Genomic DNA, 57,671 nt, shown 5'->3' on the forward strand with positions numbered 1-57,671 from the left:
CGCCCGGGATGGGCGGGCGCGCCGTGCATTACTGATACAGTTCGGGGTAGAGATGCTGCGCGAAGTCCAGAACGCCGTCCAGGGTACGCATGCCGCTGCAGTAGACATTGTTCAGGTTGATGGCGAACACCCGGCCGTTCTTCACTGCATCCAGACTAGCAAATGCAGGGTTCTCGGTGATCAGCTCCACCACCTGCTCTCCGGCATAATCGGTATCATTCACGGTATAGCCGTTGTACCAGACCATGAAGATGGCGTCAGGGTTGGCGGCAATCAGATCCTCGGCGCTGATGTTGCCGTTGTCACCATGCTTGCCCACGGCCAGCTCAGCGCCGCCGGAGGTGGCCACGTTTCCGCCCAGGGTGTCCTCTCCATAGACGCGGTAGGTACCGCCCTCGTCCTCCAGAACTGCTACGGTCAGGCGATCCTTGTCCGCCAGATAGGTAGAAATATTGTCCAGCTCTCCCTGGATCTCGGCCACCAGCGCCTCGGCCCGGTCCTGCACGTCGAAGATCATGCCCAGGGTCAGAATGTCCTGACACTCGTCGGCCACGGTCTGCTGGTAGGTACCGGAACCGCCGCGGCAGCCGCTGTTCAGCGCCATATAGGTGCCCACGCTGCGCTCGTGCCAGAAGTCCACATCGCCCAGGCGTTTGTCGGAGAAGGTGGAGTACCAGGCGGCGATGAAGTCGGGCTCCAGGGCCAGCAGATCCTCCTTGCTCAGCACGCCTGTGTCCTCGTGGTAATCAATTTTTGCAAACTCGCCGGCTAGCGCGGGGTCAATCTCACCGTCCATTCCGCTGGCGGCCACGATGCGGTCGGCCAGCCCCAGAGACAGCAGAATCTCAATATTGTCCTGGGCGTAGGCGTATACCCGCTCAGGGGCCTTTGCAAAGGTATACTCTACCGGCTCTTTGTTGTAGTTATAGGTGGTGATGGTGAGGGGATACTCGGTGCGCTTGGCCCCCTCTTCATCGACAGAGGGTGTGCTGCTGGTCTGTACCAGGTTTTCAGAGGGGGTGGCGGAGGGGGTGGTGTCCGCCGGGGTACTGGCGGAGCAGGCCGCCAGGGACGCGGTCAGCGTCAGGGCCATCAGGGCCGACAGGGTTTTCTTTCCAACATGCATAATTGGGCTCTCCTTTCCGTTTTTCGAGTGCGCTATGTACTGCCGCTTTAGAACGCAAACAGCCTGCTTTCCATCGAAAGCAGGCTGCTGAAGCTGCCCACGGTATGTGAGCAGTTTCAGACAGAGTTCTTTCTGCGGAAGATACCCGTCTGTCTCCTGATCAAGCAGGTTTCCTGGCTTACGGCTCGACGCGCGCTGCACCTTCTCACCGCGCATTGTCTGCACGGCAATGGTATCTGCAGCTTGCTCCCCGTTTACAGTGACCGGATCGCTCGGGAGTTTCACCCGATTCCCTTTTACCCCAACCGCAGTTGGGCACTTGACAGGTTATTCCATTGTCTTATGAGCGATTTATTTTACTGCAAGTCTCTTTTTTTGTCAATACCAGTCAGTTGATATGTTCCCCATAGAGCAGACAGGCAGAGAAAAATCTGGACGGCAGCCTATAGGACAGCTGAGCTTTGCCGTTTGAATCTCAGAGGCAGCCGATGCAGTTCATCTCTCCGGGCACGCCCACTGCGTCCGCCCTGCACTGCCTGCAGTGGGTGAACTGGGGGATATGGACACGGGCCTTGGCGCGCAGCGCATCCAGGAGCGCTTGGCTGGGGGGCTCGTTGTCCCGAAAGCCGGCTTGGGGAATGAGCGGCATGAGGTTCATGACGGCGGCTCCCGCACGGGCGGCCCAACAGGCGATTTCCTCAATCTCCCCGGTGTTGAAGCCGGGGATGACGACGGTGTTGATTTTCACCGTAAGTCCGGCTTCTGCGGCCTTGGCCACGCCCTCCTGTTGAGCGGAGAGAAAGGCTGCCATGGCTCCGGCATCCGCGCTGCCGCCCACCGTCCGGTAGACGTGCCCGGCACAGACGACGGAGCGGGTATTGACAGTGACCGTCAGGGTGGAAACCCCGCAGTCCAGCAGTTCGGGCAAAGCATCAGACAGAACCAGCCCGTTGGTGCTCAGGCAGAGCAGGAGTCCGGGAAAGCGGGAACGAACCAGTCGGAGGGTCTCCAGGGTGGCGGGGTTGGCCAGGGGCTCGCCGGGCCCCGCCACCCCCGCCACCCGCAGACGGCTGTCCAGGCGCAGGGCGCGCTCCACGCGGTCCAGGGCAGCCTCGGGGGAGATGACCTCCGAAGTGACGCCGGGCCGGGACTCGTTGGCGCAGTCATAGCGGCGGTCGCAGTAGCCGCACCGGATGTTGCACCTGGGGGCCACGGGCAGATGAATCCGGCCATAGCGGAAGTGGGCCTGGGCGGAGAGGCAGGGGTGCTCAGCCGGAATCAAAGCGGGGCCGCCTTCCGGCAGAGCGCTTCCAGCCCGTCGTCGCTCATCGGCTCCGGGATGCAGCCGCCGCGGTTGTCCAGGAGGACGGACGCCAGGGCGCGGAACGCCTGGGCGGGCGCGCTGTCCGGCGCGCTGTCCACCACGGTTTGGCGCTCCAGCTCGGCCTGGCCGATGAGGGGACTCATGGGAATTTTTCCCGCCACCGTGGTGCCCAGCTCCGTCGCAAAGGCTTGGAGCAGGCCGTCGTTGTCCACGCTGCTGCGGCCGTTGTGTATAATTCCGGCCAGTCGGATTCTACCGCTCTGGGCGTATTTGCGGATACCCCGGCAGATGTTGTTTGCGGCGTAGAGTGCCATGAAGTCGCTGGTGGTGACGAGATACACCTCGTCGGCCACCTGCTCCCGCAGCGGCATGCTGAACCCGCCGCAGACCACGTCCCCCAGCACGTCGTAGAGCACCACATCCCGGTCATCCAGCAGGCCGCGGCTGCGGATCTCCTCCATGGCCACGATAATACCCCGCCCGGCGCAGCCGGTGCCCGGCTCCGGCCCGCCCGCCTCGATGCAGCGGACGCCCCGGCTGTCCGTGAAGGCGATCTCCCCGGAGGCGCCGGTCTTGAGCTGGTCGAGAACGGTGGGGATGCGCCGCCCCATCAGGCCCCGGGTGGAGTCCGCCTTGGGGTCGCAGCCCACTACCGCCACCCGTTTCCCGGCCTGGGCCATGGCCGCCGCCAGGTTGGACACGGCGGTGGACTTCCCGATGCCCCCTTTTCCATAGACGCAGATGCGTTTCACTGATAGAGCGCCCCTTTCAAGATGCGGCCGTTCATGATGCCGCGGAAGATGTCCTCCAGAAGATGGAGGGTTCCCAGCCCGCCCAGGTGGGGGCGGGGGGTCAGACAGACCTCATCAAACACCGGGTAATCCACGCGGATCAGCGGAATTTCCAGCTCGTCGGCACCGTCCTGCTCAAAGGAGGAGCCAAACAGAAGCGCCGCCTCGGAGCCGCGCAGCTCCCGGTAGAAGTCCTCCTGGTCGGAGAGCTCCTCCCGGCGGGCAAAGCACACCACCTCCATCCCCAGCTCCTGCTCCAGAAAGCGCCGCAGACCGTCGGCCCGCGGCCCCGAGGCGAGGATCGCAGCCGGCATGCCGTAGAGGGCCTGTAAATAGCGGTAGGCTTTTCCAGCTCCCTCTGCAATCTGACGGTCCAGCTCCGCCCGGGCCTGATGATAATCCAGACCGAAGCGGCGCTCCAGCCGACTCCAGAGATCGTCCGCGCCGGCGGCGCCATAGGGGTAATCAAGTTCCTCCCACGGTATGCCGAAGTACTCCTTCATGGCTTGCGCCAGCTCACGCCCCTTTCCACGGAGCACCAGGTTCACATCGGCATAGGGTGCGCGGCGCACTTCCTCCAGCGTACAGCGGGAGAGCACGGCGCCTAGTGCGGCCTGGGGGGCGAGCATAGCCCGGAGGGCCTCAACATCGTCGGCGGCGTGGGGGTCATCCATCCCGAGCCCGATCAGATTAACCAGGGGACGGGGATCAGAACGGGGATAGGGCCGGGGATAAGGCCGGGGGACCGGGGGCTTCATCAGCGGGAGCAGTGCCAGCCATCCAGCCTCCAGCCCGCGAGCCGCATCCCCACGGAAGCCTGCCGCCTCCACATGGAGCAGCGGCGCCTCATGGGGGATGCGGGCTAAGACGGCGGGGATATCGTCCCCAATCATCTCACTCACACAGCCGCTGACCACAAACAGGACGGACGGTTGGAAGAGCTCCAGCGCGGAGCGGACGGCCCGCTCCAGAGAAGCCTCGCCGCTGAACACCACGTCGCTGTCGCTGATGACGGTGCAGGTCTGCCGGATATCCCGCATATCCTGGGCAACGTGGAGGGACATGGAGCCAAAATTGCAGCCCACCACGGAGTGGAGCAGAACAATGCCGTCCTGAATTCCACCCAAAGCCTGATAGGCTCCAAAGAGCTTGCAGCCGCTGGCCGGCCTCATACGGAATCCCCCTTTCGATTGAGCCACATTCTGGACCACATTTCCTTGGCGGCCAGATTAGACTGATTACAGTACAGTGGGTAATGGCGGCTTTGGAAGGGCATTTTCCCCAGCAGAAGACTGCTGCGCTCCGTCCCGTGCTCCAGGCGGCGGCACATCCTACGCACCGTGCGGACATAGGAGGGAAAGGAGAGGGAGGTGGTTTCGTTGACCGCGGGGATCAGCGGCGCGCCCATCCCCTCCAAGGTGAAGTCGCCGGTGCCCACCACCACATCCGCCTCTGCGAAGATTCCGCGCAGCGTCTCCTCTGCCGGGTTCAGGAGGAGCTGTGTCTCCGGGCTGTAGAGGGCGGCGGCCTCCCGTACCCGGGCCAGCAGGCTGTCCTCCAGCGCGGGGGTGACATTCAGGTTTTTACGGCTCTCCGGGGTCAGGATGACACAGAGATGGGAGACCGACAGGCCATAGTCCCGCACATAGGATTTGAGCTCGAAGGGAGCCTGCTGGATGCTGCGGCTGACGAGAACCGCCCGGGCCTGCCCCAGGCGGCGGCGGGCCTCCGCCGTCTCCTCCAGGGCCTGGGCCCGCGCCGCCAGGACGACGGGCTCCACCGCCGCCTCCATGCGGAGGGCCTGTCCAATGTCCCGGTAAAAGGTGCAGATTCCATCCAGTCCGGCGTAGCGTCCCGCGCCGCCGATGTGAAGGTATGCGGTTCCGAATTTCTCCCGCATGCGTCTGGCCCAGCGAACCCGCTTGACCAGATTCAGTTCCGCGGCCGGGGCGTGTACCAGAGAGGAGAGGGGGGCGCTGGGGATCCACGTGTTCACCTGAATCCCGCAGCCGTTCAAAAAGACCTCCAGCTCCCGCAGGGCGGCCTTTCCCTCGCTCCCCCAGCCCACCGTCTCGATGTTGATGCTGTGCGGGATCTGAGCGGACGGCTCCATCACCTGCTCCACCAGGGCGTAGAGCGCCTCGGTGAAGCCGCAGCCCTTTAGCTCCATCTCCAGCCGGTTGTCGCCGGTGATGGTCTGGTGGGCCAGCTCTTTCAGACGGTTCCGGGTGTAGTTTTTGTCCCGGTGGGAGAAGAGCTCCGACTGGACGCCCACTACCGAAATACCCTCCCGCCGCAGCTCGGCGCATACGGAGCGCACATCTTCGTTCAGAATGTCGCTGATCGGGGAGGGGATCACCATGATGAGCCCGGGGCGGTAGCGGCTCCAGGCGTCCCGTATGGCCTGGCGGAGCTTCTCCTCCCCGCCGCAGATGATGTCCCGCTCCTCCAGATTGGAGGTCAGCACGCTGTAAAAGGGCTGGTGCCGACGCCGGGCGGAATAGCGGTAGTGAAACCCACAGCCCCGCGGGCTGTGGAGGAGCGGAAGCACCTCCTGCATTTCCCCCACCGCCCCCACGCTGCCGGAGATCTTCCCGTTTACACCAAAGGTGTGCAGCAGGCCGGAGGGGTACATCGCGGTCATCAGATCTTCAAAAAAAGGCTGTCGCATGCGCATTTCTCCTCTCTGCCCGGAGAAAGCAAAATCGCCGGCCCCGCGTATTCTGACGCGGAGCCGGCTTGCAGACAGGCGCACCGGCAGGGCCGGCGGCCTGTGGAGCAGCTTTCACCGGAAGCGTCCCCACAAATTCAGCAAGCAGGTTTCCTGGCTTGCGGCTCGTCACGTGCTGCGCCTTCTCACATGTGAAACATGCAATGGCGATCTGCAGCCCGCTCCCCGCTTACAGTGACCGGATCGCTCGGGAGTTGCACCCGATTCCCTCTAACCAGACGGAGTCTGGCCACTTGCTGAAAACGTATATGAAGGAATTATAGCACAGCCCGGCCGGAAAGAAAAGGGGGGTGATCTCCTGTGACTGCTCTCAACGCGAGATTTCTTATACTTGATTGGTTCGCCCGTTACAGGCGGCGAAGAGCAGATGCGGCGGTGAGCCGGTGGGAATGGAATGTGCCTGTTGCCGCTAGGCTCCGTAAGTGGAGAGCATTCGGCGCAGTTAGACACATATTGACAGGCCTTGGACGGCGGTGTATACTGAATCCATAATTTCATATAGCAGGATATGGTGATACGTTTGTATTGAAAAGGGAACGCAGTGCAAGTCTGCGACAGCTCCCGCTGCTGTAACAGGGACGGCCCGCTTAATACCACTGGGAAACCGGGAAGGTGAGCGAAGCCGGATGATCTGGAGTCAGAAGACCTGCCATGTCTATCGGATTCTATTCTTTCGGCGAGGGAGAATTGGATGCTGCCGCGGTGGATATCGCGGTCATTGGGGCATTAACTGGGCATCGCTGGGGACGGCGGTGCCCTTTTTGCATATCCAGGACAAAGAGCATTCCTGTTTTCTAACGACAAAACAGGAATGCTCTTTCATTATAAGACCAAAGCAGGGGACCGTCCCTGTTTTGAATAGAAATTTAAGAGAAGGAAAGAAGGAACATGTATGAAACGACTGGCATCCCTTCTGCTGGCCAGCGCTCTTGCGCTGACCGCAGCCGGCTGCGCGGGACAGAACCCGGCGGCTTCCACCCAAAGCGGCCCGCCGGAAGCGGTGGAGAGCGGCAAGTCCTCCGTTGCCTATGTGGAGGAACTGCGCATCGGTACCACCGCCGCCATTGACGGCGCCAACGTTATGACGGAAAACGGTATCTTCGGCAAGCTCAACTACAACGCGGTGGTCACCGCTCCCTTTGTAGTCACCGATGAGAATGGCAAGGTTCAGCCCTTTTTCATGACGGGCTGGGAGCTGAGCGGCGACTTGAATACCATTACCGCCACCTTTGCCACAGATCAGGGCCTCACCTGGCACGACGGTGAACCTGTGACCATGGATGACGTGGTGTTTACCTTCCAATATCTGATCGACCGCAAGTCCAGCTATTGCAGCGGCCTGACAGGGGTGGAGGCGGTGAATGAGACCACGGCCACCCTGACGCTGACCGACGGCAAGGCCTTCACCATGCTCAACAGCATGGCTAACTTCGTCACCCTTCGGCCGGAGCATGTGTGGTCCAAGGTGGAGGGCGAATACGCCGAGTACACCGGCGAGGACGCCGCTATCGGCTGCGGCCCCTACAAGCTCACAGGCGTGGACGAGGAGGCCCAGAGCATGACCCTAGAGGCGGTGTCGGATACCTACATGGGACAGGAGCTGACCGTGCGCAAGCTGACCGTGCGCACCTACGACAGCCACGACGCCCTGGTGATGGCCCTGCGCAGCGGGGAGGTGGACGCCATGTACGACTACTCCAACTCCCTGAACGCCACCATGGTGGACTCCATCACCGGAGTGGAGGGGCTGGATCCCGGCATGAGCGACAACCCCGGCAACTATCAACTGGTGTTCGGCTTCAACGAGCAGCCCACCGACGACCTGATCTTCCGCAAGGCCGTGCGGGCCGCGTTGGACTACGAGCTGCTCCGCGTCACCATCGGAGGGGAGGACGGCCAGATCCCCCACGCCGGTATCGTGGCGCCCCCCAATAAGGGCTTTGACGGCTCGCTGCCCGAGCTGGCTCAGGACGTGGACGAAGCCAACGCCCTGCTGGATGAGGGCGGTTATGTGGATGCTGACGGCGACGGCTGGCGGGATATGCCCGACAGCAGCGAGCTGAATGTCCTCATTACTCCCCAGTACAACAAGACCCGTCAGGCCCTCTATCTGCGCATCGCCGAAGTGCTCAAGACCAATCTGGAGGCCGTGGGCGTGCAGACTACCATGGACGAGGAGAGCGTGCGCAACTCCGACCACGCCACCGAGGTCCGCAAGCAGGGCACCTATGAGCTCTACATCGGCTATACCTCTCCCGGCGTGGCCATGTATGACACCGCCTTCATGTACATGATCGGGGATAACGACAACAACCGCTGGGGCACCTGCCTGCTCCCGGAGTTTGTCGCCGCCTATGAGGCCAAGAAGACCGCCGGCAGCTACGAGGCGTACAACGCCGCCATGAAGGAGCTGCAAGCGCTTGCCGATGAACAGGTGGTGGGACTGGCTCTGTGCTGGGACAAGGCCTACTTCCCCTACCGTACCGACCACTATGAGGGCTGGACCAATTTCCCCGGCTGGGGCGTGATCAACTACAAGACCTGGTTCTCCACCCGGCCCGCAGTCTAATAGACGCGGTATGAAAGGAGCGGTTTTCAAATGAAAAAGCAAGCCCTTTCCCTGTTTTTAGCCGGCGCGCTGGCGCTGAGCCTGTTCGGCTGCTCTGCGCAGCCGGCGGCGGAGAGCGCACCTCAGAGCTCTCCTGCCGAAACGGCGGGCAGCTCCTCCGCCGGCGTGGTGGAGGAGCTGCACCTCGGGACCACCGCCGCAAACGACACCTTTACCACCTTTGTGGAGAGCGGCGCATTTGGAAAGATGTGCTATAACTCCTTTGTGACAGCGCCCTTCTGGCAGACGGGGCCCAACGGCGAGGTAGAGCCATTCCTTGTTGCAGATTGGACGGTCAGTGAAGACTCCACTACCATCACCTGTGACTTGGCGCTGGACCAGGGCATCACCTGGCATGATGGGGAGCCCCTGACCATGGACGATGTGCTGTTTACCTTCGATTATAACATCAATGTGCGCAAATCCAGTTACGGCTCCTATGTGGACCATGCTGAGCAGGTGGACGAGGACACCATCAAGGTGGTTTTGAAGGAACCCGGTGCCTACCAGTGGCTCAAGCTGGTGGCTGGCTATTTCTACGTCCAGCCGAAGCACATTTGGGAGAACATTGACGCCCCCAAGGACTACCGTGGGGAGGATGCTGTCATCGGCTGCGGCCCCTACCGCTTTGTCAGCTTGGACGAGGATGCTCAGACCAGCTACTACGAGGCCGTAAGCGACACCTATCTGGGCCGCGAGGTGACGGTAAAGAAGGTTTCACTCCGGTCCTTTGACAGCAATGATGCTTTGGTCATGGCTCTGCGCAATGGCGAAATTGACGCCATGTATAGCTATGCCAGTCCCATCCCGGCCACTATGGCATCCTCCATCACGGGTGTGGAGCACGTGGAGCCCGGTATGAGTGACAATACGGGCAGCTATATGATCATGTTCGGTTTCCGGAAAGGGCCTACGGACGACCTGAACTTCCGAAAAGCAGTCACGCTTTCCCTGGACTACGAGCTGCTGGCCGACGCCATCGGCGGTGAGGATGCCCAGGTACCCGGGGTGGGGGTCATTGCGCCGCCGAATCTCGGCTATGATGAGACGCTGCCCAAGCTGGAACAGAATCTGGAGGCAGCGAAGGCCGCTCTGGATGAAGGCGGCTACCTGGATGTGGACGGAGACGGCTACCGGGAGATGCCGGACGGCAGCCCCATGGATATTCTGGTTTCCCCCCAGAACAGTAGCACACGCCGCGAGATCTACCTGCGGATTGCAGAGGTCATGGTTCAAAACCTGGATGCCATTGGGGTTAAGGCCCATGTGGACGAGCAGAGCATTACCAATGAGGAATATGAGGATCAGCTCTGCAAGGAGGGAACCTACCAGATCTTTATCTGCTACTGCACTTCCGGAATGGCGTCTCAGACCTCCTGCTATTATTACTTTATTGACAATACCCTGGATGGCAATTGGGGCACCTGTGATCTGCCGGAGTTTGTAGAGGCGTATGAGACCAGGCGGCAGGCGTCTGATGAGAAGGCCTACATTGAGGGAACCAAGCTCCTTCAGCAGATCAATGCGGAGCAGTACATCGGGGAAGCCCTCTGCTGGGACAAGGCGTACTTTCCCTACCGCACGGACAAATACGAGGGGTGGACGAACTATCCCGGCTGGGGCGTGATCAACTGCGAGACCTGGTATAGCCTGCGCCCCGTTCGTTAAGCGGCATCTGAATATGAAAGGAGTATTTTCCGCATGAAAAAACAAGTGCTTTCCCTGCTCCTGGCCGGGGCCTTGACGCTGGGGCTATTTGGCTGCTCCGCGCAGACGCCGGAGGAGAGCGGAGTACCCCAGAGCGCTCCGGCGCAGACGGAGGGGACGGCCTCCGCCGGCGTGGTGGAGGAGCTGAAGATCGGCATCTGCAAGGAGGTCACTCCACGGACGCTGGCCTCGGAGAGCGGCTCCTTCGGCCGCATGAACTACAATGCCTTCTGCGCCGGAACCTGGCTGGTGCGGGATGAGAATAACGAGATGCAGCCCAACCTGATGACCTCCTGGGAGATTCTGGACAAGGGCAGCACCATCCGGGCTACCTTTGCCACGGATCAGGGAATTACGTGGCATGATGGAGAGCCATTTACGATTGACGATGTCATCTTTACGGTCGATTTGATGAACAACAAACTCAAGTCTGGCTATCTCTCCAAGATCACTGGCGTGGAGAAGGTAGACGATACCACCGTGGACTTCCAGGTGGCCGATGGGGCGGCCTATTTCACCCTGGGGAACTCCGCCGTCTTTGTGCGTATGTATCCCAAGCACATCTGGGAAGGAATCGAGGATCCCTCCGGCTACACCGGCGAGGATGCTGTCATCGGCTGCGGCCCCTATAAGCTTGTCCAGGTGGATGAGGAGGCGCAGACCATGCACTATGAGGCGGTTGGGGAGACCTACATGGGCCGCGCCCTGACGGTACGCAGCGTGACGGTGCGCAGCTACGACTCCCAGGATGCCCTGGTGATGGCCCTGCGCACCGGGGAAGTGGACGCCATGTACGACTACTCCAACCCGATTTCGCCCACCATGCTGCCCTCCATCTCGGGTGTGGATGGGGTAGACCCCGGAAGGGGGATGAACATGGGCCTGTTCGAGATCCTCTTCGGCTTTCAGAAACAGCCCACCGATGATTTGGAGTTCCGCAGAGCGGTGCGCTATGCCCTGAACTATGAGCTGCTGGCCACCACCATCGGCGGTGAGGACGGGCAGGTACCCGGCGAGGGCATCATCTCCCCCGCGGGTATTGGCTACGACGACAGCCTGCCCAAGCTGGTGCAGGATCAGGAGCAGGCCAAGGCGATTCTGGAGGCAGCAGGGTATGTAGACACCGACGGCGACGGCTGGCGGGAGCGGCCCGACGGAACCCCTATGGATGTATTGGTCACACCCCAGTACAATGCTACCAAGGCGGCGCTATACCAGCGCATTGCTGAGATTATCGTTACCAATCTGGGGGAGGTTGGCGTCAAGTGCACCCTGGATGAGGAGAGTATCCGCAATTCCGACCACGAGCAGCAGCTCCGGGATGACGGGGCCTATGAGATCTACATCTGTTATGCTACCCAGGGCGTATCCTTCTATAAGACGCCATTCCTGTATATGTTCAATGACGATCTGAGCATGTGGGGCACCTGCGATCTGGAGGACTTCGACCAGGCCTACAACGATATGCTCAACGCCCAGGGGGATGAGGACTATGTGGCCAAGGTAAAAGAGCTGCAGAGGATTGCCTCGGAGGAGGTCATCGGCATTGCCCTGTGCTGGGATACCGCCTACTACCCCTACCGCACCGACAAATACGAGGGATGGACGAACTTCCCCGGCTGGGGCGTCATCAACTGCGAGACCTGGTACAATCTGCATCCGATCGGCTGAGCAAGGGCCGGGAGCAGGGGCGGCGGAGACGTGCGCCCCTGCTCTGTATATAAAAAGGAAGGGGGTACGCTATTTGTGCTTTGCGAGTCTGGGAAAACGCCTGGTGGAGGCTGTTTTTATCATCTTCTGTATCATAACCATCAATTTCATCCTCATCCGGTTTATGCCTGGCGACCCGGTGGTACACATTATCGGTGAGGACGAGTATCTCCGTCTGGAGGCGGAGGCGCCGGAGGTGATTGAGGAGGTCCGGCGGGAGTATGGATTGGACAAGCCCCTTCCGGTCCAGTACATAACCTATCTCAACAAGACGCTGCACCTGGACTTCGGGAATTCCTACCGTACCAAGCTGCCGGTGCTGGAGACGGTTTTGTTCCGCATGCGCTGGACGCTGCTGCTCACCATACCCGCCATTGTGCTCTCCTCCGTACTGGGCGGAGGGCTGGGCCTGCGGGCGGGGTGGAAAAAGGGCGGCCTGCTGGACACCATCGCCTCACCCATTATGCTCTTTCTGAATACCATTCCAACCAACTGCATGGCGATTCTGTTTCTGATGGTATTTGCGTTCCAGATGGGGCTGTTTCCCATCAGCGGCATTACCTCCGGCGGCCTGTCGGGGCTGGAAAAGGCAGTGGATATCCTGTGGCACATGGCCCTGCCCCTGATGATCCTGGTGATCCTGCGCACGGCCTCCTATTACATGCTGATGAAGAGTACAGTGCAGACCATTCGGGATGAGGAGTATATCACGGTGGCCCGGGGAAAGGGGTTCTCTCAGGGACAGGTGCTCCGCCGCCACGTACTGAAAAACGCCCTTTGCCCTTACCTGACCTCCGTATGCATGCAATTCGGCCATATTCTGGGCGGCTCCATGCTGGTGGAGGTGGTGTTCTCCTGGAAGGGGATGGGCACCCTCATTTACGACGCGGTCAACACCAAGGATTTTCCAATCCTGCAGACCTGCTTTTTGTTTATCGGTATCTGTGTGGTGGCCTTTAATCTGCTGGCGGACGTGCTGAATATGCTCATTGATCCCCGGCTGAGGGAGGAGGACCGCCATGCGTAAGAAATTAAACGGCCGGGTGCTGGCGGGATTGGTCATTCTGAGCGTGGTGCTGCTGGTGGCCCTGCTGGCGCCGGTGCTCGCCCCTCACGATCCCTACGAGCTGGGCGTACCCTACCTGCGCCCCTCCGCGGAGCACCCCCTGGGGACCAACGACATTGGGCAGGATATCCTCAGCGAGCTGATTTACGGTACCCGCATCTCCCTGCTCATTGGCGTAGTCTCGGCTTTGGCGGTGACAGTAGTGGGCACAGCCCTGGGGATCCTCTCCGGCTATTTAGGCGGATGGACGGACCAGATCATCATGCAGGTGACCAACGTGGCCATGGCGCTGCCCTCTCTGCCTCTGACCATCATTCTGGTGGCCTTTCTGGATGCCAGCGTGTGGAACATCATCCTGGCCATCTGCATCACCGCCTGGACCTCTACGGCCCGCATCATCCGCAGCCGGGTGCAGCAGCTCAAGGCTCTGCCTTTTATACAGATTGAGCGCACCATGGGAGCCAGCGGCCCCTATATCATGATACGGCATATTCTGCCCAACCTGGGAGAAATCGTGTTCATCCGTGCCGTCCTGTCGGTGGGCAGCGCCATGCTTACCGAGGCCAGCCTCAGCTTTCTGGGTCTGGGTGTAATCGGCCAGAAGAGCTGGGGCGGCATCCTCCATTATGCCTTTTTCCGCAACGGAATCATCAACGGCTCCTATTGGTGGTATGTGCCGCCCATCCTGTGCATCTCGGTCTCCGTGCTTGGGTTTATGCTGCTGAGCTATTACGGTGAGGGCCCTGCGCGGGGAAGAGGCAGAAAGGAGGAAGCCAATGCTGGAAATTGAGGGGGTTTCCATCCGCTTCGGTGACAACCCTGAGGCGGTGAGCGATACGACATTTACGGTAGGCGACGGCGACCGTCTGGCGGTGGTGGGGGAAACGGGCAGCGGAAAGAGCGTCCTGCTGTTGGCCGCACTGGGGCTGCTACCCGCCTCAGCCCGGGTCACCGGCTCTATCCGCCTCAACGGCCGCGAGTTGTTGGGCTGCCGGGAGCGGGAGTTCAACCAGATCCGGGGAAAAGAGATCGCCTATATTCCGCAGGGAAGCGGGAATGGGCTCAATCCACTCTATACCGTGGGCCGCCAGCTTTGCGAGGCCATTCGAAAGCATCAGCCCTGTACCCGGAGAGAAGCGCTGGTTCAGGCGGCCGCGCTGTTGGAGTCCTTTGGGCTGGAGCATGGCGCGGCTCTGTGCCGCAGCTATCCTTTTCAGCTCTCCGGCGGTATGCGCCAGCGGGTACTGATCGCCATGGGGATCGCCGCCGGGGCGGATCTGGTTCTGGCGGATGAACCTACCAAGGGGCTGGACCGCCGGCGCATCGCCTTGGTGGAGGATGCCTTCCAACGGCTGGGGGAGCGCACCCTGCTCTGCGTCACCCACGATCTCCGTTTTGCACACGCCATCTCCTCCCGGGTGGTGGTTATGTACGCCTCCCAGCAGATCGAGAGCGGCGACAGCCCCTCCTTTTTTGCCGAGCCCCTGCACCCCTACTCCAGGGCCATGCTGGAGGCTTTGCCGGAGAACGGCCTGCGCGCCAATATGGGCTTTGCGCCGCCCCGGCAGGACGTTGACGCCCAGAGCGTCTGCCACTTTTACGGCCGGTGCCCATGGCGCTCGGAGCGCTGCCGGAAGGCGCCGCCGCTGATGACGGTGGGGAAGCGGAAGGTGAGGTGCTGGAAGTATGCTGATTGAGGTGCAGGGCCTGTCCAAGCGATACCGCCCCCGCGGCCCCATGGTGGTGGAGGAGATCTCCTTTACCATCGACCGGGGAGAGACGCTGGCCATTTTCGGTGACAGCGGCAGCGGCAAGTCCACCATCGGCCAGATCCTGGCAGGAATCTATCCAGCCACCGCCGGAGAGGTGAGGCTGGACGGGCAGAGGTTGTCCTATCCCCTCCGGGGGCCCGCCCGAAGGCGGATTCAAATCCTGTTTCAGCATCCGGAGGTGACGTTCAATCCCAAGCTGCGGCTGATCGACAGTATGCGGGAGCCTTACCGCCTGTTCCATCTGCCTTATACCCGGCAGGGACTGTGCGATTATCTGGAGCGCTACGGCATTTATGAGGAACACCTGGACCGCTTTCCGGCGGAGCTCAGCGGAGGGGAGCTCCAACGGCTTGCCTTGGCCCGTGCGATGCTGATGGACCCCTCTTTTCTGGTTCTGGATGAGCCGACCTCCATGCTGGATGTGATTTCTCAGGCGCAGATGATCCACTTGCTGCAGGAAATTCAGCAGGAGCGGGAGGTGGGCTACCTGTTTATCTCTCACGACCGCGCTCTATGTGAGCGCTTCTGTACGGCGATCCGCCCTCTGGAGGGCGGAAGACTGGGAGAACCCGTATGAAAAATGCGCCGTCCGGCCTGAGCCGGACGGCGTACATCTCTTTTGGTTAGTGTAATGTTTTTCGCGGACTGGAAAGCTAATGAAATGCGTGTGGACTCTAGATATTATCCGGTTTTACAATGATTTCTAAGCCCTCTGCCTCCCAGTTTATCTCTTTGCTTGTTACTCTTAGCCAATTACAGAATAAACCCTTTTTGTTCATAACACCAGCCTGAAGTACTGTTGTATGACGCTTACGCTATATGGGCACCATAAAAGCAATTTTCTATTCATCCTCCTCGACCGGACGCCATGCCTGTCCAAATTTTACATCTCGAAACAGCGCGGCCAAGCCGGTGATCTGTTTGAGTCGTAGGACTTCATCCTTGTCCATCCCCAAATGCTTGGCGATCCAGGCGTCGGACCGCCCAAGCTCATGCAGTTCCTTGATTATATTGCTCATCAGATCCACATTATGGGATCCTCTGGCACGGTTGTGCCGTATGGTACTTGCCATACGGTTGGAGAGAGGCTTGTCGATCACTGCCACTGGAAGCATTCCCTGCTCCCGTTCATAGATATCCCGGTGTTCCTTCATTACGCGCCAGCGGTGGAAGCCATCTACAATGGCATATAGATCCTGTTTGGCAGAGTAATAGCAAACGATTGGCTGGGTATATCCGTCCTCCAGAATACTGAGGTAGAGTAGTTTCATCTCCGGAGGCGCTACACTGTTTGGATTATATGTATTGGGGATGATCTTTTCAAACGGCACAGCAATAATACGATAGGCCGGACTGCGAAACGGTTCACTTGTCATTTATGATCCCCCTATACTTCCGCTTAAATAGATCGACCCGCTTCTGCTCTTGCCGGGTCAGGCCGAAACCCATAAAGCGACAGGTGTGGTCATTTTTCAAAATACAATAGCACATCCGTTTCCAGCTTGGAATGTCTTTGGTACTCTTAATATCATCCGTATGATCCGGAATCGGTCCAAGAAAGACCACGCGGGATTTTTTATCTAGTGTATAGTTGGATACACCGTTTCGTTGAATCTGATATCCATGTTCCTCTAACTCACGAATGACTTCCTCAGAGAGCCCGCCGCCCGTTTCGTGCCAGAACTGAATCGAGGTCTTGAATTTTTTTACATAATTGTTTTGAAGCCGCTTGGGCAGCGTATCCAGCAGGAACTTTGTGTAGGACTGCCAGGTATGCCCCTCTGGCAGAGTGATGCTGCGATAGCCCATGGCTTTGGTCCGACCATAGATCGCACCAAAGTTGGCCCCCCGCACCCGGCCGACCAGCCTGGTCCAAATCTCCGGATCAATCACCCGGTATAAATTCAGCGCATCCTTGGAGTAATCATTGAACGGAGAGGCCACCCGCATCTGGTCGATCTTGAGCCCCGCCTGATAATACAGATCATAGAGTCGATTATATTCATAGCCAAACCGGGAAATCGCGACCCACACATCCCTGTTAGACCAGTCATAAAGGGGAGAAGCGCACCACACATCCTTGAACTGCTTGGAGATCCAACATTCTCCCTTATAGCCATGTTTCTTATTGACAAATCCGCTGTACCTCTGCAACGATTCATCTGCCCGCAATCCCAACAGACAAACAGTGCGTCCCCCGCCATGGCGTTCCTTATAAAAACGCCCAAACTGCTTAGCAAGGTCCTCCTGGTGCATCCGGTAGCGGTAATGATCGAACGGCTTATCCATATTGATGACATAGGAATAGCTGGGCATGGGACGCACCCACAGTTCAGGATGCCTGTCATCCCAGGGATACCAAAACATCTCATAGCTGGACAGGGCAGTTCGGGTAGCCATAGGCAGACATACCCAGTAGGGATCGACCTCAGACTCCAAACGCTCAAATGTTTTTGTGACATATTCCGTCGTCACTGTATATTGCGCCTCAAAATCCTGATGAAAGACGCCGACCGTCCGCTGTGGGTAATAAGTGCGCTTAAAATCCAGCAGGAGGTTCAGAAGAAGCCCACTGTCCTTACCGCCGCTGAACGAAACGTAGATGTTCTCAAACTCGCGGAACAAAAAATCAAAGCGCTCCTGTACTGCTTCATATACGTTTTTCTGAATGTATTCTCGTTTCATATCTCTCTATCTCAAAACGATGCAATGTTCGGTATGATTACTCTTTTGAAAATATTGTAAAAAATCCCCCCCCCTTAAATGCACGGACAGGAAACCGTGGTCATGTGTGCGACGACCAAACCAGCAGATGTTTAGAAGCCCGCTATTCAAGACCTGATCCTATTATGGTGTCCGTGATTGCATGATTAGGAGTTTAATTCGGCGCCCCCAAAAGCGAGCTGCAAGTTTACAGATGAAAATATTACCAAAATTATAACACTTTTCGACAAAAATCGCAATAGGAACAGGCGCCATCTCTATTTGTAAGTAAGTCCACGAAAAGGAGCCAACTCCATGACGGCCACAGGCCGAATTTATTTTTGCCTCCTTGGTCGAGATAAGTTAAATAGCGTTTGGAAAATTTTTGTGTTTGCCCCTTGCATTTCAAGAAAAAAGTTGTATAATGAACTCAAAAGAAAGCCATTTGTAAAGTACAAGTTTTACAAAAGATAGTTCTTTGAAGGGAATGGTTCCTGAGTCCCGCATGGGCAGAGCGGCATGCACCTTCCCGTAAAATTTAATATGAATCCGGCTTTTGTGGCAAATGCGCGACCCGGTTCCCGTCAGGGACCGGACACGCATCCTTGTTTCTGAACAAGGGAATCAGGTGAAATTCCTGGACATGTTTTGCAGCAGGAGCCGCGGCGAAAGCTGCGGGGACGTGCAATTCAATAGCTGTGATTGTGGAGTGTATCCGTTTTCTGCGAAAGCAGGTCACTGGCGGTCGTAATGGCTTAGCTGGGAAGGCGGCGGATATGCGCAGGCGGGCTTTAGGCCCGTCGGGACACATCAGTCAGAAGACCTACTAGGAGCTTACCCCCAATTCCTTGGGGCTGCTCTGAGATAAATGCCAAATGTGAGGAGGGCATGGGATAAGTGCCCCCTTCTACCCGAAATGGGTGCAAAAGCGGACGCATATTTTGCGTCCGCTTTTTATTCGCACGCTCGGGGGAAAGACGGACGTATCGGTATGCGTCCGTCTTTTTGTTTCTATTGCCCCAAGAGGTCTGCGGGGCAGCCGGATTGTGCCACAAGTCAGGAGGCTGTTTTGTGAGCGGCAAGTATTTCACCGGTGATCAGAAGCTCAGCAAAAAACTCATTGGGCGCACCAAGGAAGCGCTTCGTCAGCGAAATGTTCAGTTTGCCCAGACGCACGGTGACGCCAGCGACGAAGAGCTGCTGGACTATGTCCGGGGTGAGGCGGCACGGCTTGGAATGACGCCCAACGCCGGGGAGATCATCGGAGGCCACTTTATCGCGGTTCGCTTTGGCTGCTGGAAGAATGTGGTCACGGCGGCGGGGCTGGTCCCGCCGAAGAAGCAGAAGCCCCTCCCCAAGCGGCAGATCTTCAAGGAGGAGCTCCGCTGTCAGGCGAGAGAGCGGGCATACACAGAGCAACAGAACAGCAGCGAGTAATCCTGATGAAGAAGGGGATCCCCTTCTTCCGTCATAGGGGGCTACCCCTATGACGAGCCTCCTTTAGGAATCCAGCGGGCCTTCGCCCGTTTCAAATGGCCGAAGCGCGGCCGACAACTGAATAGCGGCATCGGAAGGGGATACCGGCCTGGGGAAGCGCGCGGGGAGAGGAGCGCGCCAAGGGCCGAACAACGCGGTCTGCGTCGGGGCGGACGGGAGCGCAGGAACGGGGTCCGGTGCTTGCGTAAGGGCGCGTTCACAGGCCGGACAGGCCGTGACGATAAGTAACATGGGAATTTTATGCGAACTGGAAAGGTCGGGTGGTTGGGAAATGTCTTTTGATTGCGGCCATGGGAGCATGCACGCCTATGGCTGCTGAGTCCGTGTGCATGCCGCACGGGGAATCCTGCTCGTGCGGCGGTCGAGCAAAGGAAGTTTAATTTTGAAGGAGAAAAAGCCATGCAAAAGATGAAAAACGGCAAAAAGGTTCTGTCCGTGTGCCTGTCTCTGGCGATGGCCGCGGGCATGCTGTCCACCAGCGCGTTCGCGTCTTGGAACGTCTACGGCGGCAGCAACAATCACAACGCGGTGGTGACGGAGGCTCCTACCACGCCGGATGCTTCCGGCCTGAACAGCTACATCCAACTTAAGTGTACCGGCTCCGGCTGGGATGGCGTGGACAACGTGCCTGTAATGCAGACGGTGAACGGGACTACCTATGCTTACGTTCTCTACGATGGCTATGGAGCCAGCGGCGCGCTGGTAGCCAAGATCAGGTGCGCGGAAAATGGCGGCAGCAGCATCGTCTGGACTACCGATCCCTATGGCACGGAGGGAACCTCTCTGAACGCCAAGAGCGGCTTCCAACTGTCTACCCCCTATCTGGACGACAAGGGTACCCCCGACGACGCGTCGGACGATACCCTCTATGTGGGTACCATCAGCCAGTATGACGACTACGAGGGCGGTGAGTGGCTTACCGGTACCGGCAGCAAGGTTATGGCTCTTACCGGCCTGGATCAGAACAAACCCACTGTGACGAATGTCCTGACCGGCATCAATGGCCAGATCAACACCCCCATCACCACCGACGGGACCTACCTGTACTTCGGCACCTGGCCCGGCGGCAGCCGCGCGGGAACCTACTATCAGGTCAAGCTCTCCGACTACTCGGTGAAGACCTTCACCCCCGACAGCTACGGCTTCTACTGGGCCGGCGCGGTGAGCGACGGCACCAACGTCTACTTCGGCAGCGACAATGGCCTGCTGTACTGGCGGAGCATCGCGGATTTTGACACAACCGGCGGCGTGCTGGATCTGACCGATGTGGCCAGCGACGCGGGCAATGTGCGCTCCACCGTCATGCTGGATGACGGCTACCTGTACTTCACCACCCAGGGCGGCTACCTGTGGTGCTGCTCCTATGATGACGGGCTGACGGTCGAGTGGCACATCAAACTGGGCGCCACCTCCACCTCCACCCCCACCAAGGTGGGCGACCGCATCTATGTGGGCTACTACTCCGGCTTTAGTGAAGGCGGCGTCCAGTGCCTGGATCTGGGAACTGGGAGTTTGAGTACTGTGGCCTCCGGCTTCCCGGTTCAGAGCTCTATCGTGGTGATGGGCGATGGCACCGGCACCGACTACCTGTACTTCAACACCAACGCCCAGAAGGGCGCCGGCTACTGCTACAGCTATGACGGCACGACCGGCAGCCAGGTTTGGGGCACAACGGGCGACACCTACGCCCTGGGCGGCATGGCCATTGACAACGGCTACGCCGTCTTTGGCAATGACTATAACCACCTGTATGTGGTGCACGACTGACAAGAGGGAGCGGAAAATGGCCGTCCCATGAGAGAATGATCTGAACCCCCGGGCGCCGACGTGTTCGGCGGCCGGGGACATTCATCTGTTGAAGGGCTTCTGGTGAAGGCTGGAAGACGAATTAGAGGAGGAGTCATCATTGCTGAAGAAGAGGAAGCTTCTTTCCATACTGTTGGTGCTGTCGCTTTTATGCTCGCTCTGTGCCCCGACGGCACTGGCTGTTGAACCGACTGAGAAACAGATCAAAATCGTGATCGATTTGAGGACGTATACAGGCGCTGTCTCAGGGCAGTTTAAGATAAGCGGGAATACTTATGAGATTAAGGCCGGAGAGCGCAACGAATATATAGTTAATGAAAAATTTCAGACTGAGGGTGGTGGCGGCGTTACATCTATCGTCACTAGTACTGTCACATTAGATAATTTTTCCCCAAGTGGATATAAGGGCTGGACCGTTAGCGGGACAGCAAGTAATGGTGAGCTGAATCAATATTTGCATGATCATGAGGATACGGGAAAATATGTCCTTTCTTATTCAAATAAGGAGGAAAAAACTTTTATAACGATTCAAGGCAACAAGTTGTCTTTCAAAATGACGAGGATGTCCCGAATCCTCAATAGTGATTATGGGCTTGGTGGGGGGAGCACGATCATCCTCGCTCCAGCACCGGCTGAATCAACGCATTCCGCGACCGTATCCGTCGCACAGGAGGGACGTGGTACGGCAGAGGCACTGAAAGGTACCGTGGCCGATCAATATGTACTCGCCGCTATGGGGGCAGAGGACTACGCGTTCGACTACTGGCTCGCGGAGGGAAGTTCTGACCGCATTTATGACAATCCGTATACCGTGAACCTGACGAAGAACACCAACTTTACCGCCTACTTCCGGGATCGCCGTGTTCTCACAGTTGAGAATGCTGGGCATGGAACCGCGTCCTTTTCCTATGTAAACTCCTCCAACGGCGCGGATCAGTACACCCTGACGGCCACGCCGGATGAACTCTATATGTTTGACTACTGGAGCTGGGAGGGCGTCCCAACCGGCGCGGAAAACAGCGCGCCGGAGGAGCAGGTGCTTCCAGATGAGGATATGCCGGAGGATGGCGGTGAGGCGGAGCCCGCCCCCTCCGAGCCGGAGACAACTGCGCCGCCGGAGGAAGCTGCCGACGGGACGGAGACCCCGCCGGATGAGACCGGCGCACCCACGGAAGAGCCTGCGCCAGCCGAGCCTGCCCCGGACGGGGCGGAGGATGCCACCGGGGCGGAAACGGCTGCACCCTCCCCGGTGGCTCTGCTGCGCCTGAACGCGGAGGAGACCCCCGATGTAGAGGAGACCCCCGATGTAGAGGAGACCCCCGCTCCCGTGGAGAATAATGGCCTCCAGGCGATAAACCTGGAGGAACTGACCCAGGACTGGGACAAGACGGCCAATCCCATGACGGTGGCCCTGGCCGAGGGCATGGAGAACGTGACCTTTACCGCCCACTTCAAGCTGGCGGAGGTCACCCTGGGCGAGGGTGCGTATCTGGAGGGAAGCGCATTTTCGGGGATCACTGTCAATCCGTCCTTCGCAGGGAAGGAGGGGGACACGCTTCCGGCGGGCAGCCGGGCCCGGCTCTACCTCCCTCTCAGCGTACCCTCCAAGATCCCGGACGGACAGCTCACCGTCACGCTCTACGGGGGCAGCTCGGCAGAAGGGACGCCTCTCAGCAGCAACGTCATTACACAGGATTGGGAGACCGGCAAGACCTATGACGTCGAGATCCCCATTGACCCGCTGCCCGACACAGAGCAGCTGACGGTGACGGCGTACATCCGAACCGCCGCGGGCACTACGGTGACGGCGGTGAAGACCTACGAGATCTCGACAGAGGCCAGCGAGAAGAACAGCGCGTTCACCTATGTGACCAGCCCCAACGTGCCCGCCGGAACCGAAGGCTCCACCACAGAGGCAGGGCCCGACATCCGCGGGGTGTCCGGCTGGACCGATCCGGAGACCGGAGAGGCCGAACTGTACTTCTACGGTAAGGACGGCGTCTACACCTGGGCGGACAGCGGGGACCGGGATCTGATGAGCATCAGCGACGGCCTGCCCACCATTACAGGAGACGCGGCTGGCGTCCTCGCCGTGGGGCCGGACGGACAGGGCGGCCTGCTGGCCGCTGTCAGCGAGGTGGGGAAGGAGATCGATAAGGTCACCACGCCGGGCTATCCGTCAGACGCCGAAGGGGTGACCCTCCGCGGGGTGCACTTTCTCTACCGCTACGACGGCACGTCCTGGAGCCAGGTGGATGCCTCCTGCTTCTCGGATTACCAGAAGATTTACAATCAAGAAGCATACGACCTGAATCAGCCCCGCGACCCCGGCGACGCGGTGGTCATCCTCTCGGGCGGCACCGTATGGCAGAACAAGTACCACTGGAACGGGACGAAGTGGGAAAAGAATGAACATGAGTTCAACTCCCTCTACCGGGTGAGCGACACGGAGATCTACGCCGGGGCGGCCGACGGCCTGTACCAATACAATGGTACAACCTGGAACAAGGTAGAAACCGCAAACATCTCCGGCTCGCTCGAGGTGGCGAGCGGCAACGCCGACGGCAAACTGCTCCTCATGGCAGGGAAAAATAATTATGACCCGTACCTGTGGGATGGCAGCTCCGCAACGAAGCTGTCGCTGGACGGGCTGTACTTTAATAATAAAAATACTTTCCATAACTACTTGTTCTTCGGGCTGGACCAGGGCGGGATCCCCTATGCGCTTGTCAACGGTTCGGGCGAAGGACGGAACTATCTCGCGGTCAACGGTTATAACGGCAGCTACGTCTACAAGTGGGATGGGAAGAAGTGGGTCTATCAGGTTATGGCCGACTTCAACGACCCCAATGAGGATCCCAACGACCTGAGCAAGAAAATCCGCCCCGACGGTGTGACCGCCTTGAGCGGCGTCATAGACGGCGTCAGCGCCATGTATGGCGAAGACGGCGCGGGCGCGATCTACCTCTCGGTGGATGACGCAACCATTACCTTTGACGCCCAGGGCGGCACGTTTAAAGATGACTCGCTGAAAACCATGACCGCCCCCATCCTCAGCGAGGTGGATTCGTCCAAGGTGCCCAGTGTTGCCAAGAGCGGCAATGCCTTCGGCGGCTGGTACTATGATGCGGCCTGTACCGAGGGCAAGAAGTGGGACGCCAATACCGCCCGGATGCCGGGGAAAGGCATCATGCTCTACGCCAAGTGGACGGAGCGCACCGGCCCCGTGGCCCCCGACGACCCGGAGATGCAGTATCACCGGGAATCTGCCCTGGACAACCTGGAAAAAGCATTTAACAAGTATAAGAAAAGCGACTACAGCGAAGCAAACTGGAAAAAGCTGGTGGCCGCATATGAGCAGGGAATTGCGGATATCAACGCCGCTCTGCCCGCCGAGGACTTCATCGAAAATAACATCATCGCGGCCCTGAACAAGGCGCTGGCCGCTATGCAGGCCATCCCTGCTGACCACGCCGGACGGATCGAGGTGGCGGTGTCTATGGACGCAAACACCTTGAGTCTGGGCTATCTGATTAAGCCGACCCTGGTCACTGTGGATGACCGTACCCCCGCCAGCGTGGTCATTACCGACCTGCTCAGAGAGAACGGCTACGACTGGGAGAACACCGGAAGCATTACCAACAGCTTCTACCTGGCCGGTGTGAAGCCTGTGAACCAGACCAAAGCCAAAATCCCACAGTACATCTTGGACCATGCCGGCTCCGTCAACATGGGTGACAGCAGCGATAAGACATTGAGCGAGTTTGATTACCACAACATGTCCGGCTGGATGTACAGCGTGGACAACGACTTCCCCGGCGTGGGCGCATCGAGCTGGCAGATGTCGGACGGCGAGGTCATGCGCTGGCAGTTCACCGTCTGGGGATATGGCGCAGACTTGAACGCAGACAATACCGCCTGGGGCAGTTCCAGTATCGTGAACGTGGGTGACAAGGGCTCCCTTACCTGGGCCGTGGCCGAGCTGCGGAGCGAGTACGACGACGAGGTTCTGGAGGCCAACGAGGTCTATATGGACGCCATGGAGGTTCTGACGGACCCTGAGGCCAGCCAAAGTAAAATTAACAGCGCGAAAACCGCGCTGGCCAAGGAGGACTTTGACAAGCAGCCTGAAAAGCCGGACGTTCCAACCGTGGATGTGAAGCCGGGGGCCAATGTGGATAAGGACGGCAACGCCAAGGTGGAGCTTACCGAAAAAGAGATCGAAACGATGATCGAGAATGCAGTGGAAGGCGAGGCGGAGATCATTGCCATCTCTCCCGAGATGGACAGTGAGGCCACCAGCCTGGAGGTCACATTCCCCAAGGGCGCCGTGGATGCTATTTTGGAAGAGACAAAGGCGAGTGTATCCATACAGAGCGATCTGGGCCGGGTGCTTCTGTCCCGGGATGTCCTGACCTCCATTTCCAAAACGACGGAGGGTGGCGCGGTCACCGTGACGGTGGCCGCCGGTAAAGCTGAGAACGCCGGTGGGCTGCTGAAGGGACAGAAGGATGTGACCGAGGAGGCCCTGAAGGACTGCTCTGTGACCGAGGTGACCATCCGCTCCGGCAAGGAGAAGGTAACCGCTTTCGGCGGCAAGTCCATCACCCTCTATCTGCCGGTGGAGAACAAGGCGTTTGAGGTGGGCAAGAGCTATGTCGTCTATCAGATCAGCGACGACGGTTCTGTGGAACAATTGGTGGGCAAGTGTGTCAAGACTGGTGGAAAGCGCTTTCTTGAGGTGGCCACCACCCACTTGAGCACCTTCGTGGCGCTGCCTGTCGAGGTGGTGGATATGCCCTTTACGGATGTGAAGGAGGAGGACTGGTTCTACGGCGCGGTGGTGTATGCCTACCAGAACAGTATCCTGACCGGAACGGGTGAAACCACCTTCTCTCCCAACGGCCCCATGACCCGCTCGATGCTGGTTACGGCGCTGTGGCGGCTGGAGGGCGAGCCTGAGGCGTCTGGCGCATCCGGCTTCCCGGATGTGAAGCCGGATGCGTGGTACGCCGAGGCTGTGGATTGGGCCAGCCAGACTGGTCTCGTCAGCGGCACAGGTGCGGGCTTTGACCCGGAGGGCAGCGTGACCCGTGAGCAGATTGCCTCCATCCTGTACCGCTATGCAAAGCTCAAAGGCTGGGATGTGAGCAAAACAGCCAGTCTACAGGATTTTGCCGACGGTGCGGATACCTCCGCCTGGGCAACCCGGGCTATGGAGTGGGCCTATGCGGAGAAGCTGATTACCGGAAAGGATGGAAATCGTCTGGACCCGCAGGGCCAGGCCACCCGCGCTGAGGTTGCCGCCATTCTGATGCGCCTTCTGGAGAGCAAGGCGGAGAAGGCCTGAGACTCTGGAAGAACCATAAAGGCCCCGTTTGGCTCCGGTCTGCAAAACCAGGCCGGGCTGTATGGGGGCTCCCCCGGTAAGGATAGAGGGAGCCCCTCCTTACTCGAGCAGGAGCCCGGCAGACCGAATTCGACCTGCCGGGCGGCCCTGCCCACAATCAAGCAGAAAACACAGTTGGGTGAAACTCCGGGAAACCGGTACGGGCCTGCCCCCGCCGTCCAGTCGGCAAGACCTGATTGTGGAAAAATGGGTGGGATGTACCGATACAAGGCACGTTCACCCAATGGGAGAGCGTGCCTTTACTTGTTGAGGTGAGCGGTATAATGCTCAAAGAGCAAAAGCTGACGGAAAAAGAGCTGCGGGGATACCGCCAGTGGCTCTCAGAGCTGGACGAGGAAAGCCGGGGAGAGCAGGGAACTTCCAGACAGGCGATGGATCCGGACCTGTGGAGAATTTTTGACCCCAAAGGGAATATTGGCCGGCAGATTTATGAGAGCTATACGGATGAGGCGCTTTTGGAGGCTGTGGTGGTGACAATGGACCATCCGGGGCATAAGCCTCGGACATATCAGCTCAGTCCCATTCGCCAGGTTTATTTGAAGCAGCGGTTTGGAAACATCAATAAAGCCTGCTGGGCGGCCAGAGGATTTCGGAAGAGGCTGGAAGAGCAAAAGCGGTGGCCGCCAGACTGGCCGGAGCGGGTATCCGCTGACGGATTCAGGGCGTATTGTGAACGGATTGGTTCTCCCCTGACGGAGCGGGAGGCAGAACTGGCAGAACGCATGTGCGGGCTTGTCAGAAAGAGCTGGCGCCCACCGGAGGAAGAAGAAATCCCGCCGGAGCTCAAGAAGCTGTTTCAAAAAAAGCGATGCACCAATAAAAGGGCCATGGAGCTGATGGGTATACCTGTCCTTAGCAAGCTGGCCATGAAGCATTTGTGGAGCTATTGGCTCAGTGCCTGGGGGAAACCTGCAGGGCCTTCCGAAGAAAAAGCAGAAGGAGACTCGCTCATATGAAGAAATGGAAACAGCGCGGATTCGCATTTGTGCTTGCCCTGTCCCTGACCACAGGCCTGTTGACGGGAGCACAGGCGGCCGTATCCAAAGAGACCTTGAACGATGCGGTGCAGGATACCGCAGAATATATGTACCGCACCGTACAGGATCCGCAGGTAGGGTCTATCGGCGGTGAATGGGCTGTGCTGGGGCTGGCCCGGAGCGGGTACGATGTACCGGACAGCTATTATCAGGACTACTATGCCACTGTGGAGACATATGTGAAGGCCTGCGACGGCAAGCTGCACGATAAGAAATATACGGAGTATTCCCGGGTGATTGTTGCCCTCAGCTCGATTGGGAAGGACGCCAGAAATGTGGGGGGATATGACCTGACTAAACCGCTGGGCGACTATGACAAGACCATCTGGCAGGGCCTTAACGGCCCCATCTGGGCGTTGATTGCGCTCGACTCCAGAGATTACCCCATGCCGGAAAACCCAGAGGCAGAGACACAGGCGACCCGGCAGATGTACATAGACCGCATATTGGAGTGCCAGCTGCCTGACGGAGGGTGGAGCCTTTTCGGAGGAACCTCTGCGGCATCCTCCGGAGACGGCGTATCCGACCCGGACATCACAGGGATGGCGCTGCAGGCGCTGGCCAAGTATCAGGATCAGCCAGCAGTGGCAAAGGCGACGGAGGAAGCGCTGGCGTGCATGTCCAAGAAGCAGAACAGCGAAGGCGGTTTTTCCTCTTGGGGGACTAAGAATTCCGAGAGCTGTGTCCAGATTATCGTAGCTTTGTGCGAGCTGGGAATTCCGCTGGACGCCCCCCGTTTTGTCAAAAACGGAAACACGCTCCTGGACAATCTGATGACCTTTTATCTGCCCGGAAACGGGTTCCTGCACACGGCAGACGGCTCCGGCTCCAATCAGATGGCATCGGAGCAGGCGTTCTATGGCCTTATTGCCGCCCAGCGGCTTCAGGACGGCAGAAACAGCCTCTACCGGATGAGCGATGCCCGAACCATCCCAGACGGACCGGCGACAGGTCCTGCCAAAGGAGCGGGATTGGAGGGGAAAGATCCGGCAGTCCATTCCAGCCCTATCACTCAGATGGGCAAAACATTCGATGACATTACCGGGGCCAATGCCCATAAAAATCAGCCTGCCATTGAGGCGCTGGCCGCCCGCGGCGTTATTGATGGCAAGTCCGATGGAAGCTTTGACCCGGAGGGGAGCATGACGCGTGCCGAATTTGCTGCAATCGTGGTGCGGGCGCTTGGTCTCACACCGGAGGGGAAGAACAGCTTTTCTGACGTTGCAGCAGAGGCATGGTATGCGCCCTATGTGGGGACAGCCTATTCCTGCGGCATTATTACCGGAGTCGCAGACGGCCGGTTCAACCCCAGCGGCACGATCACCCGCCAAGAGGCCGCGGTAATGGTTTCCCGTGCAGCCAAGCTGTGCGGACTGGAGACAGAAATGGACAATGCAGCAATCCGAAATATGCTGGCGCAGTTCCCTGATTATATGAGTACCGCCGAATGGGCCCGCGCTCCGCTGGCATTCTGCTATCAGGAGAAAATTTTGAACCAGGCTGAGCTGAACATTAGGCCCCTGGAGGCTATAACCCGGGCCGAGGTGGCTCAGATGCTGTTCAACCTTTTAAGCAGTGCCAATCTGCTGTAAATTTATTGTATAGGAGTGAAAAGAACCATGCTGAATCAGAGCTGGTTCAGGAACCAGAATAATGTGGTGTGCTGTCGGAAAGAAGAGGTTCTGCCCAAACTTGCACGGGAGCTGGCAATTCCGGATTTGTCCCAACGAGTGGAGGAATTCCAGAAGACGCCCACAGCGGAAGGTGTGAACATAAGTGGGCGCAAACGGACTACACTGAAGCTCCTGATTCCGAATCTGACGTTCTCTGAACCTATTGATATGGGCGAAAACGTGTGGATCTATATGGGAGAACTGTGTCCGGCTTACTGCCTGTATATGCCGCAGGAGGACGGTGAAGAAAAGAAATGAAGCTGACGAAGGGGAAGGTAATCGGGGCGCTGGCTATCCTGGTGATCCTGGCGGCGGCCTTTTGGTATGGGGGCAATGCACCGGGACTTCAGGGATGGACAGTAGGCGTCCGCGAGAGCAGCCCGGTGCTGGAGAGCATACAGCCCAGCCAAACACCAGAGGAAACAGGGAAAGATGGCAATAGCCCAGAGCCGAGGGAGACGGCAGGGGCTTTGGAAACCCCTGCGTCTCCGGGAACCCCGAAGCCCTCGGAAACTCCTGCACCCACGGAGTCTGCGGCTCCAGAGACACCAACGCCTTCGCCGGAGGGGCTGGCATCCCGGCCCGGCGGGCTGGAAGGCGGAATGACGGCGGAGGAAAAAATTGCGGCGGCAGAAGCCATTGCGGGCGGCTCCTCCGCCGGTGTGGAAAAGGGAGACAAGGAATACTCAGAGGCCAACGGCATGGAGATCAATCCGGAGACTGGAAAGGACAAGTATCTTACGGATCCAGTGCCGGAAGGAAAGCCCCTGCCGGTGGAGCCGCAGGATGTGGAGTTCTCCGATGTGACCCATACCTGTACGCTCTCTGTCCGCTGCAATACTATTTTGGACAACATCGACTGGCTGGACCCGGAAAAAGTGGAGCTGGTGCCGGAAGACGGAGTCATATTCCCTGCGACGACCGTTACGTTCTACGAGGGTGAAAGTGTGTTCAATGTGCTCCAACGTGAGATGCGGAAGGCCGGCATCCACATGGAGTTTGAGGATACACCGATGTACAACTCCGCCTATATTGAGGGGATTAACAACCTCTATGAATTTGACTGCGGAGAGCTGTCCGGCTGGATGTATAAGGTGAACGGCTGGTTCCCCAATTATGGCTGTTCCCGCTATCAGCTCAAAGAGGGCGATACGATAGAGTGGGTCTACACCTGTGACCTGGGTGTGGATGTGGGCGGCTTCTATTCCACCGGCGGTTGAGTACACACGGAAGCGAGCTTGACTTTATGCCATATGTGGTGGAAACAGGAAAGGCGAAGGTTTCTGTAAAAGAGTATACCGAACGCTGTGTAGATGTAGAGCGGTTTCTGGGATTTTGCAGGGAGTGCAGCAGCTATAACACGCGGTGGTCCTGCCCGCCCTTTTCCTTTCAGCCGCTGCAGCTCTGACATCAATTTAACCATCTGACGCTGTTTGCGCGTATACTGCACCCATCCCCGGATGAAACGCTTCCGGTGCTGATACGGGGAATGCGGGAAGAGAAGGCGGGGATGATGGCGGAGCTGTTGAACAGGGGAAAAGTCTCCCCATACGTCGGCACATTCCGCAGGCGGATGCAGCTTGTGTGAGACAACTGCATCAGGACATGCGGGAGCCCCTGGCCGGAGGAGACGCGCTATTCCTTCAACGTCCTTGGGGGAGACAGCGGGAAAACCATGGAGCTGTATTTTGGACGCCCCATAGTTTGGAGTCATAACGGCGAAGTGCCGGAGTACCTGACTCTCATGGGCGGACTTCTGGTGAACTGACACGCTATTTTCGTGAAAAACTAATAAAAAATTTACGTGGGGCGCGGCGCCTCACCGCGCCCCCCCCCCCCCCCCCCCCCACGTCTGGAAGGGATGCCTTATTCAATACAGGGATACATTTTCCAGCTATCACCCTATTATAAACTTTTTGTATTTTGGATTGGTAATTGCTTTTACCATGTTTCTGATGCACCCGGTTTCGCTGGCGATTTCTCTGGCTTCCGCTTTGGTCTATGCCGTATACCTGAACGGACGGCGAGCAGTGCGCTTCAGTCTGTTGTATATGCTCCCCATGATGGTGGTTGCCGCCCTGGTTAACCCGGCGTTCAACCATGAGGGAGCCACGATTTTGACCTATCTGCCCTCCGGGAATCCCCTGACGCTGGAGAGTATCCTGTATGGAGCGGCGGCAGCGGCCATGCTGGCGGCGGTTGTCACCTGGTTTTCCTGCTATACGGCGGTCATGACCTCGGACAAGTTCGTGTACCTATTCGGGCGCGTTATTCCGGCCCTCTCTCTCGTCCTGAGTATGACGCTGCGCTTTGTACCAAAATTCCAAGCGCAGCTTCAGGTCGTATCAGAGGCCCAACGGTGTATTGGCCGGGATGTCTCTAATGGTGGGGTGCTCCGGCGGCTTCGCAATGCAATTACGATCCTCTCCATTATGGTGACCTGGAGCTTGGAGAATGCGATTGAAACAGCGGACAGCATGAAAAGCCGTGGGTATGGGCTGCCTGGACGGACAGCATTTTCCATCTACCGGTTTGACAGCCGGGATCAATCGGCACTTTCATGGCTGCTCTACTGCGGATTTTTCCTCTGCTGCGGCGCGGCGGCAAAGGGCTTTTACTGGCGTTATTATCCTACGGCGAGAGGAGTGCCGCTGACACCGATGACCGTCTGCCTTCAAGCAGTGTATCTGGCTTTGTGCCTGATGCCGGTTATCCTGAATATACGCGCGGACCGGGAGTGGGGAGTGCTGCGCAAAGAAAACGAGGTGCAGCCATGTACCAAACAATGAGCCTCCCGCTGTATTCGGGGAGCTTTGAAGAATACCACGGCTGGGGCGACCTGCGGGCGGAGCTGGCAGCTCTGGGATGCGACGGCATGGAGGGTATCTGGAGCGGTGAGGAATTTCCTGAGGATTTGCCGGCAGACCTGGTTATCGGCTATCACCTCACCTTCTATCCGGACTGGCTGGACTTCTACCGGGATGACCGGAGGGCGCTGAAGCGAAAATTCGGTTCACTGGATGCTGCGGCACGCTTTTACGGCGGTCCAGGGCCGGAGACACTGCTGGAGCAGTACCGGGCGGATCTGCGGCGCGCGGCAGGGCTGAATCCCCACTATGTGGTCTTTCATGTATCGGATGTCTCAATTGAGGAAGGGTATACCTACCACTGGCTGCACACCAATCAAGAGGTCATTGATGCGGCGGTGGAGGTGATAAACCTCATTCTGGGCACGGAAACATGGCCCTTTGAATTCCTTGTGGAAAACCAGTGGTGGCCCGGCTTTACGTTTACGGAGCCGGAGGAAACCGTCCGCCTGCTGGAGGGAATCCGTTTTGCAGGGAAAGGGATCCTGCTGGATACCGGACACCTGATGAATGCCTGCACCGGGCTGAAGAGTGAGGCAGAGGGAGCGGACTATATCCGGCGCATGCTGAACCGGCATGGCAGCCTGGCAACGTGGGTGCGGGGCGTTCATCTGCACCAGTCCCTGAGCGGGGCCTATGTGAAGACTCACACCGGTTCACTACCGGCGGGACTGCCGCAGGACTATATGGAGCGGTTTGGAGTGAGCTATCAACATATCCTCCAGATTGATCAGCACCGCCCCTGGACAGACCCCGCCATTCTGCCGGTTCTGGAGCAGATTGGCCCGCGCTACCTGACCCATGAGCTGTCCTCCCGCGGGCGCGTAGCCCGGGCGGAGGCCGTGGGCGCACAGACAAGACTATTACGGCGGGGAGGGCGGATGTGTGTCTGAGCAGAAGCAGCCAAGTATTGAAATTGAACATTTTTCCTTCTATTACCCGGAGAGGACGGAGAAGACGCTGGACGATTTGACGCTGACCGTGGAGCAGGGGGAATTCCTGGTGCTGTGCGGCCCGTCGGGGTGTGGCAAGTCCACGCTTCTGCGACAGCTCAAGACGGTGCTGGCGCCCCACGGCCGAAGGCTGGGAAGCATCCGTTTCGAGGGGCGCCCTTTGGAAGAACTGGATCAGAGGGAGCAGAGCGCCGGAATCGGCTTTGTGCAGCAGGACCCCGAAAACCAGATTGTCACCGACAAGGTGTGGCACGAACTCGCCTTTGGCCTGGAGAGCCTGGGGTATGACACGCCTACCATCCGGCGCCGGGTGGCTGAGATGGCCTCCTTTTTCGGCATTCAGACCTGGTTCTACAAGAACGTCACGGAGCTGTCCGGCGGGCAGAAGCAGCTCCTGAATTTGGCGTCTATCATGGCGATGCAGCCCAGTGTGCTCATTCTGGACGAACCGACCAGTCAGCTTGATCCCATTGCAGCGGCAGACTTTTTGGCGACGCTGGGGAAAATCAACCGGGAGCTGGGGACGACGGTCGTGTTGACGGAGCACCGGCTGGAGGACGCCTTCCCGTTGGCCAGCCGTGTGGCGGTCATGGACCGCGGACGGCTGCTCTGCACAGGGAGTCCCGCGGAGGTGGGGGCGATCCTGCGCGGGGCGGGACACTCAATGTTCCTGGCCATGCCGACCCCGATGCGGATCTGGGCATCCGCGCCGGATGCGGGCGGACACTGCCCGGTCACGGTGCGGGAGGGCCGGGATTGGCTGACCGGATTTGCTGACGGCCATCCGCTGGGAGAACTGCCCGCCGAGTCCCGGCATGTGTATCCGGATGAGCCGGCCATCACGGCGGAAGGGCTGTGGTTCAAGTACGAAAAAGAGCTGCCGGATGTGGTGAAAGGGTTGAGCCTTACGGTGAGGCGAGGAGAGTTCCTGGCCTTACTGGGCGGCAACGGCACCGGAAAGACCACCAGTCTGAAGCTGCTGTCCGGACTTCAGAAGCCTTACCGGGGGGAGGTAAAGCTGGTTGGGAGGGTAGGTGTGCTGCCGCAGAATCCCCAGGCGCTTTTTGTGAAGAAAACCGTCCGGGAGGACCTCATTGAGATTCTCAAGGGCCGGGCTTTCTCCAGAAAGGCGCAGGAGGAGCGGATCGCTTGGGCGGTGCGGTTGTGCCGTCTGGAGGAACTGCTCGACCGGCACCCTTACGACCTGTCCGGCGGCGAACAGCAGCGGGCGGCTCTGGCAAAGGTGCTCCTGCTGGGACCGGAAATCCTGCTGCTGGACGAGCCCACCAAGGGGCTGGACGCGGAATTTAAGCAGACATTCGCTGAGATTTTGCAGACACTCCTGCGACAGGAGGTTGCCCTGCTCATGGTCAGCCACGACATTGAGTTCTGCGCCCGGTATGCCCACCGCTGCGCCCTGTTTTTCGACGGCTCCATCGTCACGGAGGCCCCGCCGCGGGCTTTTTTCTCCGGCAACAGCTTCTACACGACCTCGGCCAACCGCATGGCCCGTGGCCTGCTCCCGGAGGCAGTGACGGCGGAGGACGTCATACTGGCCTGCGGCGGGACGCTCCCGCCTGTGCCGGAACTCCCGGATCGCAGGGAGCCGCTCCCGGAGCCGGAGGAGGCCGGCGCGTACTCCAAACCAAAACCGCTGACCTGGTGGCGCAAGCTGGGCGCGGCGCTGACAGGAGCTATGGCCTTCCTCCTGTTCCTGTCCTTCATGAACATCACAGATTTGACCAAATTGATCACCGCAGGCGGTATGACAGAGCTGGCAAACCATCAAATGTTTCTGTATGCGCTCTTTATTCTCTCGTTGTTCCTGTTTGCTGCCTGCATTACGCGCCGGTCACACCGGAAGGATTATGTCCTCCAGGTGCCCAGAGCCAAGCGGAAGCTGGCTAAGCGGACCATTGTGGCAGCCGTGCTGATTTTACTGCTAATCCCGCTGACCCTATATATCGGAGTGTTCTATTTGGGGAATAAAAAATACTATTTCATCTCTCTGATGGTGCTGTTGGAGTGTATGCTGCCGTTTTTCCTGATCTTTGAGGGGAGAAAGCCGCAGGCCAGGGAACTGGTGATCATAGCGGTCCTGTGTGCCATTGGCATTGCAGGACGGGCGGCGTTTTTCATGCTGCCGCAATTTAAGCCGGTGATGGCGTTAACGATTATTGCTGGTGTTGCCTTCGGGGGAGAGACGGGGTTTCTGGTGGGCGCAATGACCATGCTTGCCTCCAATGTGCTCTTTGGACAGGGCCCGCTGACTCCCTGGCAAATGTTCGCCATGGGCATTATTGGCTTCCTGGCAGGCCTCCTGTTCCGAAAGGGACTCCTGCGCAGAAACCGGGGCGCGCTATGCGTGTTTGGCGCGCTGGCCGCCATACTGATCTACGGCGGAATTATGAATCCGGCATCCGCCCTCACCTGGGTGGGAGAGCTCAATGAAAAGGTCCTGCTGACCTACTACATCTCCGGACTCCCCTTCGACTGTATCCAGGCGGCTGCCACTTGGCTTTTTCTCTGGTTTGGGGCAGAGCCCATGCTGGAGAAGCTGGACCGCATTAAGGTCAAGTATGGAATGGTAGAGGTATAATACTTGCTTGGAATCGACTTTGCTGCCTTTTGTCAAAGGTAGGATGATATGCCTGGATGGAGAAATAGAACATAGGCGGAGAAAAGGCTGAAAACATGCGGCGCTCAACCGAGCGCCGCATGTTTTTTCTTGCCGCTTTGATTTGTCCTTACTGTTTAAACGTCAAACCGCCATAGGGCCCGCCTGTATCTCAGGCGGGTCCTATGGCCAAAAGTGTTTTCGGCAAAATAAAAATTGTAGCAAAGGCTACCCAAAATGTGAGCGCCCTAATGGCGAATTAAAATGAGCCATTGTCAGCATCTGAAATAAACGCTACCTCTTAGGTGGGATAACCATAAGGGGGGGTAGCAGAAAGGCGTTACGAATGGCTCAAATCCAGTATATCAAATTTCCCCAGATCTAACTACGGAGTATCGTAAGCATTCCAGCCCCAAAACCAAGAGTGCCTGCGGATAGGCATGAAGCGGATTTTTGAGTACATTGGGGGTATTCCCATCAGACTGCGCTTTGACAATATGACCACGGCTGTTGCTCAGGTATTGAAAGACGGTGAGCGTGTTCTGACAGACGGCTTTACCCGATTTATGCTCCACTGCATTTTCCGGGCTGATTTTTGCAATCCGGCTTCCGGCAACGAAAAGGGCAATGTAGAGAAGAAGGTTGGTTACAGCCGCCGCAATGCCTCTGCTTCGGTTCCGTCATTACCTCGTTTGAGGAATTTAATAAATGGTTTTGGGAGTGGTACGAAAAGGACGCCGACCGGCTCCACTACAAATACAAGGTCCCCGCGGTTGTTGAGCCAGGAGCTGGCCGTGATCTGCGCCCTGGAGACATACGGCCCGGACCCGGCAGGGCAGGTACAGTCAACACTTGCCCAGCAAAAGGGAGTGACAACGCCCGGGTATGGGACACATCTAAACGGGCGATCCAGATTGTCCTCAACAACCTGAAGGGCATCTTCTTCCGGGACGATGATTTGGAGCAAATGACCTTTTCGGGGACGGGGCGGCGGGGGGGAAACAGGTATCACGATCCTCCGCATCTCAGCTTTTCAAGAAGTCGGCGACTACGACTTGGCACCAGCCTTTCCGCCAGCGATTTTGCTATACATAAAGATAGTGTCATTGATTTTTATATGTTACCTTGCTACAATAATATTATTTTAGCGGGACCCTGGGATATGGGGCCGTGGGGACATCAAGAAAGGAGTTTACGATCTTGACGAGTCAACGATTAATCCAAGAGGCAAAGAATTTCCTGCGCAGCGGTACTCCTATCCCGGACGAGGCGGTACGGCCGGAGATCCTACGGTCGTGGAAACGTTGCTGGGGGTCCCATGTGCCCATGGAGCACGGGAATAAGGAGATCCTGCCACTGGATGCCGTGGAGGAGCGGATCGCCCGGCGGAACAGTCTGTGTCAGGTGGCCTTCCCCTATCTGGATGGGCTGTACGATTTCATACGGGGCTCGGAGTTTCTGCTGCTATTCAGTGACGAGGAGGGCTATATCCTCTACGCCCGGGGGGACGAGGACATCTCCCGGACCGCCCGGGAGAACGGGCTGGTCAAGGGGGCCTGCCGCAGCGAATCCCGGCTGGGCACCAACGGGATCGGCACGGTCCTGGTGGACCGGATCCCCCTCCAGGTCTTTGGGGCGGAGCACTACTACGAGGTACATGCCAACTGGGCTTGCTCCGGCGCATCGGTCTTTCTGCCCGATGGAGACATCGGCGGCGTGGTCTGCCTGTCCGGCATGGCGGAGCATGTGAACGATCACACTCTGGGCATGGTGGTGGCCGCAGCAGATGCCATTTCTCGGCAGCTGAAGCTGAAAGATGCCTACGACCAGCTGTCCAAGAGCTACCGCAACTTGTCCGCTATCATCGAGACGGTGCCCACGGCCATGTGTCTGCTGGACGAGTCCCTCCATGTGGTAGCCTTTAATACACAGGCCACTCGGCAGCTGGCCCTCGCTCCGGCTGAGCTAAGCGGAGCTGACTTTCTGGAGGTGCTGGGATGTGGGGCGGTCACGGCGGAGGATATCAAGACCTCCCTATCCAACCGCACCATCTCCTTCGAGCGGGGAGAGGGCAAGCACACCATCTCCCTGTCGGTGGAGAGCACCGGCCACCAGGAGTATGTGGCGCAGATTGAGCAGTTGTCCAGCCTTCACAAGCGGGTCAACAACATTATGGGCAACGAAGCCCATTTCAGATTCCAGGACATCATCGGCATCTCTCCGGCCATGGGGGAGGCAGTGCGCATGGCCAAGATCGCCGCCCAGAACGACGCCTCGGTTTTCCTGTCCGGAGAGAGCGGCACGGGCAAGGAGCTCTTTGCCCAGGCCATACATAACGCCAGCTCCCGTCGCCGGGGGCCCTTCATCGCAGTCAACTGCGGCGCACTGCCCAAGAGCCTGATCGAGGCCGAGCTGTTCGGCTATGAGGGCGGGAGTTTCACTGGGGCCCGGCGGGACGGCTGTGCGGGCAAGTTCGAACTGGCCAACGGCGGGACGATCTTCCTGGACGAGATCGGGGATATGCCGGTGGATGTTCAGATCACCCTGCTGCGGGTGCTCCAAAACCGAGAAGTCCGCCGGATCGGGGCCTCCAAGGCGCTGAGAATCGACGTGCGGGTGATAACTGCCACCAACCGGGATCTGGAGCAGCTGGTGGACAGCAAAGTCTTCCGGGAGGATTTGTTTTACCGGATCAATGTCTTTCGGATCAATATCCCGTCTCTGCGGGAGAGGTCGGGAGACGTGAGGCAGTTGGCGGGCTTCTTCCTGGCCAAGTACAGTGACATCCGTCCTGGAGGAAGGGTGGAGGGCTTCACGGCCGAGGCCCTGGCCATGATGGAGGCATACCCCTGGCCGGGGAACGTGCGCCAACTGGAGAACAGCGTGGAGCGGGCGGTCTACCTGGCCGAGGGGGAACTGGTCACCGCCGCCGAGCTCCCGCCGGAGGTCCGGGCCTTCCAGGGATCGGCGCCCTCGCCGGCTGTGCCCGCGGCGGCGGGAGAGTCCCCCTCTGGGGGCGAGGGGGAGGACGAGGCGGCGCGGATCCAGGACATGCTCCACCGCACCCACGGGAACGTCATGGAGGCGGCCCGCTTGCTGGGTATCAGCCGAAGAACTTTATATCGAAAGCTCCAACGGTATCACATCGACTACAGCTCGCATCGGATCTGATATACCGTATGACACAAATGAAACTGTGACACAACTGTGCGCCATGTGCGGCTGTGTCACAGTTTTTGTCACATATGTGGCACACTCCTGTGGCGCACTGGGGCAGAGAAGTCCCGGTTTGCCTTGGTTTTTCAAGGGTTTGCGGAGGGGAAGAGTTGGCATGGCATTTGCGTGTTTATCAAAAACAAGACCGGGTGCGGTACGCAGATGACCGTCCCCGTTTGCTGGCGGAGCAGGACCCACGGGGACAAATCGAAAGAATGGGAGGCGATCACGATGAAGTATGCCGTTTTGAGCGGCAACGAGCGGTTCGAGATCCGGGAAGGAGAGCTGAAAAGCAATGGATGCGCGGTGCTCCAGGTGACCCATGTTGGCGTCTGTGGCACGGATACCTCTTACTGGCACGAGGGCGAGCGATACCGTGGGGTGGTCATCGGACACGAGTACTCAGGCGTCGTAGTGGCCCCAGGCACCAACCGGGCCCTCAAACCGGGCGACCGGGTGGCCGGGTACACCCAAAACGTATTTCAGGAGCCCTGCGGCCACTGTGAGGCATGCCTGGCTGGCGACTGGGACCACTGCACCAACCGCAGGGTCTTCACCTGGAAGGGCGGCGAGCTGGGCCATCCCGGCGCTTACAGCCAGTACACCACCTGGTTCCCCCACAGTCTGGTCAAGCTCCCGGATAATGTGACCAACGAGGAGGGGGCCATGGCCGAGCCCTTCGCGGTGGGCCTTCACGCCATCCAGGTCAGTCAGGTGAAGCCCAACGACAGGGTGCTCATCCTGGGCGGCGGGATCATTGGCATGAGCTGTGCAGAGTGGGCCAGAACCTTCGGCGCCAGTGAGATCACCGTCTCAGAGCTCAACCCCCAGAAGCGGGAGATCATCCGGGGCTATCAGGTGGCTGACCATGTGGTGGCTGCCGACGCCCCCGACCTGGAGCAGCAGCTGCTGGATATCTCGGGGGGCGGCTATGACCTGCTGATTGACTGCGTGGGGGTGCCCAGCGCCTTCAACACCGGCTTGCGCGCCCTCAAGCCGGAGTTCTATATGCGGGCCACCGCCGTGGGCCTGCCCCATGCTCAGTTCCCTCTAGACTATGAGCGGCTGGTGCTCAAGCAGGTGCTCCTCCGTGGCAGCAAGGGCCACAACTTCGATGAATTCAAGACCGTCATCAACGCCATGGCCTCTGGCCGGATCTCCGTAAAGAAATACATCTCTCGCCGCATCAAACTGGAGGAGGTCCAGGCGGGTTTTGAGGCCATGAAGGCCGCCCGCGGCCTGGACACCAAGGTAATCATCGAGACGCAGTGACCCCGAAACAGATCAAAACAAGTCTGCAAATAAAGAGGGAGGAGAATCATGGACATTATCTCCATACTGGGCCTGGTCCTGGGGCTGGCAGTCCTGATCATGATGGGCTTTAAAGGCTGGGGCATGATCCCCACGTCCATCGTGGGCGCGCTGGTTGTCGTCATCACCAACCGCATGGACCTTTGGGAGGCGCTGAGCACCCACTACGGAACCTTTATGAAGAACTATGCGGGCGACTACTTCCTGATGTTTTTCCTGGGCACGCTGTTCGGCGCACTGATGGGGAGCAGCGGTGCGGCCAAATCCATCGCCTGTAAAATCGTGGATCTGATGGGCAGCAAGCGGGCCCTGCTGATTGTGGTTATCACCTCTGCCGTCCTCTCCTATGGCGGCGTCAGCTTTGCCGTGGTGGTGTTCACCCTGTACCCGATCGCCCTGGTTCTGTTCAAGGAGGGCAACGTCTCCAAGCGGCTGTTCCCTGCGGCGCTGTTCGCCGGCTGTGCCTCCTTCACCATGGTGGGCCTGCCGGGCAGCCCACAGATCCAGAATATCATGCCCACTGAGGTACTGGGAACCACGGCCTACGCTGCTCCCCTCAACGGTATCGTTGTTTCCTGCATCATCTTCGCTCTGAGCATGGTATGGCTGGAGTGGAACGACAAGCGGTTGAAGGCGGCTGGCATCGGCTTCGTCCCCGGACGAAAAGACGATCTGGAGGCCATCGATATCTCCGACCGCACCGGGATGCTGCCCTTCGGTCTGGCTGTCATTCCTATCTTATTCGTGGTGCTGTATATCTTTGTGATGCAGCAGGTGCTGAAGGACGCTGTCACCTGGAGCACCAACTACATCGTCATCCAGTCCCTGGCCCTGGGCTGCCTGCTGGCCTTTGCCCTGTTCCACAAGCGGATCCACGCCTTCCGCGATTCGGTCAATGATGCGGCCACCAACAGCCTGATCGCCCTGATGAACACCGCCGTGGTCACCGGCTTCGGCGGCGTAGTCCAGGGATCCCATGGCTTCGAGCTGGTCAAGGAATTCGCACTGAGCCTGGATATGAACCCACTGATCTCTGCCTGCGTGGCCACCGCCATCGTAGCTGCGGCCTGCGGCTCCTGCTCCGGCGGCCTGTCCGTGTTCCTGGCGGCCCTTGGTCCCCAGTATGTGCAGCTGTGTCAGGCGCAGGGAATCGATCCGCAGATCCTCCACCGCTCCATCACCTGGGCGGGCGCCGGCCTGGACTCCCTACCCCACTCCGGCGGCTATGTGACGGCCAACATCTACACCGACCAGACCCCCAAGGAGACCTATCCCTATTTCTTCGTCACTAACATCGGCCTGACGACGCTGGGCTGTGTGCTGACGGTGGCCCTGTATATGCTCTTCGGCCTGGTGTGACCAGGCGGAGAGGCTGGAGAAATCCGATCACGCTCTGAAATCGAGAAAGGAACATTGCTATGCTGGAAATGATCTGGAAGCCGACTCTGTACGGCTTCGACACCTGCAAAGAGTTTGCCGAGGCGTTCCGCCTCAACAGAGACGACCTGATCCTCAGCAACGCCTATATCTATGAGCCCTACTTCGGCTGTATGGAGAACCTGAACTGCCATGTGATCTTCCAGGAGAAGTATGGCGCCGGGGAGCCCACCGACGTGATGGTGGATGCGATCCTGGCCGACGCGGCCAAGACCAGATGTAAGCGGGTGATCGCCATCGGCGGCGGCACGGTGATCGACATCGCCAAGGTGCTGGCCGTCTCTGACGGCGAGGGGGTGGACGACCTTTATGACAAGGCCCCCGATCTGGAAAAGAAGCGGGAGCTGATCATCATCCCCACCACCTGCGGCACGGGCAGCGAGGTGACCAATATCTCCATCATGGCCCGCACCCGCATAGGAACCAAGCTTGGCCTGGTCAGCCCCGCCATGTACGCCGACTACGCGGTGCTGATCCCCCAGCTGCTGGAGGGCCTGCCGTTCAAGGTGTTCGCCGCCAGCTCCATCGACGCCCTGGTCCACGCGGTGGAGTCCGCCCTGTCCCCCAAGGCCACCCCCTACACCAAGCTCTTTGGCTATAAGGCCATTGAGATGATCATCCGGGGCTATCAGACCATCACCAAGAAGGGGCCGGAGGGCCGCTTCTCTCTGCTCAACGACTTCCTGCTGGCCTCCAACTATGCGGGCCTGGCCTTTGGCACCGCCGGCTGCGCCGCCGTCCACGCCACCAGCTACCCCCTGGGCGGCAAGTATCATGTGGCCCACGGCGAGAGCAACTACGCCATGTTTACAGGGGTGCTCAAGAACTACATGGAGCTCCGCCGGGACGGGGAGATTGCGGTCCTCAACCAGTATCTGGCCGACCTGCTGGGCTGTATGCCCGACGTGGTCTATGACGAGCTGGAGAAGCTGCTGGACCAGATTCTGCCCAAGCGGCCCCTCCGCGAGTACGGCGTGACCAGGGAGGATCTGCCCGTCTTCGCCCACAGCGTGGTCACCGAGCAGGGCCGCCTGATGGCCAACAACTTCGTCCCTCTGGACGAGGCGCGGGTGCTGAAGATCTATCAGGAGCTGTTTTAAGACCGCTCCAGTCCCGGTTGCCTGTCCCCGACTTAGAGGGCGGGGATCGCCGGGGGAATCCCTCTGGCCGGGGGAGCGGGACTGGGCGCAATGATAAAAGGAGGAGATTCTCATGGCGCTTATGAGCAAGGCAGCGATCGTGACCGGGGCAGCCCAGGGCATCGGCAAGGCCATCGCCGTGCGGCTGGTGAAGGATGGAATGCGGGTGGCCATCGTGGACATCAACCAGGAGGCCGCCGTCGCAGCCGCCGAGGAGCTGGCCGGGCAGTATGGCGCGGACACCATGGCCGTGCAGTGCGACGTCTCTCAGGAGGAGCAGGTCAACACCGCCGTGCAAAAGGTGCTGGAACGGTTCGGTACGGTGGACGTGCTGGTCAACAACGCCGGCATCCTGTCCCTGAAAAAGCCCTTTGTGGAGTACACCAAGGCCGACTGGGACAAAATCTTCGGCATCAACTTCATGGGCGATGTGTTCTTCTGCAAGGCGGTGATCCCCACCATGAAGGAGAAAAAGGCCGGGCGGATCATCAATATGGCCTCCCAGTCCGCCGAGACGGGCGGTCTGGCCGCCTCGCCGATTTACGCCGCCAGCAAAGCTGCGGTCTGGTGCATGACAAAGTCCCTGGCCGGGGAGATGGGGCCCTATCAGGTGACCGTCAATGCGGTGGCCCCCGGCTACATCATGACCGAGATGACCCGCAACGCCGGTTATCGGGACGACATGGTCCCCATGAAGCGCCTGGGTACCCCTGAAGACGTGGCCGACGTGGTGAGCTTCCTGGCGAGCGAGGACAGCCGCTATGTTACTGGCATGATCGTGGATATCAACGGCGGCACGGTAATGCGCTGACTTTGTCTGAACGAGAACGGGTCATCAACTGACATTGGGAGGTAAAATATATGAGCACGAAAAAGGAACCGAAGGAGCTGGCAAAGCAGTTCTATACCGTAATGTACCGGATGCGCCGCTTCGAGGAGGAGGTCTTTGAGTTCTATAAGCGGGGCCTGATGCCAGGCCTGGCGCACCTGTATCTGGGGGAGGAGGCGGTGGCCGCCGGGGCGTGTGTCGCTCTGCGTGAGGACGACTATATCGGCTCCACCCACCGCGGCCACGGCCACCTGGTGGCCAGAGGCGCCGATCTGGACCGGATGATGGCCGAGATCCTGGGAAAAAAGACCGGCTACTCCAAGGGCAAGGGCGGCTCCATGCACATCATGGCCATGGACAAGGGCATCCTGGGCGCCAACGGCATTGTGGGCGGCGAAATCCCCATCGCCACCGGCGCGGCCTACTCCGCCAAGCTCCGGGGCACCGAGCAGGTCACCCTGGCCTTTTTCGGCGACTCCGCGTCCAACGAGGGGACCTTCCATGAGTCCATCAACATGGCCGCTGCCTGGAACCTGCCCATCGTCTATATTATTGAGAACAATCTCTTCGGCATTTCGGTGGATATCCGCCGGGTGACAAAGGAGCATGACCTCTATAAGCGGGCCGAGGGCTATGGGATTCCGGGCGAGGCTGTGGACGGCAACGACGTCTACGCGGTGTACGAGGCCGTCTCCAGGGCGGTTGAGCGGGCCCGCAAGGGCGAGGGGCCCACCCTCATCGAGTGCAAGACCTACCGCTGGCAGGGCCACCACGTGGGCGACCCCGGCGAGTACCGCGCCCCTGAAGAGCTGGCCGCATGGAAGGCCCGCGAGCCCTTGGTGGTGCTGCAGGAGAAGGGACTGCTGAGCGACGGCGAGATTGAAGAGATCCGCGCCTCTGTGGAGAAGGAGATCGCCCAGGCCTGTAAGTTCGCCGAGGAGAGCGATTATCCCGACGTGTCCGAGGCCTACAAGGATGTGTTTGTAGATATCGCCGCATCTGTTTGATAATAAGGGAGGTTCAGATCATGAGAGAATTGATGGTGAGAGACGCCATCCGGGAGGCCCTGGACGAGGAGATGGCGCGGGATAATACCGTATTCCAGATGGGCGAGGACATCGGCGTCATCGGCGGCAACTTCAAGTGCACCGTGGGGTTGCGGGACAAGTACGGTGATCTGCGTGTAAAGGATACCCCCATCTCTGAGCAGGGGTTCGTGGGCATGGGCGTTGGCGCGGCCCTGACCGGCCTGCGCCCGGTGGTGGAGCTGATGTTCGCCGACTTCATGATGGTCTGCGGCGACCAGCTCTTCAACCAGATGGCCAAGATCACTTACATGTCCGGCGGCCAGTGCAACGTGCCCATGGTGGTGCGCCTGCCCCTGGGTGGCGGACGCTCCTCCGCGGCTCAGCACTCCCAGTCCATCCATGCCTGGGCCGCCCACATCCCCGGCGTCAAGGTGGTGGTCCCCTCCACCGCCGGCGAGTGCAAGGGGTTGCTCAAGACCGCCATCCGGGACAACGACCCCGTTATGTTCTTTGAGCACAAGATGCTCTATACCACCAAGTTCAACGATGTCCCGGAGGTGGAGGAGGATGTGTGCATCCCCTTCGGCAGGGCCCGCATCGTCGCGGAGGGCGCCGATATCACCGTGGTCACCAACTCCATGATGACCATCAAGGCGGAGAAGGCGGTCCGGCAGCTACAGAAGGAGGGCATCAGCGCCGAGCTGATCGACCTGCGCACCATCGTGCCCCTGGACACCGAGACAATCATCAGGTCGGTGAAAAAGACGGGCAAGCTGCTGATCGTAGACGAGGGCCACCTCAGCTTCGGCATCACCGGCGAGATCGCCTCCCGGATCATGCCCGACGTGTTCTATGATCTGGACGCCCCCATCCAGCGGATGGGCACCGCCGACGTGCCCCTGCCCTTCAGCCCCGCGCTGGAGTTCCCGCTGATTCCCGACGAGAAGAAGATCGCGGCCAAGATCCGCGAGATGGTGTAAGGAGGCATCGCAATGGCTGAAGTCGTCATCATGCCTAAGCTGGGCTTCAACATGGACGAGGGCCAGCTGGTCAAGTGGCACAAGCAGGTGGGCGAGACGGTAAAGAAGGGCGAGGTGCTCTTTGAGATCAACACCGACAAGACCACCATGCCCGTGGAGGCCACCGAGGACGGCACCCTCCTGAAGATCATTCTGGAGGAGGGTGCCTTCGCCGAGGTGTTTACCCCCATCGCCGTGACCGGCGCACCGGGGGAGGATCCGGATGCCGCCCTGGCTTCCGCCGGACAGGGGCAGGCCGGTGGAAGCGCGCCCGCCGCCGCTCCTTCGGCCCCTGCCGCGCCGGTGGACATGAAGTCTCTGAAACTGACACCCAAGGCCCGAAAGCTGGTCCAGGACGAGGGCATCGACCCGGCCTCCCTGACCCAGATCAAGGGCACCGGCTTCCAGGGCGGGATCACCTATAAGGACCTCAAGGCATCCCCGCTGGCCCGCAGGGTGGCCCGGCAAATGGGCGTGGATCTGGCCGCTGTCCAGGGTACCGGCGCCGCCGGCAAGATCATGAAGGCCGACGTGGAGGCCGCGGCCGCCAAGGCCGCGCCTGCCTCCGCCGGGTCGGACACCCGACAGGTGGCCTCCGCCGTTCCCTACAAGGGTGTGCGCAGGATCATCGGCGAGAAGCTGGCCCAGTCCAAGTTCACGGCGCCCCACCTGTACTTTACCGACGCGGTGGACACCACCGAGCTGACCGCCTTCCGCAGGCAGCTCAACGAGACCAGCGAGGTAAAGATCGCCGTCTCCGACCTGCTGACCATGGCGGCCTGCAAGGCCCTGAAGAAATTCCCCGGCATCAACGTCACCCTGAAGGACGACCAGGTTGTCACCTACAGGTCCATCAACGTGGGCACTGCCGTGGCTGGTGACAACGGCCTGGTTGTCCCGGTGATCAAGAATGTGCAGAACAAGACCCTCACCGACGTGGCACGGGAGAGCAAGGATCTGGTGGCCAGAGCCAGGGAGGGCCGGCTGGCCCCGGAGGAGTACAGCGAGGGTACCTTCTCCATTTCCAATCTGGGGATGTTCGGCATCGGGAACTTCACCGCGATCATCAACGCGCCCGAATCGGCGATCCTGTCGGTCAGTTCCGTGCGCAAGACCCCCGTTGTGGCCACCGATGAGAACGGAGAGGACGCCATCGCCATCCGGCCCATGATGAACATACAGCTGTCTGTGGATCACCGGGTCATTGACGGCCTGCTGGCCTCCCAGTTCGTGGAGTATATGAAGCAGCTGCTGGAGCATCCTATCCAGATTCTGATGTGAGTGGAGGAGCGTCATGGCAGAGATCATCATCATGCCCAAGCTGGGCTTCAATATGGACGAGGGCCAGCTGGTCAAGTGGCACAGGCGGGTGGGTGAAACGGTAAAGAAGGGCGAGGTGCTCTTTGAGATCAACACCGACAAGACCACCATGCCCGTAGAGGCCACAGCGGACGGCACCGTCCTCCAGCTCATGCTGGAGGAGGGGGCTTTCGCCGAGGTGTTCACCCCCATCGCCGTGATCGGCGCTCCGGGGGAGGACCCCAATGCCGTCCTCAACGGCCCCGCCACCCCCCAGGCCGCGCCCGCGGCCCCGGCGGAGCCGGCCGGATACGACTACGACGTGGTCGTGATCGGTGCCGGCCCCGGCGGCTATGAGACGGCGATCAAGGCGGCCCAGTGCGGGAAAAAAACCTGCATCATCGAGGGGGCCGGTTTCGGAGGCACCTGCCTGAACGTGGGCTGCATCCCAACCAAGGCGCTGATTCAGACCGCCGACGTGTACCACAAGGTGAAGGATGCCGCCCGCTTCGCGGTGACGGGCGTGGAGGCGGACAAGATCGCGGTGGATATGGCCGCCTTGCAGGCCAGAAAGAAAGCCGTGGTCAAAACCCTGGTCAACGGCGTCAAGGGTCTGCTCCGGGGCAATAAGGTAACGGTGGTGGAGGGAATGGCCTCGTTTGCCGATACCCATACCCTGTCTGTGGACGGCAGGAGCATCACCGGGGCCAACATCATCATCGCCACCGGCTCCAGCGTATTCATGCCCCCCTTCATCGCGCTGGAGGGGGAAAACCACCTGCTGACCAGCACCGAGGCCCTGGACCTGGATCAGGTGCCCGCCTCGGTCACCGTGATCGGCGGCGGTGTGATCGGCGTGGAGTTCGCCTATCTCCTGAACCGTCTGGGCAGTAAGGTGACGGTGCTGGAGCTGATGGACCATATCCTGCCCATGGTGGACATCGAGGTCTCCAGGCTGGCGGAGAAGCGGATGACCAAGGACGGGATCCTGTTCCGGCTGGGCGCAAAGGTCAGCCGGGTGAAGGACGACACGGTGTACTACGAGTTTGAGGGGCAGAACTGCCAGGTAAAGTCGGATATGGTGCTCATGGCGGTGGGACGTGTTCCCAACACTCAGGGCCTCAACGCAGAGGGGATCGGCATCGAGTTCGACCGGAAGGCGATCCGGACGGACGCCCATATGCGCACCAACATCCCCCACATCTATGCCATCGGGGACGTGAACGGGAAGGTTATGCTGGCCCACACCGCCTCCCACGAGGGTATGGTGGCCGTGGCGGACATCTGCGGCCAAGGGGAGGAGATGCGCTATGACCGGATCCCATCCTGTGTCTATCTGGAGCCTGAGATCGCCTGCATCGGCCTCACCGAGGCCCAGGCCAGGGAGAAATACGGCGACGGGCTGAAGATCGGGCGGTTCAACATGGCGGCCAACGGCAAGTCCCTGATCGCGGGGGACACGGACGGCCTGTTCAAGGTGATCGTGGCGGCGGACACCGGCGAAATCCTGGGCGCTCACCTCTATGGTCAGCACGTCACCGACATGATCGGTGAGATCTCGGCGGCCATGGCCGCCGAGGGCACCGCTGAGGAGCTGATCCATGCGATCCACCCCCATCCCACGGTCAACGAGGCCCTGGGTGAGGCTTTTATGGCCGCCTGGAACGGACGGGCCATCAATTCCCTGTGACAGGGAGGATCCTCTGCCTGGGTGACAGCCTGACCTATGGCTTCGGCCTCCCGCGGGGACTGGTCTGGGCGGGGGCGTCAACGGCAACACCACCGGCGGTATGCTGGCCGTCCTGCCCGATCTGCTGGTCCGGGAGCACCCGGACGCGGTCCTCCTGATGGGCGGGACCAACGATATCGCCTACGGCGGGGATCTGGCGGGCGCCAGGTCCAACATGGGGGCCATGGCCCACCTGATCATCGCCGGAGGAGGCCTCCCGCTGATCGGGATCCCGCCGGGGCTCCGGCGGCCCATTCGGCGGGAGTGGGCGGAGCTGATGCCGGAGCGGGCGGCAGAGCTGCTGGCCGAGTACCAGAGCTGGCTGCGCCGCTTTGCCGCCGCCTTCCGTCTGCCGGTCCTGGACTTCGACCGGGCCTTCACCCGATGGGGAGAGGAGGGGCTCTTTCAGCCGGATGGCCTCCACCCCAACGCCGCCGGCCACTGCCTGATGGCGGAGACGGCCGCGGCGCTCATTCGATCCCTGTGAGAGAAAGGAGCCTGTGCCACGATGCGTGCCATCCAAAGCCCCAGCACCGACCCCCGCTTCAATCTGGCGCTGGAGCAGTATATTTTTGACCAGATGCCTCGGAACCGGTCCTATCTCATGCTCTGGCGCAACGACCGGACGATCGTGGTGGGCAAGCACCAGGATACCTTCGCCGAGATCAACGCCGACTATGTGCGGGCCAACCAGATTCAAGTGGTCCGCCGGCTGTCCGGGGGCGGGGCGGTCTATCACGACCTGGGGAACGTGAACTTCACCTTCATCGCCGACCACACGGGCAGCGACTTTGACTTCTCCACCTTCTGCCGCCCGGTGATCTGGGCGCTGGAGAGCCTGGGGGTGCCCGCGGAGCTGAACGGCCGAAATGACATGACCATCCGGGGCAGAAAGTTTTCAGGCAACTCCCAGTATGTGAAGGAGGGGCGGGTGATGCACCACGGCACGCTCCTGTATGACTCTGACCTGAGCGTGGTGTCCTCAGCGCTGGCTCCCAGCCGGGACAAGCTGACCTCCAAGGGCCTGCCCTCGGTGCGCAGCCGGGTCACCAATATCAAGCCCTATATGCATCAGCCGATGCCCACAGAATCCTTCATGGAGCGGCTGTGGTCCTGCCTGGGAGAGGTATGTGACCTAGTCCCCTATGAGCTGGATCGGGGGGATCTGAATCAGGTGGAGCGTATCCGGCAGGCGGTGTACGACCGCTGGGAGTGGAACTATGGCAGTTCCCCCCGGTGTCAGATCGACAAGCGCCGCAGGGTAGAGGGCTGCGGCGAGATCCGGGTCTGCCTGGATTTGAAGGAGGGTGCAATCCAGGCGCTGTCCTTCTATGGGGACTTCTTCTCCCGAAAGGAACCCGACCAGCTGGCCCGGCGGTTGATCGGCTGTCCTCTGCGGGAGGAAGCTCTGCGGGCAGCGGTGCCGGCGGGGGAAATCGGGCAGTATTTTCAGAACATGGACCTGGATGAATTTTGCGGGCTGATGCTCTGCTGAGGCCCCATCAAAAACAGGGCGCGGCCCGGAAGGCCGCGTCTAACAGCAAGGAGTGGATGATATGAGTATTGACCGTCTGCCGCCCGTGGGCCATGTGGGTGTCGTCGTGGCCGATATGGACCGGGCGCTGGAGGAGATCCGTCAGATCTTCGGGATCGACGGCGCCGGGAAGGTGTACGACTTCATACCCATGAATGTATGGGCCTGGGGGGAGAAAATCCCAGGCTGCCAGATTCGGATCGCCATGCTGGATTGGACCGACAGCCTGAAGCTGGAGGTGCTCCAGCCCGTCTTTGGCGAGATTGAACATAAGCGCTTCGTAGATGAGGTGGGAGGCGGGATGCACCACACCGCCTACTACGTCAAGGACTACCCGGCTTATCGGGATTTCATCGTGGGCCAGGGGGGCGAGATCATTTTTGAGTCGGAGACCGAGGATGAAAAGGGGTACCGTCGATGCTGCTACGCCCGTATGCCTGGGACGCAGATGATTGTAGAAGTATTGGAGAAGGCGTGGTTGCGCAATTGAGGTGCTCCTGTCTTTTGAGAAAATAAGTTCATAGATTAAGTATGGGCAACACCCCTCCTGTGGTTCGGCAGACGGGGTGTTGCTTATATTCTGGACATAAGGATGCCCTCCTGAAGCACTCTTATTGAGAAAAATGCTCCATCTAAGTTTAGATGAAGTTATAGGGTCAAGCGTCAAACAGCAATTATTAGGTATGAAAAAATCATGCTTAATTGTATAAATGACTATAATTCTTTATAAAAAGTAAAAATAGAACTTTGGAAAATATTACAACGTACAGTCAAAGCAGCGGCTGGGAGGAGAGGGCTTTCGTGCTTGTACCGTAAATTTAAAGATAATTAAGCTACCAAAAAAGAGATGTTCCAGAGGTCACTATACCTTTGGAACATCTCTTTCTGTTTAGATTTCAAAGCGGAATCGGTAAGAAGACGGCGTATGAGCTTTTGAAGGATGGCGCAATCCACTAAATGAAGATTGGGAAATCGTTTAAGATACCTAAAATCTATATCATTGAATATCTGATCGGTATATATTAAAAAGTTTCGGCGTGTGGAAATAAGGCAGTACGGAATATTGGAGGAGAGAACTTTACATGGAATAATATTTTACATCCTCTTCGATTGAGCATCCCAATATACTTTCATGCCAACGATTGTAATAGATTTCTTGTTAACGGGAAGCTTTTCCATAGCGGCCTTGGTCTATTTGGAATGACCGGTTGAGAAGGAAAGTCCTTTTGCAAAGAGCATATTAACAATCTTTCCTAAGCTGGCTCCAGCAAGATAGTATTTAAATATACCGCGGACAGCATCTGTTTTTTCTTCATGCGCAGTGATTTCCTTGCCAGCTAAAACGTAGCCATACGGAAGTTTCACAGGTACCTCACTTTCCAAAACATAAATAAAGGCAGGTTTAAGAGAGATACCATCTCTTTAAATCTGCTTGCTGACACTTGCAATATGTAATGGTAGCCAGTTCTATGCTGTGGTTTTAATACACTTTTTTACAAAGTATAGACAAAACCTGCATATAACTATCGTTATACGCAGGTTTTGTCTACGATGGAAGGGACGGTTAAAATCGATATTTCCAATTTGGAGGCTATAGTGAACGAAGTATTAATCTATTGTAGCTTTAATACGATTATACAACCGTTCTGGGATATCCGTTTCAGTTTCCCATATAATTGTATTTTTTTGAGCAATATCAAAATGTAGTGGAGTTCCTTGCCTACACAGTTGAATTACTGGCTTGCCCAATCCCATTGCGTATCCTTCTTCGAAATAAGCACCATTATTCTGATGTGTTAAATCAACGACAACAAATTTGCTATCCTTAATGTGTTTTAACAATTCTGGAGTAATTAACTCATTATGTTGTACTTCATCGATAAATATAGCCACGTAACCAGCACTTGCAATGCCCTTACGAATTGCTTCTCGTAAATCGTACGTATCTTCGCCAAACTTCATGGCAACTAATGCACTATGCCCATAAGAAGTATTTTTTAGTAATTCATCAACTCTTTTATAGCCATCGGGAGCCAATGTGAGTATCACGGCCTCATTGGTATCCGGGCCATCTGTATATTCAATATAAGAGTTGCTTACAAGATATTTGAGTATATATTCCGCTTCTTTTGTACAATCATCTTCATCTCGGGGAGATTGTTTTATGCTATTTGCGAGAGAATAGTTCTTATCGATTTCGTATCGATCTACAAATAACGCACCTAACATTTCTGGATAGTTCCAAGTTATTTCTTGACCAATATGTGGTGTATGCGCATTGATATACATAAGAATATAGTCTATTCGCTCAGAAAAAGTTTTGGGATACCAGTTTTCAATCATATCAACATCCATATGAACTGGATGACCATGTGTTCTGTTTCCTGTTTCAAATTCTTTTTTATACTTATCGCAAATATCTTTATCAAGAGTAGTGTGGTAGCGATATTCTACATCATTAAATTCAAAACGGTGATATACTAAATAAGAAAAAAGATGATTGTAATTGAATTTGGAAAGTCCATCAAAATAGCCAAGTTGAAATCTCCCACAAACAGGACAACCCCAGAATACTCGATTTTCTTGAAAGTCTGGTGTACAATGCGCTTCTGAACCACATATAGGGCATTTTTGGGTATCACTCAATTATATTCCCCGCTTTCCTATCTGAAGAATTTTTTATATTATATCACAACATCTGCTCCATTTGTACTGTGTGTTTGATATGCCCTTTCATCTCTTGTACCCGGTCAAAAGTCTCCCGGTCAATGATGGGCTCATGGGCGTTCTCCACCAGGTACATCTCCAACTGCCCACGGTTCTTTTCTTTTTTGCCCGTCAGAAAATTCGGTACATAGGTTTTCTGCATTAGCACTTGGCCCGCATACTTCTCGTTACTCAGCATCCGGTCGATGGTGGAGGTGCTCCACTCTGATTTCCCAGTCACGGTCTTGCTTCCATGGGACTCAAGGTACTTCTTGATTTTGCGTACTCCATTCCCCTGCACATAGAGGTCAAAAATCATTCTGACGATTTCTGCTTCCTCGGGAACAATCTGCAATACGCCGTCTGGCCCTTTGGTATAACCGAGAAAGCGAGTGTGGTTGAGGAGCGTCTTGCCGCTCCTCATGCGATGGCGGATGCCAAACTTGATGTTCTCGCTGCGGAACTGGCTCTCCGCCTGATCCAATGCGGCCAGCTGGTCGATGATACTGTCACTGGTAGTCAATGTGTTGATGCCTCCGGTCTCGATATAAACACCGATATTCATACGCGCTAACCTCCGTATCTGTTTGATTGTTTCTACTGTGTCCCGCCCAAACCGACTGAGGGACTTCACTAAAATCAGGTCGATCTTCTTTCTTATGCAATCTTTAAGCAGTTGCTGGTAGCCGGGGCGATGATCCATCCGCAGGCCTGAGGCGGTATCATAGTAAACAGCGACAAAACGCCAATAAGGATTTCGCTGGATATATTCGGTGCAAAACTCGATTTGATTTTTCAGACTGCTCTGCTGCTCCTCATGGCCCGTGCTGACCCTGCAGTAGGCCGCCACCCTAAGCTGCTGGACCCAAATAGGTGCCAGTCTTTTATTTTGTGGTATCTCGATAACATTTCCAGACATGACAAAACCTCCATGACCTCTACTCATGTGTTCATGAGCAGTATAACATGGAGGTTTCTGCAAAAAGAGAAGCTACATTTCAGCCTCGTTTTATAAGGCCAAAATGTAGCTCCCAGCTTGGTGCGGATGACGGGACTCGAACCCGTACGGCCATGGGCCACTAGCACCTCAAGCTAGCCAGTCTACCAGTTCCAGCACATCCGCATATTGTCGTCTCGAAAGACTGCTAGATTATTATAACGAGCCGTTACGGATTTGTCAACTGGAATTTTCCACTCCGCACCAGAAAAAAGCAAAAAGATCGAAAAAAGGAGTTGACAAGTGGGGGGACAGATGGTAATATAATTTTCGCGCTGCAAAGAGCGCTAAAGATGCGCGAGTGGTGGAATTGGCAGACTCGCTAGATTCAGGTTCTAGTGTGCATTACGCACGTGCGGGTTCAAGTCCCGCCTCGCGCACCAAAATGTGTAGACAAAAAAGATACACGGCAGAAACACCGCACAGAAGTGCGGTGTTTCTGCTATTTGGGAAGGTTTTAGAGGAAACCAGTGCAAAAAAGTTTATTTTTACAAATCGGAGCAAACTTTTTCAGGAAAGGGCCCTGGGGGTGATGCAAAACCCAGTTTTTAGGGGAGTGAGTGTTTCGAACTCCCCCGCATTCGTCCAGGGCATACAAGAAGAAAAATCAAGCCGTCTGTTGGCCTCAGAATACCTGAAGCCCACAGGCGGCTTTTTTCATTCCCCGCAGCGCTGTTACTTTTAGTGCTTATGCTATCGTTTGTTCGCCATTCCCTGGTGGTGTTGGTAATAGCTTTTCCCTGGCTTTCCGGCTATACTTTGCGTTGCAAGGGACAAGAAGGAGGCCGGCAGGTATGGCAGAGACCAAAAACTTATGTGCCCAGATCCCCCTGGAGCTTCACGCCAAGGTATGCGGTGAGCGGGAGCAGCGGGAACAGACCACCAGCCAGTACATCACCCAGTTACTCATGGAATACTACGAGATGAAAGAAAACGGAGGTAAGACGACTATGGCGAACAATGGCAGCAGAACGATGGCCTTCCAGATCCCGGAGGAACTGTTCCAGCGGATCAAGCAGCACCTGGAGCGCGAGAGCGCCCGCAGCGGACGAAAAGTGACCCAGCGGGAGTTCGTCCTGGGGCTGATTGAGGAGGCGCTGGAGCAGGCTGAGGAGGAAGCGGCGGAGGAGGCGGCCGCAGAGGGAAAGAGGGGTGAGGACGCATGATGGCCGGAGAGCGGCTCCAAACCACCCTATAACGACACAACCAGAGAAAGTCCCCCAGGGTGCCCGAACATAGAATCGGGTGCCCTGGGGGGCTTTTTGCGTTTCTGCGGAAAGGAGGGAAAAACCATCGAACAACAGAAGAATCGCTTTACGGACGCGGAGATGGAGATCGCCAAAGAGACCGATCTCCCAGACCTGCTGGAGTCCCTGGGCTACCAGGTCAGGCGGATTGGCCGCTACCATACCACCAAAGAGATGGACAGCCTGCGCATTAAAAACCGCCGCACCTGGTTTCGCTACTCAGAGGGCGTCGGTGGAGACGCCATCACCTTCCTCCAGCGGTTCTGCGGCAAGAGCTTCCCAGAGGCGGTGGAATATCTGCTGGCTTACCATGGCCGGGCGCGGGATTCCCCCGCTTCCCAAAAGCCTGTGTTGGCCAAGGGCCAGGACAGACAGAAGGATGTACCCCCGCCTCCCTTTGCCCTGCCACCCCCCAACCCGGATCAGCGGCGCGTGTTTGCCTATCTGCAAAAGAGAGGCATCGCGCCCCAGGTGATCCGGGGATTTATCCAGGCTGGCCTGCTGTACGAGGACGCCAAGTACCACAACTGTGTGTTCGTGGGCAGAAACGCTGGCGGGACGCCAGTGTTTGCCAGTAAGCGCAGCACATACGACCGGGACGGCAGCAGCTTCAAGCGGGATGTGCCGGGGAGCAATAAACACATCGCCTTTCGACTTCCCTGCAGGCCGGATCTGGATTGGGTTCTAGTGTTTGAGGCGCCCATCGACCTGATGAGCTACTGTACTCTGCACCGGCAGGTCACCAGCAACGCCGTGGCCCTGTGCGGGGTGTTCGGAAAAGCCCTAGAGAACTACCTGAAGGACTACCCCCACATCAAGCAGATCGGTCTATGCCTGGATGCGGACGATCCGGGGCGGATAGCGGCGGAGCGCCTGCGCGCCCAGTACGAGGCGGCAGGCTACACGGTAAAGCTCCAGACGCCTCCCCGCGGCAAGGACTGGAATGAGTATTTACAGCAGCGAGGCTCTGTCCGGGAAAGGGGGGATCAGCGAAAGACCGCAACCAGATAATCATGCAGGCTGAAAAGAATCAAAAACATGGAGGAACGATCATGATCAAACACCTTTTGACAACCCTGTGCGCCCTGGCTCTGGTCACGGCTGGGAGCATCCCCGCCCTGGCCGCCGAAGCGGATACCAGCGAGAGCGCCCGCTATTACCCCATCTCAGTGGAGGAGTACACCTATGGGGAACAGAATGAGCCCCGCATCAGCAAGGTGTATCAGCTCTCCCTCTCAGACGATCCCTCCGGCATCCCCACGGAGGACTTCGTGCGGAATGGGCGGCTGTATTACCTGCTGGATATGACCCGGAAGGACGAGGTGGGGGTGGACACCAAGTCTCATACTGAGGCCGTCACCCGGCCTAGTGATACCAACGACATGGAGGAGATCCTCCAGGGGCTGGAGGCCGAGCTGGAAGTCACCACCGAGGATGGGTACACTGGTGTGCTCCGCCTGGACCACACCAGCGTCCAGGTGACCACAGACGGCTATGCCACCAAGACCCAGCCTCTCTCCGCCACCCGCAGTTATCCCAATCTCTCCGAGGCGGATCTCTCCCTCATCCCAAAGAGCATCGAGGAGAAGGGCAAGACCCTGACCCTGGCAGATGTCCAGTGGAGCAGTTCCGAGCAGACGGACGGCGCGGGCGGCACGGTCACCCGTTACACCGCCGCAGCCAGCTACAGCGGTACCAGCAGCTATCAATACGCCACCGGCTACACGGTCACCGCCAACTATACCGGCGAGGTGGCCAAGACCGGCTGCAGCGTAGTGACCTATACCGCCATCTTCGGCAGCATGGAGGCCCCGGAGGAGTCCACTGAGCCTGAGTCGGGCAGCAGCACAGCGTCCGCAGGCGTGGATCTGTCCACCCTGAAGATGCCGCTGTTGCTCGGCGGTGTAGTCGTCATCCTGGCGGCCGGCGGTGTGTTCGTATTCAAGAAGTTCAAGGAGCGGAGGTGAGTTCCGATTGAAACTGCGCGTCTTTCTTCTGACGGCAATGATATGCGCCCTGTGCGTTGGTCAGGCCAGCGCGCTGGAATACACAATGGACGCCCCGGAGGATCACCTGTTCGGCAGGCCCACCAGCGATGATACGATCTATGAGTGGGAAAATCCCAATATAGACCGTAGCAAGAATGTGGCCCTGATCCCCCCCAGCTTCGGCACCCCAACCAGCTATCTCCCCGGCTCCGGCACAGCCCTGACCCCCAACTTGGTTCCCGGTGCTCTGGACGGAGGGCTGGTATCGCAGACCGGAGCCGTGAACTATCCCGTCATTGACGGCGGCACATCCTCCTCTATTTCGGAGTCCACAGGCTTTACAGAGGTCACATCAGACCTCTACTATGGCAACGGTAGCCTGGGCACTCTGAAGATCCCGGCCATCGGCCTAACGGTCAAGGTCTATGAAGGGACCAGAAGCTCCACGCTGGCCAAGGGTGCGGGCCACTTTGAGGACACCAGCTTATGGGACGGCAACTGCTGTATCGCGGGTCACAATTGCGGTGTCCGAAATGACTTTGGCAAGCTCCACACGCTGGAGATAGGCGATACCATCACCTGGACCACCAAGCTGGGGACTCGGACCTATGAAGTAACCAGCGTGTCCAAGGTAAAGGAGACCGACACCAGCGGCACCGCCCCCACCAGTGATAATCGACTGACCTTGTACACCTGTGTGCGGAACCAGCGTGACTACCGCTGGTGCGTCACCGCCGTGGCCAAGTAACGCTGTCTGCCGATTGGGCCCGACTTTCCTCCAAAACTGTGATATG

General features: G+C 58.3%; 43 protein-coding genes, 2 tRNA genes and 4 riboswitches. Of the genes, 34 read left to right on the plus strand and 11 right to left on the minus strand.

The window, feature by feature from the left end; genetic code table 11:
• Positions 1-28: 28 nt before the first annotated feature.
• The 5 genes from ACESY8_RS05335 to ACESY8_RS05355 form a co-directional block, all read right to left on the minus strand.
• On the minus strand, positions 29-1,126 hold the full coding sequence (locus ACESY8_RS05335) for an ABC transporter substrate-binding protein (protein WP_054338686.1): 1,098 nt from the start codon (positions 1,124-1,126) through the stop codon (positions 29-31).
• A gap of 146 nt (positions 1,127-1,272) precedes the next feature.
• A riboswitch (cobalamin riboswitch) is annotated at positions 1,273-1,464 on the minus strand.
• Between the two features lie 137 nt (positions 1,465-1,601).
• Complete coding sequence (locus ACESY8_RS05340) at positions 1,602-2,408, minus strand: radical SAM protein (protein WP_054338687.1); 807 nt, start codon at positions 2,406-2,408, stop codon at positions 1,602-1,604.
• Positions 2,405-3,202: a nucleotide-binding protein gene (locus ACESY8_RS05345; protein WP_054338688.1), complete on the minus strand. Its 798-nt coding sequence runs from the start codon at positions 3,200-3,202 to the stop codon at positions 2,405-2,407. The genes ACESY8_RS05340 and ACESY8_RS05345 overlap by 4 nt, the downstream gene beginning before the upstream one ends.
• Positions 3,199-4,413, minus strand: coding sequence for a nitrogenase component 1 (locus ACESY8_RS05350; RefSeq protein ID WP_204681407.1), 1,215 nt, complete (start codon positions 4,411-4,413; stop codon positions 3,199-3,201). The genes ACESY8_RS05345 and ACESY8_RS05350 overlap by 4 nt, the downstream gene beginning before the upstream one ends.
• Positions 4,410-5,912 carry a nitrogenase component 1 gene (locus ACESY8_RS05355; protein ID WP_009257709.1) on the minus strand — a complete coding sequence of 501 codons (1,503 nt, stop codon included), beginning with the start codon at positions 5,910-5,912 and terminating at the stop codon, positions 4,410-4,412. The genes ACESY8_RS05350 and ACESY8_RS05355 overlap by 4 nt, the downstream gene beginning before the upstream one ends.
• A gap of 126 nt (positions 5,913-6,038) precedes the next feature.
• Positions 6,039-6,224: riboswitch (cobalamin riboswitch) on the minus strand.
• A gap of 240 nt (positions 6,225-6,464) precedes the next feature.
• A riboswitch (cobalamin riboswitch) is annotated at positions 6,465-6,640 on the plus strand.
• Positions 6,641-6,864: 224 nt separating this feature from the next.
• On the opposite strand from ACESY8_RS05355, the gene ACESY8_RS05360 reads away from it, so the two are divergent.
• The 7 genes from ACESY8_RS05360 (at position 6,865) to ACESY8_RS05390 (ending at position 15,412) form a co-directional block, all read left to right on the plus strand.
• Entirely contained in the window at positions 6,865-8,541 is a 1,677-nt protein-coding gene (locus ACESY8_RS05360) for an ABC transporter substrate-binding protein (RefSeq protein ID WP_055179807.1), read from the plus strand.
• A gap of 30 nt (positions 8,542-8,571) precedes the next feature.
• Complete coding sequence (locus ACESY8_RS05365; RefSeq protein ID WP_434307720.1) at positions 8,572-10,248, plus strand: ABC transporter substrate-binding protein; 1,677 nt, start codon at positions 8,572-8,574, stop codon at positions 10,246-10,248.
• 33 nt (positions 10,249-10,281) lie between these two features.
• Positions 10,282-11,958, plus strand: coding sequence for an ABC transporter substrate-binding protein (locus ACESY8_RS05370; RefSeq protein ID WP_054338690.1), 1,677 nt, complete (start codon positions 10,282-10,284; stop codon positions 11,956-11,958).
• A 73-nt stretch (positions 11,959-12,031) separates the two neighbouring features.
• Positions 12,032-13,024 (plus strand): ABC transporter permease, encoded by a 993-nt coding sequence (locus ACESY8_RS05375; protein ID WP_009257713.1) that lies wholly within the window; start codon positions 12,032-12,034, stop codon positions 13,022-13,024.
• Entirely contained in the window at positions 13,017-13,853 is an 837-nt protein-coding gene (locus ACESY8_RS05380; RefSeq protein ID WP_024724570.1) for an ABC transporter permease, read from the plus strand. The genes ACESY8_RS05375 and ACESY8_RS05380 overlap by 8 nt, the downstream gene beginning before the upstream one ends.
• On the plus strand, positions 13,840-14,760 hold the full coding sequence (locus tag ACESY8_RS05385; protein ID WP_131972038.1) for an ABC transporter ATP-binding protein: 921 nt from the start codon (positions 13,840-13,842) through the stop codon (positions 14,758-14,760). Before ACESY8_RS05380 ends, ACESY8_RS05385 begins: the two co-directional genes overlap by 14 nt.
• Entirely contained in the window at positions 14,750-15,412 is a 663-nt protein-coding gene (locus tag ACESY8_RS05390; protein ID WP_054338692.1) for an ABC transporter ATP-binding protein, read from the plus strand. The genes ACESY8_RS05385 and ACESY8_RS05390 overlap by 11 nt, the downstream gene beginning before the upstream one ends.
• Positions 15,413-15,677: 265 nt before the next feature.
• Here ACESY8_RS05390 and ACESY8_RS05395 read toward each other — a convergent pair whose 3' ends face one another.
• Positions 15,678-16,211, minus strand: a complete 534-nt coding sequence (locus ACESY8_RS05395; protein WP_009257717.1) for an IbrB-like domain-containing protein — start codon at positions 16,209-16,211, stop codon at positions 15,678-15,680.
• Positions 16,201-17,520 carry a phosphoadenosine phosphosulfate reductase gene (locus tag ACESY8_RS05400; protein WP_007489795.1) on the minus strand — a complete coding sequence of 440 codons (1,320 nt, stop codon included), beginning with the start codon at positions 17,518-17,520 and terminating at the stop codon, positions 16,201-16,203. Before ACESY8_RS05400 ends, ACESY8_RS05395 begins: the two co-directional genes overlap by 11 nt.
• Positions 17,521-18,107: 587 nt before the next feature.
• Positions 18,108-18,383: riboswitch (cobalamin riboswitch) on the plus strand.
• Positions 18,384-18,609: 226 nt separating this feature from the next.
• Between ACESY8_RS05400 and ACESY8_RS05405 the strand changes: the two genes are divergently transcribed.
• The 22 genes from ACESY8_RS05405 (at position 18,610) to ACESY8_RS05510 (ending at position 50,429) form a co-directional block, all read left to right on the plus strand.
• Complete coding sequence (locus ACESY8_RS05405; protein WP_009257719.1) at positions 18,610-18,975, plus strand: homing endonuclease associated repeat-containing protein; 366 nt, start codon at positions 18,610-18,612, stop codon at positions 18,973-18,975.
• 459 nt (positions 18,976-19,434) lie between these two features.
• Positions 19,435-20,802, plus strand: a complete 1,368-nt coding sequence (locus tag ACESY8_RS05410) for a PQQ-binding-like beta-propeller repeat protein (protein ID WP_434307719.1) — start codon at positions 19,435-19,437, stop codon at positions 20,800-20,802.
• A 745-nt stretch (positions 20,803-21,547) separates the two neighbouring features.
• Positions 21,548-26,191: an S-layer homology domain-containing protein gene (locus ACESY8_RS05415; protein ID WP_498794655.1), complete on the plus strand. Its 4,644-nt coding sequence runs from the start codon at positions 21,548-21,550 to the stop codon at positions 26,189-26,191.
• Positions 26,192-26,514: 323 nt separating this feature from the next.
• Positions 26,515-27,207: a hypothetical protein gene (locus ACESY8_RS05420; protein WP_054338693.1), complete on the plus strand. Its 693-nt coding sequence runs from the start codon at positions 26,515-26,517 to the stop codon at positions 27,205-27,207.
• Complete coding sequence (locus ACESY8_RS05425; protein ID WP_054338694.1) at positions 27,204-28,880, plus strand: S-layer homology domain-containing protein; 1,677 nt, start codon at positions 27,204-27,206, stop codon at positions 28,878-28,880. The genes ACESY8_RS05420 and ACESY8_RS05425 overlap by 4 nt, the downstream gene beginning before the upstream one ends.
• A 27-nt stretch (positions 28,881-28,907) precedes the next feature.
• A complete protein-coding gene (locus ACESY8_RS05430) occupies positions 28,908-29,219 on the plus strand; it encodes a hypothetical protein (RefSeq protein WP_007487878.1) in 312 nt (103 codons plus the stop codon).
• Positions 29,216-30,181: a DUF4430 domain-containing protein gene (locus ACESY8_RS05435; RefSeq protein WP_498794656.1), complete on the plus strand. Its 966-nt coding sequence runs from the start codon at positions 29,216-29,218 to the stop codon at positions 30,179-30,181. Before ACESY8_RS05430 ends, ACESY8_RS05435 begins: the two co-directional genes overlap by 4 nt.
• A 726-nt stretch (positions 30,182-30,907) precedes the next feature.
• Positions 30,908-31,750: an energy-coupling factor transporter transmembrane component T gene (locus tag ACESY8_RS05440; protein ID WP_434307717.1), complete on the plus strand. Its 843-nt coding sequence runs from the start codon at positions 30,908-30,910 to the stop codon at positions 31,748-31,750.
• Entirely contained in the window at positions 31,735-32,721 is a 987-nt protein-coding gene (locus ACESY8_RS05445) for a TIM barrel protein (protein ID WP_039996356.1), read from the plus strand. Before ACESY8_RS05440 ends, ACESY8_RS05445 begins: the two co-directional genes overlap by 16 nt.
• Positions 32,714-35,380 carry an ATP-binding cassette domain-containing protein gene (locus tag ACESY8_RS05450; RefSeq protein ID WP_434307716.1) on the plus strand — a complete coding sequence of 889 codons (2,667 nt, stop codon included), beginning with the start codon at positions 32,714-32,716 and terminating at the stop codon, positions 35,378-35,380. The genes ACESY8_RS05445 and ACESY8_RS05450 overlap by 8 nt, the downstream gene beginning before the upstream one ends.
• A gap of 1,188 nt (positions 35,381-36,568) precedes the next feature.
• Entirely contained in the window at positions 36,569-38,569 is a 2,001-nt protein-coding gene (locus ACESY8_RS05455; RefSeq protein ID WP_487249759.1) for a sigma-54-dependent Fis family transcriptional regulator, read from the plus strand.
• 276 nt (positions 38,570-38,845) lie between these two features.
• Positions 38,846-39,886, plus strand: a complete 1,041-nt coding sequence (locus tag ACESY8_RS05460; protein WP_009257732.1) for a zinc-dependent alcohol dehydrogenase — start codon at positions 38,846-38,848, stop codon at positions 39,884-39,886.
• A 48-nt stretch (positions 39,887-39,934) separates the two neighbouring features.
• Positions 39,935-41,284: a GntP family permease gene (locus ACESY8_RS05465; protein ID WP_009257733.1), complete on the plus strand. Its 1,350-nt coding sequence runs from the start codon at positions 39,935-39,937 to the stop codon at positions 41,282-41,284.
• 59 nt (positions 41,285-41,343) lie between these two features.
• Positions 41,344-42,462: a 4-hydroxybutyrate dehydrogenase gene (locus ACESY8_RS05470; protein WP_434307715.1), complete on the plus strand. Its 1,119-nt coding sequence runs from the start codon at positions 41,344-41,346 to the stop codon at positions 42,460-42,462.
• A 112-nt stretch (positions 42,463-42,574) separates the two neighbouring features.
• Positions 42,575-43,312 carry an SDR family NAD(P)-dependent oxidoreductase gene (locus ACESY8_RS05475; protein WP_257590953.1) on the plus strand — a complete coding sequence of 246 codons (738 nt, stop codon included), beginning with the start codon at positions 42,575-42,577 and terminating at the stop codon, positions 43,310-43,312.
• 50 nt (positions 43,313-43,362) lie between these two features.
• Positions 43,363-44,337, plus strand: coding sequence for a thiamine pyrophosphate-dependent dehydrogenase E1 component subunit alpha (locus ACESY8_RS05480; protein ID WP_009257736.1), 975 nt, complete (start codon positions 43,363-43,365; stop codon positions 44,335-44,337).
• A gap of 20 nt (positions 44,338-44,357) precedes the next feature.
• Entirely contained in the window at positions 44,358-45,338 is a 981-nt protein-coding gene (locus ACESY8_RS05485; protein ID WP_024724558.1) for an alpha-ketoacid dehydrogenase subunit beta, read from the plus strand.
• 12 nt (positions 45,339-45,350) lie between these two features.
• Positions 45,351-46,658 carry a dihydrolipoamide acetyltransferase family protein gene (locus ACESY8_RS05490; protein ID WP_054338696.1) on the plus strand — a complete coding sequence of 436 codons (1,308 nt, stop codon included), beginning with the start codon at positions 45,351-45,353 and terminating at the stop codon, positions 46,656-46,658.
• A 13-nt stretch (positions 46,659-46,671) separates the two neighbouring features.
• Complete coding sequence (gene lpdA, locus ACESY8_RS05495; protein ID WP_054338697.1) at positions 46,672-48,366, plus strand: dihydrolipoyl dehydrogenase; 1,695 nt, start codon at positions 46,672-46,674, stop codon at positions 48,364-48,366.
• Positions 48,367-48,466: 100 nt separating this feature from the next.
• The gene (locus ACESY8_RS05500; protein WP_498794657.1) at positions 48,467-48,892 is read left to right on the plus strand and encodes a GDSL-type esterase/lipase family protein; all 426 of its coding nucleotides are present in this window, start codon (positions 48,467-48,469) and stop codon (positions 48,890-48,892) included.
• 21 nt (positions 48,893-48,913) lie between these two features.
• Positions 48,914-49,900, plus strand: coding sequence for a lipoate--protein ligase (lplA, locus tag ACESY8_RS05505; protein WP_054338698.1), 987 nt, complete (start codon positions 48,914-48,916; stop codon positions 49,898-49,900).
• A 61-nt stretch (positions 49,901-49,961) separates the two neighbouring features.
• A complete protein-coding gene (locus ACESY8_RS05510; protein WP_054338699.1) occupies positions 49,962-50,429 on the plus strand; it encodes a VOC family protein in 468 nt (155 codons plus the stop codon).
• Between the two features lie 701 nt (positions 50,430-51,130).
• Here ACESY8_RS05510 and ACESY8_RS05515 read toward each other — a convergent pair.
• The 4 genes from ACESY8_RS05515 to ACESY8_RS05530 form a co-directional block, all read right to left on the minus strand.
• Positions 51,131-51,304, minus strand: a complete 174-nt coding sequence (locus ACESY8_RS05515) for a hypothetical protein (RefSeq protein WP_021632812.1) — start codon at positions 51,302-51,304, stop codon at positions 51,131-51,133.
• Positions 51,305-51,547: 243 nt separating this feature from the next.
• The gene (locus ACESY8_RS05520) at positions 51,548-52,585 is read right to left on the minus strand and encodes a hypothetical protein (RefSeq protein WP_207753748.1); all 1,038 of its coding nucleotides are present in this window, start codon (positions 52,583-52,585) and stop codon (positions 51,548-51,550) included.
• Positions 52,586-52,628: 43 nt separating this feature from the next.
• Positions 52,629-53,564, minus strand: coding sequence for a recombinase family protein (locus ACESY8_RS05525; RefSeq protein WP_054338701.1), 936 nt, complete (start codon positions 53,562-53,564; stop codon positions 52,629-52,631).
• 118 nt (positions 53,565-53,682) lie between these two features.
• Positions 53,683-53,768: transfer RNA gene (locus ACESY8_RS05530), tRNA-Leu, on the minus strand.
• Positions 53,769-53,937: 169 nt separating this feature from the next.
• On the opposite strand from ACESY8_RS05530, the gene ACESY8_RS05535 reads away from it, so the two are divergent.
• The 5 genes from ACESY8_RS05535 (at position 53,938) to ACESY8_RS05555 (ending at position 57,625) form a co-directional block, all read left to right on the plus strand.
• Positions 53,938-54,025, plus strand: a tRNA-Leu gene (locus tag ACESY8_RS05535).
• Between the two features lie 411 nt (positions 54,026-54,436).
• The gene (locus ACESY8_RS05540) at positions 54,437-54,808 is read left to right on the plus strand and encodes a hypothetical protein (protein WP_054338702.1); all 372 of its coding nucleotides are present in this window, start codon (positions 54,437-54,439) and stop codon (positions 54,806-54,808) included.
• 96 nt (positions 54,809-54,904) lie between these two features.
• A complete protein-coding gene (locus ACESY8_RS05545) occupies positions 54,905-55,900 on the plus strand; it encodes a toprim domain-containing protein (protein ID WP_243427638.1) in 996 nt (331 codons plus the stop codon).
• 41 nt (positions 55,901-55,941) lie between these two features.
• The gene (locus tag ACESY8_RS05550; RefSeq protein ID WP_054338704.1) at positions 55,942-56,856 is read left to right on the plus strand and encodes a hypothetical protein; all 915 of its coding nucleotides are present in this window, start codon (positions 55,942-55,944) and stop codon (positions 56,854-56,856) included.
• A gap of 37 nt (positions 56,857-56,893) precedes the next feature.
• Positions 56,894-57,625, plus strand: coding sequence for a class D sortase (locus ACESY8_RS05555; protein WP_054338717.1), 732 nt, complete (start codon positions 56,894-56,896; stop codon positions 57,623-57,625).
• Positions 57,626-57,671 lie beyond the last annotated feature (46 nt).

The sequence above is a fragment of the Clostridium sp. ATCC BAA-442 genome (genome assembly GCF_964239415.1).
Classification (GTDB): domain Bacteria; phylum Bacillota; class Clostridia; order Oscillospirales; family Oscillospiraceae; genus Flavonifractor; species Flavonifractor plautii.

Coding starts and splice junctions, on each gene's coding strand:
- ACESY8_RS05335 (WP_054338686.1), bottom strand. CDS start 1,126: ATGCATGTTGGAAAGAAAACCCTGTCGGCCCTGATGGCCCTGACGCTG.
- ACESY8_RS05350 (WP_204681407.1), bottom strand. CDS start 4,413: ATGAGGCCGGCCAGCGGCTGCAAGCTCTTTGGAGCCTATCAGGCTTTG.
- ACESY8_RS05355 (WP_009257709.1), bottom strand. CDS start 5,912: ATGCGACAGCCTTTTTTTGAAGATCTGATGACCGCGATGTACCCCTCC.
- ACESY8_RS05360 (WP_055179807.1), top strand. CDS start 6,865: ATGAAACGACTGGCATCCCTTCTGCTGGCCAGCGCTCTTGCGCTGACC.
- ACESY8_RS05365 (WP_434307720.1), top strand. CDS start 8,572: ATGAAAAAGCAAGCCCTTTCCCTGTTTTTAGCCGGCGCGCTGGCGCTG.
- ACESY8_RS05370 (WP_054338690.1), top strand. CDS start 10,282: ATGAAAAAACAAGTGCTTTCCCTGCTCCTGGCCGGGGCCTTGACGCTG.
- ACESY8_RS05380 (WP_024724570.1), top strand. CDS start 13,017: ATGCGTAAGAAATTAAACGGCCGGGTGCTGGCGGGATTGGTCATTCTG.
- ACESY8_RS05385 (WP_131972038.1), top strand. CDS start 13,840: ATGCTGGAAATTGAGGGGGTTTCCATCCGCTTCGGTGACAACCCTGAG.
- ACESY8_RS05390 (WP_054338692.1), top strand. CDS start 14,750: ATGCTGATTGAGGTGCAGGGCCTGTCCAAGCGATACCGCCCCCGCGGC.
- ACESY8_RS05395 (WP_009257717.1), bottom strand. CDS start 16,211: ATGACAAGTGAACCGTTTCGCAGTCCGGCCTATCGTATTATTGCTGTG.
- ACESY8_RS05400 (WP_007489795.1), bottom strand. CDS start 17,520: ATGAAACGAGAATACATTCAGAAAAACGTATATGAAGCAGTACAGGAG.
- ACESY8_RS05410 (WP_434307719.1), top strand. CDS start 19,435: ATGCAAAAGATGAAAAACGGCAAAAAGGTTCTGTCCGTGTGCCTGTCT.
- ACESY8_RS05420 (WP_054338693.1), top strand. CDS start 26,515: ATGCTCAAAGAGCAAAAGCTGACGGAAAAAGAGCTGCGGGGATACCGC.
- ACESY8_RS05425 (WP_054338694.1), top strand. CDS start 27,204: ATGAAGAAATGGAAACAGCGCGGATTCGCATTTGTGCTTGCCCTGTCC.
- ACESY8_RS05430 (WP_007487878.1), top strand. CDS start 28,908: ATGCTGAATCAGAGCTGGTTCAGGAACCAGAATAATGTGGTGTGCTGT.
- ACESY8_RS05435 (WP_498794656.1), top strand. CDS start 29,216: ATGAAGCTGACGAAGGGGAAGGTAATCGGGGCGCTGGCTATCCTGGTG.
- ACESY8_RS05440 (WP_434307717.1), top strand. CDS start 30,908: ATGTTTCTGATGCACCCGGTTTCGCTGGCGATTTCTCTGGCTTCCGCT.
- ACESY8_RS05445 (WP_039996356.1), top strand. CDS start 31,735: ATGTACCAAACAATGAGCCTCCCGCTGTATTCGGGGAGCTTTGAAGAA.
- ACESY8_RS05460 (WP_009257732.1), top strand. CDS start 38,846: ATGAAGTATGCCGTTTTGAGCGGCAACGAGCGGTTCGAGATCCGGGAA.
- ACESY8_RS05465 (WP_009257733.1), top strand. CDS start 39,935: ATGGACATTATCTCCATACTGGGCCTGGTCCTGGGGCTGGCAGTCCTG.
- ACESY8_RS05470 (WP_434307715.1), top strand. CDS start 41,344: ATGCTGGAAATGATCTGGAAGCCGACTCTGTACGGCTTCGACACCTGC.
- ACESY8_RS05475 (WP_257590953.1), top strand. CDS start 42,575: ATGGCGCTTATGAGCAAGGCAGCGATCGTGACCGGGGCAGCCCAGGGC.
- ACESY8_RS05480 (WP_009257736.1), top strand. CDS start 43,363: ATGAGCACGAAAAAGGAACCGAAGGAGCTGGCAAAGCAGTTCTATACC.
- ACESY8_RS05485 (WP_024724558.1), top strand. CDS start 44,358: ATGAGAGAATTGATGGTGAGAGACGCCATCCGGGAGGCCCTGGACGAG.
- ACESY8_RS05490 (WP_054338696.1), top strand. CDS start 45,351: ATGGCTGAAGTCGTCATCATGCCTAAGCTGGGCTTCAACATGGACGAG.
- lpdA (WP_054338697.1), top strand. CDS start 46,672: ATGGCAGAGATCATCATCATGCCCAAGCTGGGCTTCAATATGGACGAG.
- ACESY8_RS05500 (WP_498794657.1), top strand. CDS start 48,467: ATGCTGGCCGTCCTGCCCGATCTGCTGGTCCGGGAGCACCCGGACGCG.
- lplA (WP_054338698.1), top strand. CDS start 48,914: ATGCGTGCCATCCAAAGCCCCAGCACCGACCCCCGCTTCAATCTGGCG.
- ACESY8_RS05510 (WP_054338699.1), top strand. CDS start 49,962: ATGAGTATTGACCGTCTGCCGCCCGTGGGCCATGTGGGTGTCGTCGTG.
- ACESY8_RS05525 (WP_054338701.1), bottom strand. CDS start 53,564: ATGTCTGGAAATGTTATCGAGATACCACAAAATAAAAGACTGGCACCT.
- ACESY8_RS05540 (WP_054338702.1), top strand. CDS start 54,437: ATGGCAGAGACCAAAAACTTATGTGCCCAGATCCCCCTGGAGCTTCAC.
- ACESY8_RS05550 (WP_054338704.1), top strand. CDS start 55,942: ATGATCAAACACCTTTTGACAACCCTGTGCGCCCTGGCTCTGGTCACG.
- ACESY8_RS05555 (WP_054338717.1), top strand. CDS start 56,894: ATGATATGCGCCCTGTGCGTTGGTCAGGCCAGCGCGCTGGAATACACA.